Here is a 56,377-nt window from a genome sequence, read left to right as displayed (position 1 = left end):
CGCAAGGCTGCCGCGCACGCGTTGGGGCGCCGGGGTTGGGGACGAGGCCATGGAAAGACTCCTGATAGATGCGCTGTCGTTTTCAGTATTATCTTTTGATTATACGTTGTCCGACAACGATGCCAATACGCGATTCCTGCAGGGCCGGTTTCGAAGCGTTTGCGTTGCCAATGATGGCCGAATTGCACCCGATGCATCGCCATTGCGCCGCGCTGGCGCTATGATTGTCGCTCGCCGAGACGTCGGATGACATCTCTCACCCGGACGACACCGGTGTTTCCCGTTGCCGTATTTCCCGTTGATTACCCAGCAAACCACCGATGAGCAGTCTGACTGAAAAGGTAGTGGCCACCCTCTCCGGGGAGATCCGCCGCGGGGCCCTGAGGCCCGGCGACAGGATTCCCACCGAGGTGGAAATGATGAAGCAGCTCTCCGTGAGCCGGTCCGTGGTTCGCGAGGCGATCTCGCGGCTGCAGGCGGCCAATGTGGTCGAGACACGCCACGGCATCGGCACGTTTGTATGCGAGCCGGAGAAGGAAGAGCGGATGCGCCTTCCGGTGGCGGATCTTTCGAGCATGCTCGACGTCATGGCCATCATCGAGTTCCGGATCGACGTCGAATCGGCTTCGGCTGCGCTGGCGGCGGGCCGGCGCACGGCACAGCATCTCCAGCAGATTCGCAGCGCACTTGACCGCTTCGGCGCCGAGCTCGAACGCGGCAGCACCGACGTGCTGGCGCACGACATCGAATTTCATCTGCAGATTGCGCGGGCAAGCGGGAATCGCTACTTCTTCGATGTGCTCAGCCAGCTGGGCCGCGCGGTGAGTCCGCGTACGCGGCTCGGGTCCGCGGAGATTGCCGAGCTGGATCACGTCGAGCATCTGCGTAACGTGCTGAACGAGCACGAGCAGATTTATCGCGCGATCGAACGCCAGGATGCCGACGACGCGCGTGCCGCGATGCGGATGCATCTGAGCAACAGCCGCGAACGTCTGCGTCGCGCGCATGCCGTGAGCGCGGCAGCCTGATTGTCGTGAGCGACGTTGCGCGGGCGCTAAAGTTTGCGCAGCTGCTCGCTAAAGCGTCCCTAACGCAGCAACGAGCCTGGCCGGACGAGTTCCGATTGTCTGCTACACGACATCTTTTGCATCAGCGAAGCGATCTGGTTGCGCACCGTGCGTTCGGCTACGCGTGAGTCCCTAAATCAGCCAGGAAATCCTGGGCGCGTTCCGACAAGCCAGGAGCAAGGTTCAGGGTTTGGGCGGCCGCCCTGGCAACCCGGGGGCGGGCGCGCTTCTCCAGGTCGTTGGCAGCTGTCGTCAGCCAGTCTGGAAACTTTTCTGTGAGCGCGTCAATCAGCACTGCGGCCTGCCGCCGGTCCTTGTCTGCCTTGAGTGCATGCGACGGGTCGCGAAGCGTGCTGACGACAAGCTTGTGAAGGGCAAATCTCGCGGGGTCCGGCAGCATCACCGGGACCACATGTTCCTTGCCAAGGATAAAGCCGCGCGCCGGGTTTGATACCAGATACCTGAAGTACGGAAGCCCTGTCGCGTGTGCGCGCAACTGGGGCAAGGCCTTCGTTTCGTATGCCTCGGTGCCCGGCACGAGCAAGTCCACCTTGAGGGGTTGTCCTCGAACCTTGAACGAGGTTGACGGCTTTCGTGTGTCCAGTTCTGGCACCTCGATAAAAGGAATACCGCTGTCACGCAGGATGTCGAGAAAGCTGCGGTTTTCCGGGATGGCCACCGAAATGGTCCCCGTGCTTCCGATGTCGATATCCTCGGTCCTGTAGTTCGCAGGCAGACGAACGCCGAGGCCGTTCAGTAGCGCACCAAATGCGTGGGATCCGACGAGCACTCCGCCGTGGCTGAAGATGGCGGCGTTAAAGAGCGTTGCGAGCGTTAGCGTCGAAGAATTGTCGGCAGCAGCAAAGCTCGCCTTACGCAGGACCTGGACGTCGGTGGCAAGCACGCGCATCTCCGTGCTCTCGAGTAGTCTTGCCTCGAGCGCAGCGGCGGTAGCGGGCTCTCCCGCTCGACCTAATGAGGTTTCCTTGTGCTTTCCTGACGCAAGATACACCCGCCAGTAGGTGTACGTTTTCCCGTCTACGGTCTTCTGCGCAGCGGAGCCAGGAGAATGCAGCGGGATGTGAGATTGCGTGCTGGCGCGCTCGGTGACAGAGGAATACAGCGTTTGCAGTGCGTCATTGTGGAAGCTGGTCATTGCTATCAACTCCTTATACCTCATGTTTGCATGTTAAGGTATAAAAGAGATGTGTGTCAAATTTATACCTTAATATTTGATCGCGAGGGATAAATTCGCCGGGCAAGCGGGGGAGTTCGCGCGAAGCCCGAACGGATTGGTTTGCCAGGAGTCGCCGGTACGTCCTTCTGCGTGTCCACCTCTCCAATCCGCTTTTGTTATCACCGCATCGAATACTCGAATTGTTGCGCTATCGGTCTGCCCTTATATTGGTGACATAAACATTCAAGCCAATTGCAGGAGACAGCAATGAACCGTATCGATCTGGACAACCGCGTCGTCGTCATCACCGGTGGGGCGCGCGGTATCGGCTACGCGGTGGCGCAGCGGGCGCTGCAGTCGGGCGCATCCGTCGCCCTCTGGGATGTCGATGCCGATCGTCTCGCGCGCAGCGAGCGCGAACTGGCCGAACACGGCAAGGTCACCTCCGAAGTCGTCGAACTGACGAGCGAAGCGTCCGTTGCACAGGCAACCGCCCGGACCATCGAGCAACACGGCGCGATCCATGTGCTGGTCAACTGCGCGGGTATCACGGGCGGCAACGGCAAAACGTGGGAGCTCGAGCCCGACGTATGGCGGCGCGTGATCGACGTGAACCTGATCGGCCCGTATCTGACCAGCCGCGCCATCGTTCCGCAGATGCTGAAGCAGGGGTACGGACGCATCGTCAACATTGCGTCGGTCGCGGGCAAGGAGGGCAATCCGAACGCGTCGCACTACAGCGCTTCGAAGGCCGGCCTCATCGGGCTCACGAAGTCGCTCGGCAAGGAACTCGCCACCAGCAATATTCTCGTCAACGCGGTCACGCCCGCTGCGGCAAAAACAGAAATCTTCGATTCGATGGCGCAGGAGCACATCGACTACATGCTCTCGAAGATTCCGATGAACCGCTTTTTGCTGCCTGAAGAAGCGGCATCGCTGATTCTCTGGTTGTCTTCCGAAGACTGCGCGTTCAGCACGGGTTCGGTGTTCGATCTGTCCGGCGGCCGCGCGACGTACTGATGCGCGTCTGAACCGGGTCGTCAGGCTGCACACCAGAAGACGCCAGATGAGCCGGCCACGAAGCTGGACGAATCAGGAGACACGATGAACACGATTTCCTCGACCGAGGCAGTCATCGGCAAGGTCATGCGGCGGCTCTTGCCGTTCCTGCTGCTGATGTACGTGCTGGCTTTCCTCGATCGCGCGAACATCGGCTTTGCACAAAAGGCGTTGCAGCACGACACGGGACTTTCCGATGCTGCGTTTGCGTTTGGTGCCGGCGTGTTCTTCGTGGGCTATGCGCTTTTTGAAGTGCCGAGCAACCTGCTCCTGCATCGCGTCGGCGCGCGCCTGTGGATGTGCCGCATCATGGTTACATGGGGCATCGTCTCCGCGTGCATGTCGATGGTGCACACGCCGTTTGCGTTCTACACGCTGCGTTTCCTGCTTGGCGTCGCCGAGGCGGGCTTCTTTCCGGGCATCATCTATTACCTCACGCACTGGTTCCCCCAATCGGCGCGTGCGCGTGCGGTTGGCGTGTTCTATTTCGGCGCACCGCTTGCGTTTATTTTCGGCAGCCCGTTGTCGGGCCTGCTGCTCGATCTGCATGGCGCGTTCGGTCTCGCGGGCTGGCAATGGCTCTTTCTGATCGAAGGCGTCCTCGCTTCGGCGGTCGGCGTGTGGGCGTTCTGGTATCTCGACAACCGGCCCGCGGAAGCCGCGTGGCTCGACGACCAGCAGCGCAGCCTGCTTGCAGCGGCACTTGATGAAGACGCTCGTGAAGCCGCCGCACATGGCCCGCGCAACGTGCTTGCCGCGCTTTGCGATCGCCGTGTGCTGGCGCTTTCGTTGATCTATCTGCTAATCCAGACCAGCGTGTACGGCGTGATTTTCTATCTGCCACAACAGGTCGCTGCGTTGCTCGGCACGAAAGTGGGGCTGCGTGTCGGGCTTGTAATGGCATTGCCCTGGCTCTGTGCGGTCGCGGTTACGTGGTATGTGCCGCGCCGCGCGGATCGCACCGGCGGGCATCGTCGCTGGGCTGTGCTGTTGCTCGTGATCGCGGGTTGCGGCATCGGTCTGTCCGGATTGCTGCATAGCCCGGTGCTTGCGCTCGTTGCATTGTGCTGCGCTGCAAGTGGCTTTATCGCCGCGCAGCCGCTTTTCTGGACCTTTCCGACACGTTATCTGACAGGCGCGGCCGCTGCGGGCGGCATCGCACTGATCAATTCGCTGGGCAGCATCGGCGGTTTTATCGCGCCGACCCTGCGCACGCAGGCCGATCTGGCGTTTCCGTCGACGCAGGCAGGGCTGATCGTACTCGGTGCGGCCAGCGTGCTCGCGGCGCTTCTGATCGCGACGCTGTTTCGCCGCGGAAAAGACAGTTCGGCCTCGCTCTTTCATCACCCGGTTCATCACTCCCGCTAACGCAGGCCCGGCGCGAATCGGCGCGCCAGGCGGCACTTCAATACGGACACTACGGAGCCCATCCTCATGGCCATGCCCACCATCCGGCACGTGCGTGCCTTCATCGTTCGCGGCGGCGGCGCCGACTATCACGATCAGGCCGACGGCCACTGGATCGACGATCACATCTCGACGCCCATGGCGCGTTACCCGGAATACCGGCAGAGCCGCCAGTCGTTCGGGATCAACGTGCTGGGTACGCTTGTCGTCGAAATCGAGGCGAGCGACGGCACGGTCGGCTTCGCGGTAACGACGGGCGGCGAGATCGGCGCGTTCATCGTCGAAAAGCATCTTGCGCGCTTTCTGGAAGGGCAGCTCGTTACCGACATCGAGAAGATGTGGGACCAGATGTATTTCGCCACGCTCTATTACGGACGCAAAGGCGTCGTGCTGAATACGATTTCCGGTGTCGATCTCGCGTTGTGGGATCTGCTTGCCAAGGTGCGCAAGGAGCCGGTGTACCAGTTATTGGGCGGACCGGTGCGCGACGAACTCGTGTTCTACGCGACGGGCGCACGTCCCGACCTCGCGAAGCAGATGGGCTTTATCGGTGGAAAGATGCCGCTGCAGCACGGTCCCGCGGAAGGCGAGGAAGGGCTCAAGAAGAACATCGCGAAGCTGGCCGACATGCGTTCGAAAGTCGGTGACGATTTCTGGCTGATGTTCGATTGCTGGATGAGCCTCGACGTGCCCTATGCGACACGTCTCGCGCAGGCCGCGGGGGAATACGGTCTGAAATGGCTCGAAGAGTGTTTGCCGCCGGATGACTACTGGGGTTACGCCGAACTGCGCCGCAACGTGCCGCGCGGCATGATGGTGTCGACAGGCGAACACGAAGCGACGCGCTGGGGTTTTCGCATGTTGCTGGAGATGCAGTGCTGCGATCTGATCCAGCCGGACGTAGGCTGGTGCGGCGGCATGACGGAACTGGTCAAGATTTCAGCGCTTGCCGATGCACACAATGTGATGGTCGTGCCGCACGGTTCGTCGGTGTACAGCTATCACTTTGTCGTAACGCGCCATAACTCGCCGTTTGCGGAATTCCTGATGATGGCGCCGAAAGCGGATCAGGTCGTGCCGATGTTTACGCCGTTGCTGCTGGACGAACCGGTGCCCGTGAACGGTCGCATGAAAGTACCCGAAACGCCGGGCTTTGGCGTGCGCCTGAATCCTGAATGCGCGTTGGCGCGGCCTTATACGCACTGAGTGCATTGAACGCGTCGATCGTTTATAGCCAGAAAGTGGAGGAAAAGCAGTGCTGCTCAAGGACAAGGTAGTGATCGTCACAGGTGGCTCGCGTGGCATTGGCCGCGCGATTGCCGTTGCGTGTGCAACTGAAGGCGCCGATGTGGCGATCAACTTCTGGGGCGATAACGACGCGTCGTATGGACGCCGTTCGGCGGTCGAGGAAGTGGTCGGCAAAATCGAGGCCCTGGGGCGTCGCGTGATCGCGGTCGAGGGCAACGTCGCGCTGGCGGAAACCGGCACGGAACTCGTGCGCCGCACTGTCGATGCGTTCGGCAAGGTCGACGTTCTCGCGAGCAACGCAGGCATCTGCCCGTTCCACGCGTTTCTCGACATGCCCGCAGCGGTGCTCGAAGCGACTGTCGGCGTGAACCTGAACGGCGCGTTCTATGTCACGCAGGCGGCGGCGCGGCAAATGAAAGAGCAGGGCACGGGCGGCGCGATTGTGGCGACCAGTTCGATCAGCGCGCTGGTAGGCGGCGGCATGCAGACGCATTACACGCCGACCAAGGCGGGCGTGCATTCGTTGATGCAGTCATGCGCGATCGCGTTGGGACCTTACGGTATCCGCTGCAATTCGGTGATGCCGGGCACGATCGCCACTGACCTGAACGCGGAAGACCTCGCCGACGAAACCAAAAAGGCGTACTTCGAAAAACGCATTCCGCTTGGCAGACTGGGGCGGCCGGAGGATGTCGCGGACTGCGTCGTTTTTCTGGCTTCCGATCGTGCCCGTTATGTGACAGGCGCCGCGTTGCTCGTGGACGGTGGCCTGTTCGTCAACCTGCAATGAATATCAATGCGCCGGTTGCGGTGCGTTGTCGTGAGCGTCCTCATCCTCGCGCGCAAGCGACGTTGAAACGCCGCGCAGCAGATCGACAAAATGCTCCGCCGGTTCGGCAAGCGGTTCACCCTTGCGGGTGAGAATGCCGAAGCCTGGCAGGCTTTTGCCGATTTCAACGGGCAGCGCGACGAGCAGTTTGCCGCGCACGTGATCGCGCACGACGGATTCCGGCAGCATCGCAACGGCGTCGTAGTTTTCCAGCAGCTGGAGCGTCGCGAAGATCGACGCGCATTCGGTCAGGTTCACGGGCGTCGCGAGCCCGGCGCGCGCGAGCTCTTCTTCAAAGAGCACGCGGGCAGGGCTCGAAACCGGTTGCGCGACCCAGGGCCAGTCGATCAGCTCGCGAAGCGTGACCGATTTGCAGCCGGCAAGCGGATGCGCGCTGCGAACGACGAGCAGCAGCGGTTCGCGGGCGAGCAGTTCGAAGTTGAAGTCGTTGTGTTGCAAGGGACTCGTCAGCCGCCCAAGCGCAAGATCGATTTCGCGCCGATGCAGCAACTGCACGACCTGGTCGCTGGTTTCGCCGAGTATGCGTATGTTGAGCAGCGGCCGTTCGGTCTTGAGCGCGGAGACGGCCATCGCAAGCAGGTCGGGCGCCGCACCCATGATCGCGCCGACAGTCAGCTGGCCGTGACCGCCTTTGCGCTTGACGTCGAGATCTTCGGCGAAGCGGATGAGTTCGGCAAGCGCGCGGCGCGCGTAGGCAAGCGTGACGACACCGAGCGGCGTCGGTTGCATGCCGCGGGCGTTGCGCTCGAAGAGCAGGAAGCCGAACGCTTCCTCGATGTCGCCAAGCATACGGCTCGCACTCGGCTGCGCGACGTTGATGGCTTCGGCGGCCTGATGGACGTTACGCGCGTCGTCGAGCGCAACGAGAAGCGCAAGGTGTTTGAACTTAAGCCTGTTGACGAGGGCGACCGTGGAAGCGTTGTGGTTCATGGACCTGTGCGATTCGGTTTCAGTATCGCCCAATCCCAACTTCGGATTGAGATGCTATCGACGCCGGAATTATAGTCGTTCCAGACGCTTCGCCCGGGAAAGCGCGGAACACAACTGGAGACGCGAGGGAATGGAGACAGTGGCTTTCCGGATGATGCTCAACCCCGGCATGCGCGAAGAATATGAGCGCAGGCACCGGGAGATCTGGCCGGAGCTTGTTGACGCACTGCACAACGCAGGTGTGCGCGACTACCGGATCTTCCTCGATGAAGAGACGCATCATCTGTTCGCTGTGCTCAGCCGTCCCGCGGATCACACGATGGACCAGTTGCCTGCACTTGAGATCATGCGCAAATGGTGGGATCACATGGCGGACATCATGCAGACGGCGCCCGATCACTCGCCATTGCAGCAACCCCTCGTGCCGGTGTTTCATCTTCCCTGAACGACCTTTAAACCTTCAACGGGCGGAGGGTGTCCCATGCAAGTGGTCGACCCGCACATTCATCTGTGGGACCTGAAAACGCATCATTACCCGTGGCTTGCCAACCCGGGCGTGTCGTTTGTCGGCGATGCACGTGAGCTGAAACACGATTATCTGGTCGAAGACCTGCACGCGGATGCGCGCGATATCGAAGTGCTAAAGGTCGTGCACGTCGAGGCGAATCACGATCCGGCTGATCCGGTCGAAGAGACGCGCTGGCTGCAGGCGGTTGCAGATGCAGGCGGCTCACGCGGCATGCCGCAGGGCATTGTCGCGGCAGTGGACCTGTCCGCGTTGAACGCCGCGCAGGTACTCGAAGGCCACGCGGCGTTCGCGAACACCCGTGGCGTGCGGCAGATTCTCAACGTTCATGAAAAGCCGCTCTATGACTATATCGGCCGGCATCTGATGCGCGATCCGCTCTGGCAGGAGAATTTTTCGCTGCTGCGACATCACGGCATGTCGTTCGACCTGCAGATCTATCCGTCGCAGATGACGGAAGCCGTGGCGCTCGCGCACGCGCATCCGGACACGCAGTTCATCATCAATCATGCGGGCATGTTCGTGGACCGCGGCAGTGTCGAGGGTTTTCGTGCGTGGCGTGATGGCATGCGTCTGCTCGCCACGTGCGGGAACGTAGCGGTCAAGATCAGCGGTCTTGCGATGTTCGATCATCGCTGGACGGTTGAAAGCCTGCGTCCTTACGTGCTCGAAACGATCGACGCGTTCGGGACTTCGCGCGCGATGTTCGCATCCAACTTTCCGGTCGACCGGCTGTTCGGTTCCTATACGGATTTGTGGAACGCGTATGCCGCGATCGTGGAAGGCGCCAGCATGGAAGAGAAAGATGCGCTTTTCAGGCGTAACGCTGAACGCGTCTACCGCATCTAGCGCGATTGCCTGAACGGAATTATCGCGACGCTAAACCAGCGTCGCCAGATGGAGGAGACACGCAGTGCAGCAACAACCTTCCGGCGTACCGCGGCTTGAATTGAAGCATGCGACCAAATCATTCGGCCGTGTGCGGGCGCTTTCCGATGCCGGGCTCGCGCTCTGGCCTGGCGAAGTGCACGCGCTGCTCGGCGAAAACGGCGCGGGCAAGTCGACGCTCGTCAAGATTCTGGCTGGTGTCCATCGACCGGATTCAGGCGAACTGCTGGTGGACGGTGTTCCGCGTCAGTTCGCGACACCCGCCGAAGCACGCGATGCGGGCCTCGCGGTGATCTATCAGGAACCGACACTGTTCTTCGATCTTTCGATCGCCGAGAATATTTTCATGGGTCGCCAGCCGGTGGACCGCGTCGGTCGCATTCAATACGATGCGATGTATCGCGAAGTGCGCGATCTGCTCGCGTCGCTGGGTGTGGATCTGCGCGCCGATCAACTGGTGCGCGGACTGTCGATTGCCGACCAGCAGGTCATTGAAATTGCCAAGGCGCTGTCGTTGAACGCAAACGTGCTGATCATGGATGAACCCACGGCGGCGTTGTCGTTGCCGGAAGTCGAGCGGCTCTTTACGATCGTGCGGCATCTGCGTGAGCGCGACGTCGCGATTCTCTTCATCACCCACCGGCTGGACGAGGTTTTCGCGTTGACGCAGCACGTGACGATCATGCGCGACGGTGCGAAGGTGTTCGATGCGCCCACTTCGGAACTGGACACCGCTTCGATCGTCGCGAAGATGGTGGGCCGGGATCTGGAAAGTTTCTACCCGAAGGCGGACGTGAAGCCAGGCGAAGTGCGGCTGTCGGTGCGCGGTCTGACGCGTGCGGGTGTCTTCAAGGATGTCTCGTTCGAGGTGCGCGCAGGGGAAATCGTTGCGCTGGCCGGACTTGTCGGTGCCGGGCGAAGCGAAGTGGCGCGCGCGATCTTCGGTATCGATCCGTTCGATGCCGGAGAAATCCATATCGCAGGCAAGCCGCTCAAGGCAGGCCGCCCTGCGGCGGCCGTGCTGGCGGGCCTTGCGCTCGTGCCGGAAGATCGCAGGCAGCAGGGCCTCGCGCTCGAACTGAGCATTGCACGTAACGCGTCGATGACCGTACTCAACCGGCTCGTCAGGCACGGTCTTATTTCCGCGAAGAGCGAACGTACACTTGCCACGCAGTGGGGCATGCGGCTGCATCTGAAGGCGGGTGATCCGTCCGCGCCGGTCGGCACGCTCTCGGGCGGCAACCAGCAGAAAGTGGTGCTCGGGAAATGGCTCGCGACGAATCCGAAGGTGTTGATCATCGACGAGCCGACCCGCGGTATTGACGTCGGCGCTAAGGCAGAAGTGTATGGCGCGCTGGCAGAACTGGTGCGCGACGGCATGGCGGTACTGATGATTTCCAGCGAACTGCCAGAGGTGCTCGGCATGGCCGACCGCGTGCTCGTGATGCACGAAGGGCGCATCAGCGCCGACATCTCGCGCGCTGAGGCGAGCGAGGAACGGATCATGGGCGCGGCGCTGGGCCAGTCCACCGTGAACCTGGGGCACGCGGCATGATGCGCCATTCGACAACCCATACGCACGCGGCGCCCATGCAATCCACTGAGGCGAAACATCGGACACCCGGCGCCGGCGGCCTGATCGGCACGATCGCGAAGAGTCGCGAGACGACGCTATTTGTCGTGCTGATCCTGCTGGTGGTGGGCACCGCACTCGCAAAGCCCCAGTTCCTCAATCTGCAGAATCTGCGTGACGTCCTGCTGAACGTGTCGATCGTCAGCTTGCTGACGGCGGGCATGACCGTCGTGATCCTGATGCGGCACATCGATCTCTCGGTGGGGTCGACGGTGGGCGTGAGTGCCTATGCGGTGGGCAGTCTCTTCGTCGCGTTTCCGCACATGCCTGTGATCGTCGCGCTGGCCGCGGGGCTCGCGATCGGTCTCATCGCGGGCGGCATCAACGCGCTGCTCGTGGCGGTAGGCCGGGTGCCTTCACTCGTGGCAACGCTCTCGACGCTCTACATCTTTCGCGGCGCCGATTACGCGTGGGTACATGGCGGACAGATCAATGCAACCAGCCTGCCCGAATCGTTCTCGCGGCTTGCGACGGGGGAAGTGTTCGGCGTGCCGTCGCTTGCGCTGATTGCCGCTGTCGTGCTGGTCGGTCTGTCGGTCTACCTGAAGCAGTTTCGCGGCGGCCGCGAGCACTATGCGGTCGGCTCGAATCCGGAGGCCGCGCGGCTTGCCGGCGTCAGCGTCGAGCGGTGTGTAATAAGGGGTTTCCTGATCAGCGGTGCGATTGCGGGTTTGTCCGGCGCGCTGTGGCTTGCGCGGTTCGGTACCGTCGATGCAAGCACGGCCAAGGGCATCGAATTGCAGGTCGTGGCGGCAGCGGTAGTGGGCAGTGTGGCGATCACGGGCGGCGTCGGAACCATTCTCGGTGCAACGCTTGGCGCGCTGGTGCTGGGGGTGATCAGCATCGCGCTCGTTGTTCTGCATGTGTCGCCGTTCTGGGAGCAAGCCATCGAAGGCGCGCTGATCGTCGTTGCGATTGCCGCCGATACGCTGCTCGCACGCTCTGTCGCCAAACGCATGATGAGGAAACGCGATCATGGCTAAACCCGATTCCGCCTTGCTGACCCGCCGGCGCGAAACGCCCCTGCAATGGGAAGCGCTGCTTGTCGTCGTATTGATTCTGGCCTTGATTCTTGGGCGCGTGCTGTCGCCGGTATTCCTGAGCGCGGGCAATCTGGGCAACGTGCTCGCCGATCTCACCGAAATCGCGCTGATGGCGCTGCCTATGACGCTCATCATCGTGGCGGCGGAAATCGATCTTTCCGTGGCCTCGGTGCTCGGCGCATCGAGCGCGCTGATGGGCGTACTCTGGCACATGGGATTGCCGATGCCGGTCGTCATCGTGCTGGTGCTGGTGTTCGGCGCGCTGGCCGGTCTGCTTAACGGTCTTGTGATCGTGAAGCTGAATCTGCCTTCGCTTGCGGTGACGATCGGCACGCTCGCGCTGTTTCGCGGTCTTGCGTATGTGCTGCTCGGAGACCAGGCGGTGGCCGATTTTCCCGCTGCGTATACGGCGTTCGGCATGAACACGCTGTGGTCGAGCTTTATTCCACTGCCGTTTTTGATCGTGATTGTCTGCGCCGTGGTCTTTACCGTGTTGCTGCAGGCAACGGCCTTTGGGCGCAGCCTTTACGCGATCGGCGCAAATTCCACGGCGGCCTCGTTTTCTGGCATCGATGTGGCGAGGATCCGCCTGCGTCTGTTCGTGACGTCGGGTGTGCTTAGCGCGCTTGCGGGCATTGTGTACACGCTGCGTTTTACGAGCGCACGCGGCGATAACGGCGAAGGTTTCGAACTGTCGGTGATCGCAGCGGTGCTGTTTGGCGGCGTGAGCATTTTTGGCGGGCGCGGCTCGATGTACGGCGTGCTGCTATCGCTGCTGATTGTCGGCGTGCTGAAGAATGCGTTGACGCTCGACGATGTATCCAGCGAAACGCTGACGATCGTCACAGGCGTGCTGTTGCTCGCATCGGTGCTTATTCCAAATCTGGTCGCACGCTGGCGCGCGATGCGCGACCGGCGCTTTATTGCCCGATCGGGTTGATTGTGCAGTAGCTGGATAACACAGCAGGGATTAGACGTCAGGACGATCAACAACCCCGGGTATAAAAGACCCGACACTATAACCAGGAGACATGCCATGAGAAGACCACTTCGTTGCGCGGGCGCGGCAGCGCTGTGTGCGGCACTGCTAGGCTTGAGCTTTGCCGCGGGCGCGGCCGATCTCAAGAGCGGGCTGAAGATTGCCTTTCTGCCCAAGCAAATCAATAACCCGTACGAAGTCATCGCCGATGATGGCGGCATGGCCGGCATCAAGGAATTCCACGGCATAGGCAAGGTGGTCGGTCCTTCGGACGCGGGTGCCTCGTCGCAGGTGCAGTACATCAATACGCTGATCACGCAGAAGCAGGACGCGATCGTCATCGCCGCGAACGACGCGAACGCGGTCGTGCCGTATCTGAAGAAGGCCATGTCGCAGGGTATCAAGGTCGTCACGTTCGACTCCGACACGGCGCCTGATGGACGTCAGCTTTTCGTCAACCAGGCTAACGCGGAAAGTATCGGGCGTGGTCAGATCCAGCTCGTGTCGAAGCTGATGGGCGGCGAGGGTGAATTCGCGATCCTGTCGGCGACGCCGAATGCGACCAACCAGAACACCTGGATCAAGTGGATGCAGGAAGAGCTGAAAAAGCCGGAGTATTCGAAGCTCAAGCTGGTGAAGATCGCATACGGCAACGACGACGACCAGAAATCGTTCGTCGAGACGCAAGGTCTGCTGCAGGCGTATCCAAACCTGAAGGCGATCGTCGCTCCGACGTCGGTCGGCATTGCGGCGGCCGCACGCTACATCTCGACTTCCTCGAGTAAAGGCAAGGTTGCAGTGACGGGGCTCGGAACACCGAACCAGATGCGCGCGTTCGTCAAGAACGGCACGGTGAAGGCGTTCCAGCTGTGGGATCCGGGTCAACTCGGTTATCTCGCCGCCTATGCTGCTGCGAACCTCGCTTCGGGAACGATTACGGGCAAGGAAGGCGAATCGTTCGAAGCGGGCAAGCTCGGCAAGCGCACGATCGGCCCGAAGGGCGAAATCATCCTTGGACCGCCGACGACGTTTGACGCAAGCAATATCGACAACTTCAATTTCTGACGGTACGGCGATACGCCTGAACGCTTGACGGTTCAGGCGTAAGCCCCCAGTTGCCGGGCAAAGCGTCGCGCGCATTCGAGTCCGAATGCCGTCGGCGCGATGCCCCGGTCGTGCAGCACTTCAAATCCCATGCGCCATGCCGCGATCCGCTTGCCGTAGCAGGTCAGCGCATCGAGCGACTGCATCACGAATACGATCGTGGGCAGTACGTCTGCATAGAGCGCTTCTGCACGCGTTTGTTCTCCCGCAGCAAAAGCACGTTGAATGATGACCTGTCTGTCGAACGTATCCGGTGCCACGATCAGGCCGGCGCAGCCCGCGCGCAGATTGTCGATGAGTTCCTGACCGCCGCGCCCGTTAAAGACGGGAAGCGGTTTCCCATGCGCCCGTAGCTGATCGATTGTGTTCCTGATCGTGATAGCGGGCCCTTCGCCCTTGAGCCAGCGAAAGTTCTCGCGCAGCCGTGCAAGCTCGACGATCGATTCGACCGACAGCCCGACGCCGAGATATTCCGGTGCGTTCTGTATTCCGGCTGGCGCCTCTACGCGCTGCATCACGTCGGCGAAGAAATTGAAATAGAACGATTCGGGTTCAGTGCGAGTGGCGGGCGGTTGCAGGATCAACCATGACGCGTCGCGCGTGACGGCATAACTGGCCAGCGCGACCTGTGCGTCGACCGTGTCTCCCGTAATCGTGACGGCGAGCGGCACGCGCCCGCCGATGTCTTCGCTGGCCCAATCGATGATCTGGTGTTTTTCGGCAAGCGACATGCGATGCACTTCGGTGGCGAGTCCAAGGATCACGATGCCAGGTGCGCCTGCGTTGATCGTCGCATCGACCTGGGCACGCATTGCATCGCGATCGGGACGATTGAACTCGTCGAAGTAAGCGTACAGCACGGGCCACATTCCGCCAGGAGGCTGCATTGCTGGCATTTGCATGGTCGTGTTCCGCGCGCGTGAGTGAGGAATCAGTGCGATTCACGCGGCACAGGTGCGCCGCTCGATCCGACCAGGAAGTCCAGATCCGCGCCCTGATCCGCCTGCAAGACATGTTCGACGTAGAGCCTGTAGTAACCGCGCTCTGGCAGATCCGGCGCCTGCCATTCGGCGCGACGCCGCGCGAGTTCCTCGTCGGACACCTCCAGATGCAGCCGGCGCGCCGCGACGTCGAGCTCGATCATGTCGCCCGTCTTCACCAGGGCGAGCGGGCCGCCCGCCGCCGCTTCCGGCGACACGTGCAGTACCACCGCACCGTACGCCGTGCCGCTCATGCGCCCGTCCGAAATGCGGACCATATCGGTGATGCCCTTTTCCAGCACCTTTTTGGGCAGCGGCATGTTGCCGACTTCCGCGAAGCCCGGATAGCCCTTCGGTCCCGCGCCCTTGAGCACCATGATGCAGTGCTCGTCGATGTCGAGCGAATCGTCGTCCACCTTCGCGTGCAGCTCCTCGATGTTCTCGAACACCACCGCACGGCCGCGATGCTGGAGCAACGAAGCGGTCGCCGCCGACGGCTTGATCACCGCGCCATCCGGCGCCAGATTGCCCTTGAGCACCGCAATGCCAGCCTTCGGCTTGAACGGCTCGGCGAACGTCGTGATGACCTTCTCGTCGTAGTTGGGCGCGCTGGCGACGTTCTCCCAGATCGACTTGCCGTTCACGGTCAGCGCGTCACGATGCAGCAGCCCCTGTTCGCCGAGCTGCCTCAGCACCGCCGGCAGGCCGCCCGCGTAATAGAAATCTTCCATCAGGTATTCACCGGAAGGCTGCAGATTCACGAGACACGGCACATCCGACCCAAGCTCCCAGTCTTCGAGCGAAAGCGGCACGCCGATGCGCTTCGCGAGCGCAATCAGATGCACCACCGCATTGGTCGAGCCGCCAATCGCCGCGTTCGTGCGGATCGCGTTCTCAAAGGCCTGACGCGTGAGGATCTTGTCCATCGTCAGGTCTTCGCGCACCATGTCGACGATGCGACGCCCGGCCAGATGCGCGAGCACCTGACGGCGCGCGTCCACCGCGGGAATCGCCGCGTTGTGCGGCAAGCCCATGCCGAGCGACTCGACCATCGACGCCATCGTCGAGGCCGTGCCCATCGTCATGCAGTGGCCGCGCGAGCGGTTCATGCACGATTCGGCCTCGGTGAACTCTTCCTGCGTCATGGTGCCGGCGCGTACTTCCTCCGACATCTGCCAGACGCCCGTGCCCGAGCCGATGTTCCTGCCGCGAAAGCGGCCGTTGAGCATCGGGCCGCCGGAGACGGCGAGCGCGGGCAGGTTGCACGAGGCCGCGCCCATCAGCAGCGCGGGCGTGGTCTTGTCGCAACCGACCAGCAGGATCACGCCGTCCATCGGGTTGCCGCGAATCGACTCCTCGACATCCATCGAGGCGAGATTGCGAAACAGCATCGCGGTAGGGCGCAAATTGGTCTCGCCAAGCGACATCACGGGAAATTCGAGCGGCAGGCCACCGGCTTCGTGCACGCCTTTTTTCACGTACTCGGCGAGCTCGCGAAAGTGCGCGTTGCACGGTGTGAGTTCCGACCACGTATTACAGATGCCGATCACCGGACGACCATCGAATTCGTCGTGCGGGATGCCCTGGTTTTTCATCCACGAGCGATGAATGAATCCGTCCTTGTCATTCCTGCCGAACCAGCCTTGCGAACGAAGCTTGCGCATGTTTGTCTCCTGCCAGTTATGCTTATATTCTGCGCTTCATTGGCCATTTCTAGAAGATAGCCAGTGAAGGGGCTTGAAGCCAGAGCTGCATTGCCCGTATAAGCATGGATATGAACGGATAATGGAGGCAATCGTGAGTCGATACACCACTGAAGAGCACGCCGCATTTGTGCGCGATTTCGAACGCGACGGCATGGTTGTATTGCGTGATCATTTTCCGCACGCAATCCTCGCTGCATGGCAACACGCGTTCTCGCCGCTGCTGCAGGCAAGAATCGCTGCAAAGGCGACTGCGGTGCGAGGCGAAAATCGTCACTACATTACGCTTCCGTTCGTCGGCGTCTTTGCGGACGAGCGCATTTTCTGCGATCCCGATGTGCTCGCGATCGTCGAGCGGGTTGCCGGGCCTGATCCTGCGATGTGTCAGCTTGCTACCGATACTCCGCTTGCCGGTTCCACTTACCAGGACGTGCATCGCGATACGCCAGAACTTTTCGAGGGCGAAGCGGAAACGCCATCATTCCAGCTGGCGGTCAATTTTCCGTTATGCGACGTGACCGCGGAAAACGGGCCGTTCGAAACGACGCTGGGCACACACAGGATCAACAAGGAAGAGGCGATGACCGCATACGGGCGCGGCCAGTATCCGCTCGTTGCCGTGCCGATGAAGCTCGGCGACGTGATGATCCGCGATGTGCGGGTGTTGCATCGTGGTACGCCCAACCGTTCACCGCTGCCGCGTCCGATGGTTGTCATCGGTTATAGCCGTAGCTGGTATTTCCGGCCGGAGGTGCATATCGATGTGCCGCGCGATGTGTTCCAGTCGTTGAGTCCGCGCGCGAAACGATTGCTGCGTTACATGCCGCAGGTGAACGACGCTGGTTCGCTTGCCGATGCGGAAAGCTATCTGAAGTTTGCGTACTAGCAGCACACCCGCGAGGAATCGCGAAGCGTCCGCCCTAAAAGAGAAGGCACTCACAAAGCGCTGATTGTGGTCGTGGAAAAGTGCAGGGGCCAGGCGGCGGCGCTAAGCCCGTATGTCGAACCCTTGCGCGTATGTTTCCGGCTTGCTTGCGTCCCATACGCGGCCATCGATCAGCACCTGCGGTACTTCGAGCACAGGCACGGCGAGGCCCATGCGTTGTGCTGCTTCGCGATAAAGCGCCGTCTGGTTGATTGCAGCAGCAATAGCCGTGTAATCGTCGCGCTGCGCGATCATGCCCCAGCGCTCATATTGCGTGAGAAACCACGCGCCGTCGGACGCGCGCGGATAGTTGACTGCGCCGCCTTCGAAAAATCGCACCGGCAGACGTGTTGCGCTGCTTGCATCGGTTCCCAGTCGCGCCGCGATCAGCGCCTGGGGCGCGCCGAGAAATTCCGGTTGTGCGAGTCTTCTCGCGATCTCGTTTCGATGACCGGCGTCATCGAGCCAACGGCACGCTTCGAGCATGGTTTGCACGAGCGCGCGTGAGGTGTTGGGGTGCGCGCTGACAAAATCGCGCCTGCACGCGAGCACTTTCTCCGGATGATCCGGCCAGATTTCGCTGCTGTAAGCGGCGGTGCGGCCCACACCTTGCGCTTCTGCAACGGCATTCCACGGGTCGCCCACGCACAGGCCATCGAGCCTTTCTTCCGCGAGCGCGCCGACCATCCGGGGCGGGGGAATAACGACGCTTTCGATATCGCGCAACGGATGAACGCCTTGCGCGGCGAGCCAGTAATACAGCCACATCGCATGCGTGCCCGTGGGGAACGTCTGCGCGAAAACCGGTTTGCGTCCGAGCGTGCGCAGTGCGGCCGGTAGCGTGCCGTGCTCGTCGAGCGCGGCGGCAAGCCGGTTCGATACGGTGATCGCCTGACCATTGCGGTTGAGCACCATCAGCACGGCCATATCCGTTTGCGGACCGCCAAGCCCGAGCTGGATGCCGTAGACGAGCCCGTAGAGCGCGTGCGCCGCGTCCAGATCGCCGGAGAGCAGCTTGTCGCGCACGGCGGCCCACGAAGGCTGCCGGCAGAGTTCGAGCGTCAGGCCGTGGGCGTGACCGAATTCGAGCAGCTTGGCCGCGACGAGCGGCGCTGCGTCGCTTAGTGCGACAAAGCCAAGCCGCAGATGCGTTTTCTCGAGCCGCTCCGATGCGTTGGAACTGGCGTGTTGAGTAGGTGCGTTCATGAGCGAGCCATCATTGGGACGATTCCGCCGACGCGATCAGCTGACGCGCCACCTCGGCGAGTTTGACGCCCTGGTTCATCGCACGCTTGCGCAGCGTGGCGTAAGCGGCATTTTCGGTCATTTTCTGCTGATCCATCAGCAGGCGTTTCGCGCGATCGATCAGCTTGCGTTCGGCCAGTTCGTTTTCCGCCTGCGCAAGACGTTCGCGTAACCGCGATTCCTGTGCGAAGCGGGCGAGCGCCACTTCGAGAATCGGCGCGAGACGCTCCGTCGCGAGACCTTCGACCAGATACGCCGTCACGCCTGCGCCTACCGCGTCGCGGATCAGCTGCTGGTTTGCATCGGGGCTGAACATCAGGACCGGGCGCGGCGCCGTGGCGTTCATCACCGCGAGTTGTTCGAGCGTGTCGCGGGAGGGCGATTCGGTATCGATGATGATCACATCAGGCCGCTCGCTCTGGACGACACGATGCAACGCTTCAGGTGTCGCGGTTTCGGCAAGCATGTCATAGCCGAGCCGCGCGAGGGCGTCGCGCAGCTCGCCGATGGGTTTGTCGGTGTCGGTGACGAGCAGTACACGCAGCATCTTTCGCCTGTTGTTATCGGCCGTTTCAATGTGTTCAGGTTGCAACGGTAGTCGCCTCGCACATCCGTTTCAGTTCAGGGATGCACGAGCCACAGACCGTGCCGCAGCCGAGCTTCGTTTTCAGTTCCGGCAGGGTGGCGCCAGCCGCAATCGCCGCCTGGATGCGGGATTCGCCGACCTGCATGCAGTTGCACACCACGCGTTCGCGCGCGACGTTTGTCTGCTTCTGCGTAGAGAATACCGCGAAGCGCGGTCCGGACCACGGAGTGGCGTCGCGCAGGCGTGCAAGGAGGGCGTCTGCGTTCGTCACGTCCCCTGCGAAAACAAAGCCGTCGATAATGTTCTCGCGCCATACGACGCGCTTGTCAAGGCCGCGTCGTGCATCGCGGTATTCGAGCGTGTCTTCGCCGACGGGAAGATCAAGTGCTTCGTAGAGACGCGGCAGCCAGTCCGCAGGCGCATCGTCGTGCGCCGCGCGCAACACGATCAGATCGTCCTCTTCGATGCTGATCGCGGCGTAACTGCATTCCTTCAGCAGCGGCTGTACGGCAGCCTGTAGCGCGAGCACATCGCCGCGTCGGGCGGCAACCAGCCGCCACGGCAGCTCGACCGGCTCGATACGCACCGCCGCGTGCTTCAGTTCCGGCTGAAACGAGGAAGGGTCGACGGCGGATATCGTCGTCTCGTTGATGCCGCCGCTTGCCAGAAATTGCGCGCTCCAGTGCATCGGCGCGAATACGGTGCCGGACTGCACGTCGTCTGTCAGTTGCACCGGTAGTACGAGATTGCCGCGCCGGCTCGACACACGTACAAGATCGCCTTCAACGAAGCCACGACGTGCGGCATCGCCGCGCTGCATGCTGAGCGCGGGCGCCGGTGCGTGCGAAAACAGTTTGCCGACCCGGCCCGTGCGGCTCATGCCGTGCCACTGATCGCGCAGGCGCCCGGTCAGCAGACGAAACGGGAAACGCGCGCTGGTTGCTTCCGCAACCGGGAGATAGTGGGTCGCGTGAAAACGCGCGCGGCCGTCCTGCGTTGCGAAGACGCCATCGGTATAGCGACGCGCCTCCCCATGCATAACAGCCGCGCGAAACGGCCATTGCTGTGGGCCGTTTTCTTCGAGCACCGCATAGCTCAGTCCACCGATATCGAGGTCGCGGCCTTCGGTAAGCGTTCGATGTTCGTTGAACACATCTTCAGGATCATCGAATGCAAACAGTGTTTTAAGCGCCCCCTGGCGCGCTTCAATCCGCTTTGCGACTTCATTGACGATCCACCAGTCAGGCTTTGCCTCGCCGGGCGCCGCGACGGCCGCACGTACGCGCGAAATGCGGCGCTCCGAATTGGTAACCGTGCCGGATTTTTCTCCCCACGTCGCGGCGGGCAGCACGACGTCGGCGAACGGCACCGTGTCGGTCAGCATGAACGCTTCCTGCACGACCACGAACTCTGCTTTTGCCAGCGCTTCGCGAACGCGCGGAATATCCGGCATCGAATGCGCCGGGTTTGTGCAGGCGATCCAGATTGCCTTGATCTTGCCGGCGTGCAGCGCTTCGAACATGTCGACTGCGGGCAGGCCGGGGCGGTCGGACAGTTGCGATACGCCCCATAGCCGCGCCACTTCTTCACGATGTGCCGCGTTGCCGATATCGCGATGTGCCGCGAGCATCGTCGCCATGCCACCGACTTCGCGGCCGCCCATCGCATTGGGCTGGCCTGTCAGCGAAAACGGTCCCGCGCCCGCGCGGCCGATCTGGGCCGTAGCGAGATGCAGGTTGATCAGGGCGAGATTCTTGTCGGTGCCGTGGCTCGACTGGTTAAGCCCCATGCAGTACAGCGACAGCGCCGCATCGCTTGCGCCGAACCATTCGGCCGCCTGCATGATTTCACGCTCAGTGATGCCGCAAATCCCCGCCACCATGCGCGGCGTGAAATCGCGCACCAGTGCTTTCAGTGCGTCAAAATCAGCGGTGTGCTGCTCGATGAAATCGCGATCGACGAGGCCTTCCCAGATCAGGTGATGCAGCATGCCGTTGAAGAGCGCGACGTCGCTGCCCGGCTGGATCGGCAGATGCAGGTCGGCCATGGCCGCCGTATCGGTGCGGCGCGGATCGACCACGATCCAGCGGATCGACGGATCGGCCGCTTTCGCTTCTTCGAGGCGGCGAAATAACACGGGGTGCGCCCACGCCATATTGCTGCCCGCGAACAGCACGGTTTTCGCGCGCTCCAGATCGTCGTAGCAGGTGGGCGGGCCGTCGGCGCCCAGCGCCATCTTGTACGCCGTGACCGCGCTCGACATGCACAGGCGCGAATTCGTATCGATGTTGTTCGTGCCGATCAGGCCTTTGGCCAGCTTGTTGAAGACGTAATAGTCTTCTGTCAGCAACTGGCCCGATACATAGAATGCGACCGCATCCGGCCCGTGCTGCTCGACCACTTCGGCAAAGCGCGCCGCGACGGTATCGAGCGCGGTGGACCATTCGACCTGCTTGCGTGGCATGTCGCGTTGCAGCCGCATTTCCGGCATTGTCGCGCGACCCGTTTCGCTTTGCGCGGTCAGCGCGAGCGACATCCCTTTCGTGCAGAGCCTGCCGAAATTCGCCGGATGATCGGGGTCGCCCTGAACGCCGGCGATGCGCCCATTTTCCGCTTCGATCAGCACGCCGCAGCCGACGCCGCAGTAGCAGCAGGTGGAGCGGGTCACGGTCTTCGTCATATCCGTGCGCCGGTCAGCTCAGGCCAAGATAGATCGAGCCGTCTGCATCGACGCGTACCGGGAAATGCCGCGCGCAGCCTTCATCCGGCGCACGCGCCTGTCCACTTGCAAGATCGATATTCCATGCGTGCAGCGGGCAGGTCACGCTTTCGCCGTGCACGATGCCAAGCGAGAGCGAGCCGCCCTTGTGCGGGCAGCGGTCGAGCAGCGCGAACACCTTGTCCTGCGCGGTGCGAAAAATCGCCACGTTGCCGCTTTCGCGTTCGAGCACGCGGCTGCCAAGCGGCGGAATATCCGCGACCTGGCAGATACGGGTCCATTCTTGAGTCACTTTCATGTCCATGGTGTCGTCCTCAGGCCACGATTTTTAGCGGGATGTATTCATGCTTCTGCTTGCCGGCGATTCGCGCATCCCACGGATCAGGCAAACCTTCCAGCGAATACAAGAGGCGTTCGTACAGCGCCTTGCGGTTCGCCGCATCGTCTACGACCTTCTTCTTGATGTAGTCGAGGCCCACGCGTTCGATGTAATGCACGGTACGGTCGAGATACCACGCTTCCTCGCGATAGAGCTGAAGGAACGCGCCTGAATATTCCTTGACCTCGTCCGACGTTTTCACCTTGACGAGAAACTGCGCGACTTCCGTCTTGATGCCGCCGTTGCCGCCCACATACAGTTCCCAGCCGCTATCCACCGCGATCACGCCGACGTCCTTGATACCCGCTTCCGCGCAGTTGCGCGGGCAACCGGATACGGCGAGCTTCACCTTGTGCGGCGACCACATGTTCGCGAGCATCGTCTCGAGATCGATACCCATCTGCGTGCTGTTCTGCGTGCCGAAGCGGCAGAACTCGCTGCCCACGCATGTTTTCACGGTACGGATCGATTTGCCGTAGGCGTGGCCCGACTTCATGCCAAGGTCTTTCCATACATTGGGCAGGTCTTCCTTCCGGATGCCCAGCAGGTCGATCCGCTGGCCGCCGGTGACCTTGAGCATCGGTACGTTGTATTTGTCGGCGACATCCGCGATGCGGCGCAGTTCGGCCGCGTTCGTCACGCCGCCTTTCATCTGCGGAATCACCGAGAACGTGTTGTCTTTCTGGACGTTCGCATGCACGCGCTCGTTCACGAAGCGGCTTTGCGGATCATCGACCGCTTCGCGCGGCCAGGTGGAAAGCAGGTAATAGTTGATGGCGGGGCGGCAGGTCGCGCAGCCGTTCGGCGTGCGCCATTCCAGGAAGTCATACACCTCGCGATGCGTGACCAGATGATGATCGCGGATCGCCTTGCGCACGTCACCGTGATTGCGATCGGTGCAATGACAGATTGCCTTCGTCTTCGATGTCTCCTGGAAGTCGGAGCCGACCGTGCTCATCAGGATCTGTTCGACAAGACCCGTGCACGAACCGCACGAGCTGGACGCCTTGGTGTGCTTGCGCACTTCGTCGAGCGTGAAGAGGCCTTTTTCCGTGATCGCCTTGACGATCGTGCCTTTGCATACGCCATTGCAGCCGCACACTTCGTCGCTGTCGGCCATCGCGGCGGCGCGGCTTTGGCCCTGCACGCCCGAATCGCCGACATTCGATTCGCCGAACATGATGTGATCGCGCAGGTCACCCAGCTTGCGGCCTTCACGCAGCAGCTTGAAATACCATGCGCCATCGGCGGTATCGCCATAGAGGCACGCGCCGACGAGCTGATCGTCCTTGATGACGAGCTTCTTGTACACACCGCCCGAAGGATCGGACAGCACGATTTCCTCGGTGCCTTCGCTACCCATGAAATCGCCGGCGGAAAACAGGTCGATGCCGGTGACCTTGAGTTTGGTCGAAAGAACCGAGCCCTTGTAGCTGCCGATGCCCAGCAGCGCGAGATGGTTCGCGCAGACTTTCGCCTGCTCGAAGAGCGGTGCGACGAGACCATAGGCAATGCCGCGATGGCTCACGCATTCGCCTACCGCGTAAATGCGTGGGTCGTAAGTCTGCAGCGAATCGCTTACCACGATGCCGCGATTGCAGTACAGGCCGGCCGCTTCGGCAAGCGTCGTATTCGGACGGATGCCGGCGGCCATCACGACGAGATCCGCGGGTATCGTCTCGCCGTCCTTGAAGCGAACCGCACTGACTTCGCCCGCTTCGTTACCCACGATCTCCGACGTCGATTTGCCCAGCAAAAACGCGAGGCCACGTTCTTCGAGCGAGCGTTGCAGCAGCTTGCCCGCGGTCGAATCGAGCTGACGTTCAAGCAGCGTGTCGGCCAGATGCACGACGGTCACGTCCATGCCGCGCAGCTTTAACCCGTTCGCGGCTTCAAGGCCAAGCAGACCGCCGCCGATCACGACCGCGCGACGCTTCACCGCAGCCGTATCGATCATCGCCTGCGTATCGCGGATGTCGCGATACGTGATCACGCCTTTCAGGTCCTTGCCCGGCACGGGCAGGATAAACGGCGTGGAGCCGGTCGCGATCAGCAGACGGTCGTAGGGTGCTTCGGTGCCGTCGTCGGCAACCACCACGCGCTTCACGCGGTCGATCCGTTCGATCGTCTTGCCGAGATGGAGCGTGATGTCGTTCTGTTGATACCACTCGATCGAATTAAGAATGATGTCGCCGAATGCCTGCTCACCGGCGAGCACCGGCGAAAGCAGAATGCGGTTGTAGTTCGGATGCGGCTCCGAGCCGAATACGGTGATGTCGTAATGGCCTGGCGCGATCGTCAGCAGTTCTTCGATCGTACGAATGCCGGCCATGCCGTTACCGATTACAACGAGGCGAGGTTTGTTCATCATGATGTATTCCCGTTCAGACGCGTGCGGCTGCAACCGACCACGCACTGCGCCAGCGGCGCTTCACGTTGCTCATGCCGGCCCAGCCGAGCGCGGCCAGTGCGGCGAAAAGCCAGAGACCCATTGAATAGTCGCCGGTGGCCTGCTTGATCGAGCCGAGGCTCGCGGCAAGCGCAAAGCCGCCTACGCCGCCCGCCATGCCGATCAGGCCGGTCATCACGCCGATATCCTTCGCGAAGCGCTGCGGGACGAGCTGGAACACGGCGCCGTTGCCCGCGCCGAGACATAGCATCGCCGCAATGAACAGCGGCAGCGTGACGAATGGACCGCCTGCGCCAAAGCCCGCGAGACCGATCAGCACCGCCACAGCCGCGAACACGTTGAGCAGCGAACGCGTGCCGCCGATGCGATCGGCCATCAGTCCGCCGAACGGACGCATCACCGAGCCTGCGAACACGCACGCAGCCGTGGCCCAGCCGGCCAGCTTCGGATCGAAACCGAACTGGTCGTGAAAGTAGCCGGGCAGCGCGCTGGCGAAGCCCGAGAAGCCGCCGAACGTCAGCGAGTAGAAGAACATGAACCACCACGCGTCGCGACTGGCGAGCATGCGGGCATAGTCACGCAGATGCTTGTGCGCGACGACGCCCGGTGCATCCTTCGCGCTGAGCGTATAGAACACCAGCACGGCGATGAGCGGGATACAGGCGATGCCGAACACGCTCTGCCAGCCGAACGCGACGGCCAGCACCGGCGCGAACAGCGCGGCGAGCACGGTGCCCGAATTGCCCGCACCGGCGATGCCCATCGCGGTGCCTTGCTGATGCGGCGGATACCAGCGCGAGGCGAGCGGCAACGCCACCGCGAACGACGCGCCCGCAACACCCAGCGCCGCGCCGAACAGCAGCACCTGGCCCATCGAATGCACGCCGGTGCGCCACGCGACGAGAAGACTCGCGATCACAAGCACCTGGCCGATCAGGCCCGCACGCTTCGCGCCGATGCGATCGGCGAGCATGCCCATGAACACACGCAGGATCGCGCCGGCCAGAATCGGCGTGGCGACCATCAAACCGCGTTGCTGGGTGGTGAGCGACAGTGTGTGGGCAATCTGGATCTGCAGCGGTCCAAGGAGATACCAGACCATGAAGCTCAGATCGAAATAAAGGAATGCGGAAAACAGCGTGGGGGTGTGGCCGTTACGCCAGAAGCTGCGGTCCATGATTGTTCCGTCGTCGGATCGCATCCGGATGATGTACCGGATACGACAAACGTCGAACGCCATTGCCCGACCGATGAACGGCACGGAGTGCCGTTTCGCTGCGTGGTCCCGCGCAGTGTGTGCTGCGGTGCCCGGTTCATGCATCCCCGCGCCGTTGCAAGGTGCGATAGCTATTTAGCAACAGCCATGCCACCTTGCGACATCGGCGCAAAGCCTTGCTGGGCGGGGGTTTGGGAGAGAGAGCCGCAGGTCGCATATTGCACCGCAGCAGTGCGTCACCTCGCGTCGCCGCACAGACTTGGCGCGGGTGGCGCGTTCGTGGCGCGTGGAGAGCGCTCACGAATTTATATATGGACTCAGGCGGTATTCGCTTCGGCTTCGGGCCACAAACGCGGAAACAGATAGCGGAAAAGACCCAGCGGCAACGCCAGTTCGATCGGCCCTTTCGGCGTTCTGGAGCGCACGATGCCAAGCGTCAGCAGATCGGCAAGCACGCGGTCGGCGGTGCGCGCGGCGAGCCCCATCATGCCCTTGAAGCGGGCCCGGTCCATTGTGCTTGCCGTGCCCAGCCACGCGAGCGGCTGCGCCGCCTCGGCGCGCAGATAACGCGTGGCTTCGCGTGTGCCTTCGGCGGCGAGCATCTGCGCGAGCCTCGCCTCGAACGCGCGCATATCCAGCATGCCGTTCATGAAGCGAACCTGGTCGAGACAGATATTCATGCCAAACTCGATAAAGTCGACGAGGCCTTTTTCGGAGAGAACCCCGCGACCGTCGTAGTCGCCCTGACGTGGCTGGTCCGCTGCGATCAGATGCGCGTAATAGCTCGACTGTTCGCGTGCGAGCCCGCGCATGGGCGACCACAATCCCTGCGTGAGCCCGAGCGCCGACAGCCCGAGATGCGTGTGCAGACGCGCCGTGCGGCCATTGCCATCGAGAAACGGGTGAATCCATGCGAGCCTGTGATGCGCCGCCATCAACGCGATGACAGCGGTTTCGCCAGCACGTGCGTGACGATAGCCGCGATGCCATTCGTCCATGAATGCGGGGATGGTGGCGGGATCGGGCGGAATATGCGCACCCACCTTGACGCCGCGCGTGCGCCACACGCCTGGAACGATGGTTTCTTCGCGGCCTTCGTCGTCGATCTGGGTCAGGTCGGTGGGCGAGAGCTGGTCGTGCAGATGACGATGGATCGCCTGCGCCACCGAGCCCTCGAAAAAGACGCTCGAATCGAAAGCGGGAAAAGTGTGTTCGCCCCATTGCTCAGTGGCGATATGCGCCACTGCAATGCGCTGTTTGCGGGCTTCCGCGGGCTTCTTTGAAAAGTCCTGCTGCATCGCCTGTTCGATCAGAAGCGGCTCCGTATGCTGGCCCTCGATCTTGTTCGTGTAGTACGAGTTCATGGGACGCAGCGCGTCGCGCAGCAGATCGCGCAGATGCGGCATGCCGTGAGCCGCAAGATCCTTTGCATCGCCGATCACCTGGGCGGCGAGCGGGCGCAGCCCGTCCAGCCCTGGCTCCGAAGGCAGAAGCGGATGCATCTGATGGACGGCGTAATACGGGTATCTCGAGGAAGACGGTGCCATGGCGGACCTGTTGGCGGATCACGTGGCGAATCTTATCATCGATATAAAATCTGGAAAATATGTTTATTTACATGTGGTTATATTAAGTGTGGCGAATCATGTGGCGAATTTATATCAACGCTTTTCGTGCCACGCTTCGTGTCAGCGCCCGGGCATAACTGCGTGGAGAAAACGCAAACGTCAGCGCAATCATCGCCGAGATGGTCACTGCCAGCATGATCCACGCCACCGTGAAAGTTCCCGTCAGATCGCGTACGAAGCCCGCCAGCATGGGCGCCGCTGCCGCGACGACAAAACCGACGCCCTGTACAAACGCGACGAGCCGGGCGGCGAGCCGGTGGTCGCCGGCGTGATCGAGCGTGGTGACGAGCGTGAGCGCGAACGTGCCGCCGAGACCCGCGCCAGCGAGGGCGACCCACAGCAGGGGCGCTGCTTCGGGCCACGCAGTCAGCCCCACAATGCCCGCAAGCTGCGCCGAAAGGCCCGCGACGAGCCACGGTCGCCGGTCGCGGAACGACGCTGCGGCGAGCGGCAGCAACAGCGCAGCGGCGGCCTGAAATACGGTCATGCCGGCAAGCAGCGAACCGCCGGTAGCGACATCGGCGCCGTGCTGCAGGTAGTACGCGGGCAACCATGCGACGAGGCTCGTATAGCCGCCGTTGACGAGCCCGAAGTGCAGTCCGAGCGCCCATGCGCGGCGGTTGCGCACAAGACTGACGGAAGGCTGCGATAAATCGTGGCGGGAGGCGGACGATGGGCATGCCGGACTTGCAAGACTCGTCGGACCTGCGGGACGCTGGCGGTTCAGGCAAAGCCAGCAGATGAGCGCCACGAGCGCCGGGAATGCCCAGACGGCGAGCGCGGCGTGCCATGAACCGGCAAGCTGCGCGATCCACGGACTGAGTCCGGCGCCAAGCCCGCCGCCGGCCATCATCGACGCCGAGAACACGCCCATCACCAGCGGCACGCGCGTGCCGAAACGCTGCTTGATCACGCCCGGCAGCAACGCCTGGATCGCCGCGACACCCATTCCCGCCAGTGCCGCCGTGAACAGCAGCATGGCGCCGGTTTCCGCCGTCCAGCGCGCGGCACACGCAAGCCCGATCGCCAGAAGCCCGAGCGCAACGCCGCGGGTTTCGCCGACGACCCGCGTGAGCGCGCCTGCACCGAATGCGCCGATCCCCATGGCGACGACCGGCAGGCTCGTCAAAAGCGACGCGCCATAGAAACTGAGGCCGGTTGCTTCGCGAATCGCCGCCATGAGCGGACTGATCGAGCTCAGAAGCGGCCGCAGATTCACACCCACGACGATGATCGCGCACAACCACACGGCATCGCGCCAGGTCAGCGCCTGCATGGCTGGAGAGGGGGCGTGTCCGTACACGGGCGGGCAGCGGTGGGAGATTGACTCACGGAACCTTCGTCGGAAGAAGTGGACACGGGCGGTGCCGACCCTGCATACGGGTCACGCAGCACACATCGGCGTGTTTCTGCGTTGCACGATGGTTAACCATTTTACGATAAAATGGTTAACCATATCGCTATGTCTGGTATTTCCGGTTCCGGGTATGCCGCAGTCGATGGCCTGGAAGCCATACGTGTCGCTACAATGCCGCCAGACTTCGCTACAGCCTGCCTGCCGCTATTCGCCCATCCATGACCACACGCGTCCGACGTTCACCTTCAACCGCCGAAACCGCGTCGCCCGCTGTTGAGGACGTGTCCGTGCCGATCAGCGTCGAGGAACGCATTTACGCGTCGATTACCGCAGCGTTGCTGCAAGGCAAGCTGCGTCCGGGCACACAGCTTGTCGAGCGTGATCTGGCGGCGGCGTTCGGCTGCACGCGCGGCGCGTTGCGCAAGGTGCTGGCGCGGCTTGGCTTCGAGGGAAAGCTGGTGCTGGAAGCGCATCGTGGCGCATTCGTGCCGGCGCCTTCCGAAGAAGACATCCGGCAGGTGTATCGCGCGCGGCAGATCGTGGAGGCGGGTGTTGTCGCCGCATTATGCGGAGCGTTGCCGGCGCAGCAGAAGCGGCGTCTCATCGCGCATGTGCGTCAGGAAGAGAAGGCACAGCATGCGGGGCGCGTCGATGAAACGGTGCGCCTCGCGGGCCAGTTTCACGTTCTGTTGACGGAACTCGCTGGCGGCACGGAATTACTGGGTCTGGTGATGCAACTGGTCGGAAAGACCGAGTTGTACAAGGCGTTGTACGATCCGTCGAAAGGATCGACCTGTTCCGCCGATGAGCACACGCGGATTATCGAGGCGCTCGATGCAGGCGAACTGCACACCGCGCTGGATGTGATGCGGGTTCACCTTGGAGAACTTGAGGAGCGTGTCGTTCAGCAGGTCCGCCTGCAATCCGGCAGCAATCCTGGCGCGCTGTTCAGCGAATAGAGGATGCGCCCGACGGACCCACGAACGAGAGTTGCAGCGGCTACCCCGACGGGGCCGCTACGGCCGGCCTAGCGCCGACGGAATTGCGAGTTGCGGGCACCGCCGCCACCGCCGCTGGCACGTTCGTCCTTGTGGCGGAAGTTGATACGGCCTTTCGTCAGGTCATAGACCGACAGTTCCAGCGTCACGCGGTCGCCCGCGAGAATACGGATGTGATTCTTGCGCATGCGTCCGGACGCATATGCGCCTACCACGACGCCATTGTCGAGCGTCACGCGGTAACGGCTATCCGGAAGTACTTCGTCGACGATACCGTCCAGTTCAAGCAGTTCTTCTTTCGCCATGCATAGCTCCTGGTCAATGAGTTTGGGCCGCTTCGACCGGATGCCGGCGAAGCGTGTGATGCGGTAAAAGGCGGCGCCGTGGCGCGCCCGTCAATCAATGCGAAAACGTGCGAAGCTGTGCCGCTTAAAGATCGGCGACCGTCTGGCCGTCCACGCGGCCGTCGATCAGCTGCTCGGCGTGCGCCATGCACGCGAGACGCGCCTTGCCCGTGCCTTCGAACGGCCACAGATGCGGCAGCCGGAACACGCGGCCGTCGGCCGACGGGTTCGCGCCAACGCGGCAGATGCGCACCGACGCTTCGTAGCCGGCGTCGGGGTTGCGTCGCGTCTGCTCGTCGGAATGACGGCGCGGATACACGAGCGGGTGAATTTCAAAGCCTTTGTAGGTCCTGACAGCTTGAGTCATAAAACACGATGTCCTGTAATACGTGACCAGCATGTCCCGCACATGACGCACGGGAACGACCGGTCTGGCGGCGCAGCCTGACGGCGCGCCGCACGAAAAAAGAATCGCGCCAGCCCGCTTCAACGAGACTTGCGCTCAGCCGCGGCGATTCGCGGATTCGATGGAGAAGAAACACGCCGATGCCGCGTGGGCACTGGGCGCATGAAAAAGCACGACTCGCGACAGCGAATGCGCCATGAGTGCAACAAGCGCATTGCCGGAGTGACGGGATCGCCGGCGGGCGGTGATCGAACTGTCGGGGGTATTGCGGAGACGCCGGTTGGTGCCGATCGATACTGCCAGTACTGCAGATTCGAGGTACAGCTATTCCAATATGATGCACTAAATGCGATAGCTTGGATAGCAAAAAGTTTCCCGCGCCGGCGGGTTGCGGCACAAAGACGTTCTACCGCAGGCGTTCTGGCGACCCTCTGGAGAGGGCGTGCATGCCTGCGTCGGGGATGGCACGGGGCCTGTTCTAGTCGAACCGTCCCGCGCGGTACGGACGTGGATCGGTGAAGGGCGTCGCGCCGGTCATCATTTCCGCCAGCAGGCGTCCGGTTACGGGGCCGAGTGTCAAACCGTGATGGTTGTGGCCGAATGCGAACCACAGCCCGCGATGGCGTGGTGCAGGCCCGATGACCGGTCGCATGTCGGGCGTGCACGGGCGCATGCCGAGCCACGGCGCCGCATCGGTACGTGCGCCGAGGCCGAACACCGGCTTCGCGATCCGTTCCGCGCGCTCGAGCTGTACACCTGTCGGCGGCGCGCCACGCCGCGCGATTTCGACGCCTGTCGTGAGTCGCAGCCGGCCCTGCATCGGCGCGACCACGTAGCCCTTTTCCGAATCGACAACCGGCACCGACAGGATCTGCCGCGCCGGCTCGTAGTGCATGTGATAACCGCGTTTCACGCGCAGCGGAATGCGATAACCAAGCGGGCCGAAGACCGTGTCCGACCACGGGCCGAGCGCGAGTACGACTTCCTTCGCGCTTATCCGGCCGGCCGGGGTCTGCACTGTCCAGGCGTCATCTTCGGTGCATAGCGACGTTGCGTCGCCCGTCAGGATCGCACCGCCACCAGCCTCGAACAGGCGGGCATAACCTTTCGTCAACGCGCCCGGACTGGCGACGCTTTTCGGGTCCAGCCAGTGCAGCGCGCCGCGAAATCCTTCCGCGAGACCGGGCTCGCGCGCACGGAGTGCGGCGGCGTCGAGTGCGACAACGCGCAGGCCGTTTTCACGGGCTGCGACTTCGGCGGCCGGTGCTTCGCTGTCGAATGCCGACTGCGTGCGAAAGGCCTCGATCCAGCCGCCATCGTGGACGAGCGCATCCATGCCCGCGCGCGCGATCAGCGCGTCGTGTTCCGTCACACTGCGCGAAATCAGCGGCAGCATGTCGCGCGCGGCGCCCGCCAGCCGGGCCGGTGAAGATTCCCACCAGAAACGCGCGAGCCATGATGCGTACGACGGAAGCGCCTTGTAGTCCCAGTAGAGATCGGTCGAGGCGTTACGTGCATAGCGCAGCAACGTGCCGAGATTGCGCGGAAAGCCATATGGCACGATCGACGACCGCTCGATCAGCCCCGCGTTGCCGAAGCTCGTTTCCTCGCCGGGGCCGCGGCGATCGACCAGCGCAACGCGTTTGCCGCGATCCTGCAGATGCAGCGCTGAAGATACGCCGACAATGCCGGCTCCCAGAACGATGACGTCGAAATCCATAGGCTCCGCTTGTGCGCCTGAAAATTGGAGTAGGGGAAATGGCGGACGCGCCGCGCGCTTTTCATCCGCGCGATCATACGCCGCCAGTTCCGGCTTCGAGTCGCACACGGCGCGGCTCGAAGCCGTCGACTCTAATCAGGACTCGCTTATTTCGCAATGATGTCGCGTTTGAAGTATTTCTGCGAGAGCGCGCTCAACGTGCCGTCCTTTTTCAACGAATCGAGCGCGGCGACCACTTTCGACTTTAACGCCTGGTCGCCCTTGCGCAGACCGAGGCCCGTGCCTTCGCCGAGTGTTGCCGGGTCGCTCAGCGGAGCGCCGAGAATCGCGAAGTCATGCGCTTCCGGCTTGCCGAGAAAACCGTCCTGCACGGTCTGCGCTTCCTGCACGCACGCGTCCAGCCGGCCCGCGACGAGATCCGCGTAGACCTGGTCCTGGTCCTGATACGACACGACGGAAACACCCGCTGTCGCCCAGTGCTGTTTCAGGAAATCTTCCTGGGACGATCCCTGCAGCACGCCCACCCGCTTGCCCTGCAGGCTCTTCACGTCGGGCAGCAGTTTCGAATCGCGTTTCGCGACCATCACGATCGGTACGACATAGACCGGCGGCGTGAAATCGATGCTCTGCTTGCGCTTGCTGGTGATGTTCATGGCCGAATTGATCACGTCGAACTTGCGCGCCTGCAGCGCGGGAATCAGGCCGTCGAACGAATTTTCGACCCACACGCATTTCACGTTCATTTTCTTGCAGACAGCGTTGCCGACATCGATGTCGAAGCCCTGCAGTTCGCCCGACGGGCTTTTGCTTTCGAATGGCGGGTAGGCGGCCTCGACGCCGAAGCGCAGCGTGTCGGCGGCATGGGCGGTGCTTGCGAGTCCGGCAAAAGCGACTGCAAGGCAAAGGGAGAGTTTGAGTTTCATGGACGGTTCCTGGGCGATGGGTGGAACTGCGAATCAGTGTGAAAACGGACAACCTGTGGAACGAATATAGACTTAAAGTCTATTGTGGACTATAAGGGATTACATCGAGTCTGGTTTTAATAGTCTAGAATAGACTCTATGTCTACAATTTAAGGCGTGCAACCTGCTTTTCGCGCGCCCCCCCGATCTGGAGAAATACGTATGAGCAGAAATGAACAGGCTATGCCGCTGATCGTCGATGAAGACATCGTGCGGCGCGCGTTACCCGCACTGGATGTGCAGGGCGCGCTCGCGGCGATGTTTCGCGCGCTGGGCGAGGACAACGCCGTACAGCCGCCGCAGACGCTCACACTCTTTCCCGCGCAATCCGGCGACTTCATCACGTACCTCGGTGCGATGGCGCAGGCGAAGGTGTTCGGCGCCAAGCTTTCGCCCTACATCGTGACGGGCGGCCGGCCGGTCGTCACGGCGTGGACCGCGTTGATGTCGATGGAAACAGGCCAGCCGCTGATGTGGTGCGACGCCGGATTGCTGACGACCGAGCGTACCGCCGGAACCACGGCGCTCGCGGTCGGGCATCTTGCTGCCGCGGGCGCGCGGCAGCTGGCGATCGTCGGTTCCGGCGCAATCGCACAGGCGCATCTGCGGCACGTTGCGCCGCTGCGGCCGTGGGAATCGATCCGCGTGTTTTCGCCCGATCTGCCGCGCGATACGGCGAAGCAGGCCACGCTGCGCGCAATCGACGCGCGCGCGACGTTCAGCGCGAACGTCGAGGACTGTGTGCGCGATGCGGACGTGGTGATGCTTTGCACGTCGTCGGGCACATCGGTGCTACCCAAAGGCGCGCTCACGAGGCCCGCGCTTGTCACATCGATCAGCACGAACGTCGCGAATGCGCACGAGATCGATCCCGCGTGGCTGCCGGATATGGACGTGTATTGCGATTACCGTCGCACGACGCCGGGCAGCGCGGGTGAAATGAAGCTGGCCGCGGAGCGGCATGGCTGGTCCGCGCAGCGCGTGGCGGGCGATCTGCCGGAACTGCTCTGCGGCACGTGCCCGGTTCCGGCGTACGAAAAACCGGTCTTTTTCCGCTCGATCGGCCTCGGGCTCGAAGATGTGGCGATTGCGTACGGGCTGTTGCAGCATCTGCGCGCGCTGCGCGATGCTTGACAGAAACGTTCCGGGTGGCGACGATTCCCCCGCGCCTGCCAGCACTGCCGGAACATGGCAGTGCGTTCCGATCCGCCCCACGTGCTTACAGAACCCATGCGCAAGAAAAAGTCGTCACCTGTCAAAGACCTGCTGCTAACCCGTTACGCGCCGCTCGCGGACGGTATCGCGACGCTCTTTTTCCCGTACGCCGAGGTCGTCATCCACGATCTGCGCGACCAGACGGTGCTGTACCTCGCGAACAACCTGTCGCGGCGCGAAATCGGCGACGATTCGGCGCTGGAGGAAGTCGATCACTCGGCACGCGAACGGGTGATCGGTCCGTATGAAAAGCTGAACTGGGACGGTCGCCGCATGCGTTGCGTGAGCAACGTGCTGTTCGACGACGAAGGCAAGCCCGCGGGCATGATGTGCATTAACTTCAATATCGCGGTATTCGATGAGGTGCGCTCCACGCTCGACCTGTTTATCAAGGGTGCGGGCATCGTCGCGCAGCCGGACGAACTGTTTCGCGACGACTGGCAGGATCGCATCAACACGTTTCTGCATGGCTGGCTGCGTGAACGGCAGATAGGCCTGAATGCGCTTACGCGCGATCACAGGCGCGAACTGGTCGAGGCGCTCTATGCCGAAGGCGCGTTCCGCGGCAAGAGCTCGGCGAACTATGTGGCTGCCGTGCTCGGTATGGGACGCGCGACCGTCTACAAACATCTGAAGCAGATGAAGGAAAACGCGAGCTGAAAATCGCGCGTTACCTGCTGCTGCAACCTGAACAGGAGTGAATCCGTGCGCTACCGGCACTACAAGGGCGGCATCTACGAACTGGTCTGCGAGGCGACGCTGGAGTCGGACCCGGGCGTGACGATGATCGTCTACCGCGCGGCGAATGGTACGATCTGGACCCGTCCAGCTTCGGTGTTTTTCGAACCTGTCGAACACGAAGGCACAACCGTTTCGCGGTTTACGCCGATCGATTGATTAACCGCGTGTCGAAAGCGCGCGATTTGCAGAAAGAGAAACAGACATGCGTCTATTGCTTGCCATCATCCTGCCTTGGTTCCAGTTTTTCACGATCGGGCGCCCGTTCGCCGGGATCATCTGTCTGATCCTGCAGATCACGCTGATTGGCTGGATTCCGGCCGCAATCTGGTCGGTGTATGCACTGAGCCAGTACAAGACCGACCAGAAGATCGAGCGCGCACTGGGTTCGCGCATGTAAGTTCGCGCTCAGGTGTTCTGGAGCTCGACTGCGTCAGGCACCTCGATCACCAGATCCGACGCGGCAATCGCCACGCAGGGCAGGATCAGACCTTCGGTCTTTTCTTCCCTGGTCAGGCCGGGCCATTCGATCGTGTATCGCACCTCGCCTTCCTTCATCTGGCACAGACACGTTCTGCATGTGCCGTTGCGGCACGATCGTGGCAGCCGCAAGCCGGCGAAGCCGGCGGCCTCGAGCACGGTCAGCGAATCCGGTGCCTCGAACGTTTTCCCTGACGGCTCGATACGCACGGAGAACGGTCGCGCGGCCTCAGACATCGTTCAACCCGCACAGTCTCTTTGCATGCGATGTCACTCGCACGTTGTTACCACCACAAACGCGGGCGCCTGAATCAGGTTCGAAAGAGGGGCGGCAGGCCATGACGGGTTCTCCCGGCAATCACGGGAAGGTGTCCAGAACGTGCAAGCTTAGCTTAAGCCGCCGCGTCATGTGAACCGGGAGCCGGTTTCAGTGCGTGCGCCGCTGCCGCAGATAACGGTAAACCGTATTTCGCGCGAGCCCGAGCTCACGCGCGGTCGCCGACACGTTGCCTGCGTTGCGCCCCAGCGTCTGTTCGATCAGCGCTACCTGCCAGTCCTGCATGTTCCCCGGCGTCGTGCTGGCGCTTCGCACGGTCTGCATCGACGGCGACACGTAGCGTTCGGGCGCGGTGTCGCAGTCCTGCAGGAAATCGTCCGGCAGATGCTCGAGTCCGATCTCGTCCTCGCCTTCAGCCATGATGGCCGCAGTGCGCAGCACGTTCGCCATTTGCCGCAGGTTACCCGGCCAGCGGCAACGCTGGAAGCGTTCGAGCACGGCACTCGAAACACGCGCTGGAACGGCGTCGCTGTCGCGTTGCAGATCGAGCATGCGTGCGATCAGCGCGGCGAGATCCGTTCGTTCGCTGAGAGCCGGCAACGTGACGGCAAGGCCGTTGATGCGGTAATACAGATCGTCGCGGAACGTGCCGGCTTCGATCATCGCGCGCAGGTTGCGATGCGTCGCGCAGACGATACGCAGGTCGACAGGAATCGCTCGCGTTCCGCCAAGCGGCACGACGTTGCGCTCCTGCAGCACGCGCATCAGCCGCACCTGCTGCGCGAGCGGCATGTCGCCGATTTCATCGAGAAAGAGCGTGCCGCCGTCGGCCTGAACAATCTTGCCGACGCTGCCGCGTTTCTTCGCGCCGGTAAACGCGCCATCTTCGTAGCCGAACAGTTCCGCTTCAATCAGCGTATCGGGCAGCGACGCGCAGTTCACCGCGACAAACGGTGCATCGCGACGCGGCGAATCGTTATGGATCGCGCGCGCAAGCCATTCCTTTCCGGTGCCGGTGTGCCCGAGCACCAGAATCGGAATATCCCGGCCGCGCACTTTCCCGACGCGCCGAAGTACCGCCGACATCTGTTCGTCGCCGGTGTCGAGCGTCGCGAACGTCACATTCTGGGCCGGCGCGTTCGCCGGGCGTGTGGCGCGTATGGACCGCACACCCGTTTCGAAGCCTTCATCGGCAGGTGCGCGAAACACCTGTCGCGCGCCTGCTGCATATTCGCCGCGCGCGATGACGCGCACGCCGCTTGGCAACGTGAGCGTCACGCATTCGCCGGGCCGGTATGTCGCATGGTTCAGCAGCGCGGGCAGCGCCATGCCGAACAGTTCGGGAAAGGTTTGCGTTTGCAGGGTCGCGAGCGGGCGTCCGAACTGGAACAGCGCGCTGCGGTTGGCGGCGAGAAACCGGCCGTCCGGTGCGAACGCGGCGAGTCCTTCGAACAGCGTGCCGATGAATTCAGCACGCGCGTGGAAATGAATGCGGATGACGTCGGCGAACTGGTTCGTGAAGATCACGTTTTCGATCATCTGCGCGGACATCCGCACGAGCGCCAGCGTGTGCTTGTGAAAGCCGCGGGTGTCGCCGCTCACATCGAGCGCGCCGATCGTGCGCCCGAACGGGTCGGCAATCGGTGCGCAGGAGCAGGTGAGAATCCGGTTCGCGTGAAGAAAATGCTCGTCGGCATGAACGACGGTCGGCTGTCCGTCGACGAGTGCGGTGCCGATTGCATTCGTGCCGCGATCCGATTCGGCCCATGACACGCCCGCGCACAGCGCGACGCGATTCGCTTTTTCGACGAAGTCGCTATCGCCAAAGCTGTGCAGGATGACGCCTTCGCTATCGGTGAGCAGCACCATGCTCTGCGTATCGACGATCTGCGCGTACAACGTCTCCATCACCGGCAATGCGTGGGCGCATAGCGCGTGATTGCGCTCGACGAGTTCGCGCAACGCCGGGCGGCGCAGCGGATGGAAATCGGGTGCTTCGGATGCGCGCAGTCCGACGCTCAACGAGCGCGCGTGAGCCGTTGCGATGACATCCGGGAGTGCCGTTGCGGGTGGCGTCGAATAGCGTTGCGTCAATGCATGTCTCCGGTTCTTCCCGAACGCGCCCGCGAGATGCGTAGCCTCGCGAGTCGCCACCGCTATTCATGGCGCGCTGCAGCATGGCAGCGGATGGATTCCCCATCATACAAGATGCGTCCAGGTCTTCACATGCGGGAGAAAACGGAGTGCGCGGCATGTAACGACGTTTCGCTACCTGCCGCGACGAACCGGCCGGGAAAGACCCGAAAAGCCCGGAATCCACGGCCGGCGCGGGCCAGTGCTTCATATCGACTGCGTCGCGACGGTGAGCGCGGCAGGGAAAACTTGCAGCCCGGCAGAAGTCGTCTAAAGTGAATAAAATCAGCCGCCCGGCGTGTCACGTTACGGATTGTGCGGCTGTCATCCGCGCATGTAACCGGTCAGGAGGCGCTTTTAGCAGACATGTGTGGCCCCGATTGATTGTTCGTCACCCGAAAGGCGATTCCCATGCAGATCATTTTCCTGAACGAAACCCCTGAATACTCGGGACAAGAACTTACCCTGGCATTCCCGGTAATGGTCGATGGGGAGAGGGTGGAGTGCATGATTACCGCCGAAACGCTGGAAGACCACTACGGGGCCGCATCGACACGCCTCGAAGACATGATCGGCGCATTCTCCACGCACCGTGAACACATTGAAGCCGCAACGCGCAGGTTGCTGTCGGAAACACGGGCGCAATGTCTCGTGCTGCGCAGCGGTTACGTGCGTTTCTACCAGGCGAACCTGCGCAACTAGGTTGGGGTATCGGGCGCGTGACGCGCGAGCGGATCAGCGTGACCGCCGCCATCGGATAGGGCGGCGTCGAAGTTTGCCCGAAGTTCACCCCGGTCGAGGCGGATACTGCCACGCTGCGTCGACGGGCTACGTCCGTGATGCGCTCAAAGCATGCGTCGCAGCGTGCGGTCCCTGAAGACGACGTGATGCATGAGCGCGCCCAGCGCATGCAGTCCGATCACGAAGTAAAACGCATTGCCAATCCACTCATGCGCGCTTTTTATCGCGTGTCGCGCAATCGTGTCGGTTCCCACCAGCGTGATTTCGACGTTCAATCCGGCTAGCGTCAGCGGATGGCCGCCGGTATTGAGCGTCAGAATGCCAAGCAGCGGCTGCACAAAAATAAACAGATACAGCGCGACGTGAGCGAGCCGGGCGAGAAAGGTCAGCACGGGATTGACTTCGATCTCATTGGGCGCGCCGCGCCACAAGCGCCACACCAGCCGGAAAACCGCGAACGTGAGCACGAGCGTGCCGGCCCAGTAATGCACCCCGTTCCAGAAGATGCGGCTATCGCTGCCCTTCGGGCCGCGAATCTCGATGGCCAGATATGCGAGCGCGACGAGCAGGAAGACTGCCCAGTGAAAGAACACGGCGGGCTTCGAATAGCGGTCCTGTGAGGTGGAGTTTTGCACGCGGCGGCATCCTTTGTGGTTTGTCAGGAGCGCCTATTCGGAGCCCAGATAGAAATAGCGGAACAGAAAAACGGCCGCGATGATCCATACAACAGGTTTTACCTGACGTACCTGACCCGTCAGCAGTTTCAGCCCGGCGTACGAGATAAAACCGAACGCAACACCATTTGCGATCGAATACGTGAACGGCATCAGCAGTGTGGTGAGGGCGGCCGGCACGACTTCCGTGGCATCGTCCCACGGCAGGTCGGCCATTTCGCGCAGCATCAGGCACGACACGTAGAGCAGCGCCGGCGCGGTCGCGTATCCCGGCACGACGCCCGCGAGCGGCGCGAAAAACAGCGCGGCGAGGAACAGCACGCCGACGGTAATTGCCGTCACGCCCGTGCGGCCACCGGCCTGCACGCCAGACGCACTTTCGATATACGCCGTCGTCGACGACGTCCCGAGCATGGAGCCCGCCAGAATCGCGGTACTGTCGGCGAGTAGCGCCCGGTTCAGGCGATGCATCTTGCCTTCGACGAGCAGGCCGGCGCGGTTCGCGACGCCCATCAGGGTGCCGGTCGCGTCGAACAGTTCGACGAGGAAGAACACGAGAATCACGTTGAGCACGCCGCCTGACAGCGCAGCGCGGATATCGAGGTGAAAGAGCGTCGCGTCGATCGAAGGCGGTGCGGACACAATGCCGTTGAAATGATTGCCGCCGAAGAAAAAGCTGAGCACGGTCACGCCGACGATGCCGATCAGGATCGCGCCGCGCACGCGCAGGAAGTCGAGCGTCGCGATCGTGAAAAAGCCGACGATCGCGAGAACCACATGCGCGCTGTGCAGGTTGCCGAGCGTGACAAGCGTCGCCGGATCGCCCACCACGATACCCGCCGACTTGAGCGAGATGATCGCGAGAAAGAGGCCGATGCCGCCCGTGATGGCAATACGGATCGAATGTGGAATACCGTTCACGATGACTTCGCGCACCCGGAACAGCGTCACGATCAGGAACAGGCATCCGGAAATGAACACGGCCCCCAGTGCGGCCTGCCACGTGAATCCCATGCCTTTCACGACCGTGTACGCGAAATAGGCGTTGAGCCCCATGCCCGGCGCGCAGGCGATCGGGTAGTTCGCGTACAGCCCCATGATGAGCGTGGCGAGCGCGGACACGAGACAGGTGGCGACGAACACGGATTCTTTCGGCATGCCTGCATCGCCGAGAATCGCTGGATTCACGAAGATGATGTAGGCCATCGTCAGGAACGTGGTCACGCCTGCAAGCACTTCCGTGCGCAGATTGGTGCCGGCTTCGTCGAAGCCGAAATAGCGTTTTACGGAGTCCATGAGTGCGTCTCTCGTTGTGTCCTGATGGTTTTCTTGTGATGAGCGGAGGCTTCGTTCCGGGCGCAAGGCAGACGAAACCGGACGCAGACCAGCCATAACCGCATGCTACGGGCGGATTGTAAACACGATTGATTGTGAAGTAGCAGTTCGTCGCGTGCTTCGTGGAGGCGGTGCAACACCGGTTGACGCGCTTCAGTCTTCGTGCGGATCTTGCGGATCGCCGTCGGGCGTGGACGTACCGGCAGACGGGGAGCCAGGCGCGGCAGAAGGCGGAACGGGGCGCGGCGCATGGCGCGCCAGCCATCGGTCGAGTTCTCCCGCGAAGGTTTTTGTATCGCGCGCGCTGAAGGCGGACGGGCCGCCCGTGTCGACGCCGCTGCCGCGCAGCTGGTCGAGCATCGCGCGCATGCGCAGGCGTTCTTCGATCGTGCCGGGGCTGTACCAGTTGCCGCGCGGATCGAGCGCATGCGCGTTTTTCCGCAGCACGGCGGCGGCAAGCGGGATGTCGGCGGTGATCACGAGGTCGCCCGCCACCACGCGTTCAGCGATCAGGTCGTCGGCGGCATCGAAGCCGGCCGGCACCTGGATCGTGCGGATCAGGGGGGAAGGAGGAACACGCAGGAACTGGTTCGCGACCAGCGTGACGGTCACGCTGACGCGCCGCGCGGCGCGAAACAGCATGTCCTTGATGACGACCGGACAGGCGTCCGCGTCTACCCAGATTTGCATCGTGTCGGCTTCCGGAGTCGAAGGAGCGTGAGGATACCCGACTCAGGATAGCGCGACCGATGCGACAGGGTGTGGCCTGTTACCTGTTACCCGGTTATTGCGGGGTGGCTGCTGACTGGGCGCGTCGCGCCGCGACAATCTGGCCCGCCTGCTGCGCGTTCGTCGGGTAGTTGATCCAGTCGAACGGATCGTAACCGGCCGCACGCCACGCCACGAGATCGGCTTTCACCTCGGCGCGGGTCTTCGGTGCGGAAGGATCGTATGTCTGCGTCGCGGTCTGGGCGAATACAGCAGGCACGAGCAGCGTGCCGAGCAGTGCGCCGGCAGCGATACGGGAAATGATGTTCATGGTAGCGGTGGCTTTTATAAGGGATAACCCTGACATTCTAGATGTGCGACCTGCGAACAGGAAGACGTCATCTGGCAATGCATTGTTGCGCGCAATGCCATGAATGCACGTCGCTCATGCCTTCAAAAACTTTGCATGTCAGGCATTCGACGCTTTTCCCATCCGGTCGACCACGGCCGTCAGCAGGTCGATGGGCAGCGGGAAAACGATGGTCGAGTTCTTGTCTGCGGCGATGGTGGTGAGCGTCTGCAGATAACGCAGCTGCATGGCCTGCGGCTGGCGCGCGAGTATCTGCGCCGCCTCCAGCAGATGCGCGGCAGCCTGCAGTTCCCCCTGCGCGTGAATCACCTTGGCGCGTCGTTCGCGCTCGGCTTCCGCCTGACGCGCGATCGCGCGGATCATCGTTTCGTTGATATCCACATGCTTGATCTCGACGTTCGAGACCTTGATGCCCCACGCGTCGGTCTGCGCGTCAAGCACCTTCTGGATGTCGGCATTGAGCTGTTCGCGTTCGGCAAGCAGATCGTCGAGTTCGTGCTTGCCGAGCACGGAGCGCAGCGTCGTCTGCGAAAGCTGGCTGGTGGCCTCGAAATAGCGCGCCACCTGGATCACGGCCCGCTCCGGATCGACGACGCGAAAATAGATCACCGCGTTCACCTTGACGGAGACGTTGTCGCGCGTGATGACGTCCTGCGGCGGCACATCGAACACGATCGTGCGCAGATCCATGCGCACCACCTGCTGCACGACTGGAATGATCAGTACGAGTCCCGGTCCCTTGACCTTCCAGAAGCGTCCGAGCATGAACACCACGCCGCGTTCGTACTCGCGAAAAATGCGCACCGATGACGCGATCAGCACGATGATCACCAGAAGCAGGATGCTGCTAAAGCCGAACGTGAAACCGATCATGAGTGTTCTCCCTGTGGTGATGGATGGCGCGCGAGCGGCACAACCGTCAGCAACAGGCCGCGCCGCCCGGTGACACGCACTTCGCATCCTGTGGCAAGCGGCTCTGCGCTTGTTACGCGCCAGCGCTCGCCATGCACGCGCGCCCAGGCCTGGTTCGTCGCCGAACCATCCGGCGACACGACACTGTCGTCCAGCACGATGCCGACGCTGCCCAGCATCGCTTCGCTACCCGTGACGACCGGCCGCCGCCGCGCGCGCATCGCCACGCTCGACACCGTGAAGATAAAGAGCGCACTGAAAACCGTGAGCGAGACGATGAGCGGAACCGGCACACCGTAGCCGGGCACGTCGGTGTCGATCAGCATCAACGCGCCGATCACGAACGCGATGATCCCGCCAAAGCCGAGCGTGCCGAAGGTCGGCAGGTAAACCTCGGCGATCAGGAACGCGATGCCGAGAAAGATCAACCCGAGCCCGACGAAGTTCACCGGCAGCAGTTGCAGCGCGAACAGCCCGACGAGCAGGCTGATCGCGCCCGCGACGCCCGGCAGCACGAAACCCGGATTGGCGAATTCGAAGAAAAGCCCGTATACGCCGATCATCATCAGGATCAGCGCGACGTTCGGATCGGCGATGACCGCAAGAAAGCGGCTGCGCCAGTCGGGCTCGAGCGTGACGACAGGCGCTCCATTCGTCGCGAGATGCTGGTCTCCCGCGATGGTGTTGACCGTGCGCCCGTCGAGCTGATGCAGCAGGTCGGGGACATCGCGTGCGATCAGGTCGACCACATGCTGGTCGAGCGCCTCGCGCGCCGACAGGCTGACGGCTTCGCGCACGGCACGTTCGGCCCAGACCTGGTTGCGTCCGCGCAGTTGCGCGAGTCCGCGGATATAGGCAGCCGCATCGTGTACCTGCTTGCGGATTTCGGTCGACTGCGTATCGAGCGCGCCCGGTTCGGACGCCGCGCCCGGTGACGAAGCGGCTTTCCCGCCGCCCGCTGCAGGCAACGCGCCTGGTTGCTGCGGCGCAGCGCTGCCGAGCCCGAGTTGCACCGGCGTTGCCGCGCCGAGATTGGTGCCGGGCGCCATCGCCGCGATATGGCTCGCGTACACGATATAGGTGCCGGCGCTCGCGGCCCGTGCTCCGCCTGGCGCGATAAACGCAGCGACAGGCACGGGGGAAGCCAGGATCGCCTTGATGATCTGCCGCATCGAGGTATCCAGGCCGCCGGGCGTATCGAGCTGGATGACGGCCAGTTGCGCGTGATCGTGGGCTGCCCGCGCGAGGCCGCGAACGATGAAATCCGCGCTTGCCGGGCCGATTGCGCCGTTGACCGGAATCACGACGACGCTTTTTGAGGCCGGCGCCGCGAATAAAGGGGAATGTGGCAGAAGGGCCGCCAACGCCATCAGCAGTCCCGACACGGCTGCGCCGCGCAGAACGCTCAAACACTGGGCCGCAAGGCCGTCACGGGGTACATGACGGTGCGGACCAGACTGCCGGAGCAGGAGAAACGAGTACGTTCTCATCGCGGACAGCCGGCACACCTTGTCGGCAAGCGCCGGACGGAAAGGACTGGCCTGATAGCTATAGCTTAGTCCGCTTCCGCTGGCTGCGTGAGCGACGTGACGCGGTAATCGGTCGGACGCATGCCCGTCCATTTGCGAAACGCGCGGTAAAACGCGCTGGGTTCGGCAAAACCGACGCTCGCCGCGATGTCGGCGATCGCGTGGTCGGTGTCCTGCAACTCGCCGATGGCGATGTCGCGCCGCAGATCGTCCTTGATCGACTGATACGTATAGCCTTCCAGCTTCAGATGGCGGCGCATCGTCGCTTCGGCGACATGCAGGCGCAGTGCCATTTCATCGGAGCCGGGCCACGCGGACATCGGCAGCGCGCGCAGCAGCTTGCGCACGCGCACCGCCAGCGAGCCGGCATTGCGGTACTTGACGACGAAATTGCCGGGCGCATCGCGCAGAAAGGTTCTTGCCGATTTCGCGGTCTGCACGACCGGCAGATCGAGGAACGCCGGCGCGAGATCGACGAACGATGCGTCCTGGTCGAACGCCATGTCGTCGCAGAACATCAGCCGGTACTCGTGCGCAGCCGGCGGTTCCGCGCAGCGAAAATGCGCCTGAAGCAGTGGAATGCGTCGCCCGACCAGCCAGCACACGAGGCCGTAGACCAGGATGAAATACGTCGCACAGGCGAACATGGTCGGAGCAGGTGTGCCTTCGCGATGCGTGAATTCGAGCCTGACGCGCGTCGCGTCCTTCACGATCCGCACATGCAGGTCATCCAGCACGAGCCGCATGAAACCGACAGCGCGCGCAAGCGCGTGTGCGCCGGTGCGTGCGGTGAGCGCCGCATGCGTCATCGCGACGAAACTGCCGCTTTTCATCGGATGCGAGTCCTGGCCGAAGAATTCGTCGTCGAGCGCACGGGCGATACCGGCCCACAGCGCGCCATATTGCGCCGACGTCACGCGGCTTTTCGGTGAAGCCAGCACCTGTGGCGCGATGCCGGCGGCTTCGATGACAGGCCGCACGTCGAGCCCGCGCGCACGGGCGAGGGCGAGCGTTTCCTCGACGAGACTGACGGAAATGGTGCCTTTTTCGCTTTTCATCCTGACTATGGTAAATGCGCTCACCGAGATTGAGCGGGCTGAGCATCGAACCTGGGCCGTGGACTGCCTACACTTTTCTGATCAGGCGCCGCTGCGCGTACGTCGCGACGCTGCGCTGCAGCAACGCGGTGCAGCGCAGACCGATCCGTCCTGGCGCGGCATCACGGCCGCGTGTGGCGCAGACCGAACGTAACACGCGCGAACCCATGCGCCCCATTCGCTCACAAGGCAAGGCGGACCCCATGCACGATTTCTACACCGACGAACAACGGATGATCCGCGACGCAGCACGCGACTTCGCGACCCATAGTCTCGCACCGCATGCGGGCGAGTGGGATCGCGCCGGCGCATTGCCGCCGGAAATCGTCACGCAGATGGGCGAACTCGGTTTTCTGGGCATGATCGTGCCTGCGGAATGGGGCGGCTCCTACAGCGATTATGTGGCTTATGCGCTCGCAATAGAAGAAATCGCCGCGGGCTGCGCGTCGTGCGCGACGCTGATGAGCGTGCATAACTCCGTCGGCTGCGGCCCGGTGCTGAACTTCGGCACCGACGCGCAGAAAGACCAGTATCTGCGCGATCTGGCAACGGGAAAACGCCTCGGGGCGTTCTGTCTGACCGAGCCGCAAGCCGGTTCCGAGGCGAACAATCTGCGCGCCCGTGCCGTGTTGCGCGACGGCCAGTGGATCATCAACGGCAGCAAGCAGTTCGTGACGAACGGTTCGCGCGCCGATATCGCAATCGTATTCGCCGTCACCGATCCCGATCGCGGCAAGCGCGGTCTTTCGGCGTTTATCGTGCCGACCGCCACGCCAGGGTTCAACGTTGGCAAGCCGGAAAAGAAGCTTGGCATCCGCGCGTCGGACACCTGCCCGATTTCGTTCGACGACTGCGCCGTGCCCGAAGTAAATCTGCTCGGCCAGCCCGGCGAAGGTCTGCGCATCGCGCTGTCGAACCTGGAAGGCGGACGTATCGGTATCGCGGCGCAGGCAGTCGGCATCGCGCGCGCGGCGTTCGACGCGGCGCGTGTCTACGCGAACGAGCGCATCCAGTTTGGCAAGGCGCTGAAGGACCATCAAACCATCGCGAACATGCTCGCCGACATGACGACACGCCTGAACGCGGCGCGCCTGCTCGTGCATCACGCGGCGCGGTTGCGCAGCGAAGGGTTGCCGTGTCTGTCGGAGGCATCGCAGGCGAAGCTGTACGCCTCCGAAATCGCTGAAGACGTGTGTTCGAAAGCGATCCAGATTCACGGCGGCTACGGTTACCTGGAAGACTACGCGGTGGAGCGCCACTATCGCGATGCCCGCATCACGCAGATTTACGAAGGAACCAGCGAGGTACAAAGAATGGTGATCGCGCGGAACGTTTGAGCGCAAAATAATCAGACATAGAGCGCGTATGCGCCAATCAGGAGACAACGATGACTGCAGCGAACAGCTTTCTGGCGGCGCGCGACCTGTTGTTTCGCCATCGCACGGATTACGACAGTGCGTATCGCGAGTTCACGTGGCCCACGCTCGGCGAGTTCAACTGGGCGCTCGACTATTTCGACACATTCGCGCGCAATAACGACCAGCCGGCACTCATGATCGTCGACGGCGCAGCGGGCGAACCCACGCGCTACACGTATGCGCAGATGTCGGAGCGCTCGGCGCGCATGGCGAACTTCCTGCGCGGAATCGGCGTCGGGCGCGGCGATCGCCTGTTGCTGATGCTGCCGAATCGCGTCGAACTGTGGGACGTGATGCTCGCGGCAATGAAGCTCGGCGCGATCGTGCTGCCCGCGACGACCCAGCTGTCACCGGACGACGTGCGCGATCGCGTGCAGATCGGCGGCGCGCAGTACGTCGTGGTCGATAGCGGCGAGCTGGCGAAGTTCGACGCGATCGATGCCGGTGTCACGCGCATTTCAGCAGGCGCGCCGCGTGAAGGCTGGATCGATCTCGCGCGCGCCGCTCAAGCACCGTCGTCGTTCGAACCCGATGGTCCTACGCACGCGACCGACCCGATGCTGCTGTACTTCACGTCCGGCACCACGTCGAAGCCGAAGCTCGTCGAGCATACGCATCAGAGCTATCCGGTGGGCCATCTGTCGACGATGTACTGGATCGGCCTGCAACCCGGCGACGTTCACTGGAATATCAGTTCGCCTGGCTGGGCCAAGCACGCGTGGAGCTGCTTTTTCGCACCGTGGAATGCGGGTGCGTGCGTGTTCATTTTCAACACGCCGCGCTTCGAGCCGAAGGAAACCCTCAACGCGCTCGTGCGCTTTAACGTCACGACGCTGTGCGCGCCGCCGACTGTCTGGCGCATGCTCGTGCAGGAGCCGCTCGCGTCATACCCTGTCAAACTGCGCGAGATTGTCGGCGCGGGCGAGCCGCTCAATCCGGAGATCATCGAGCGCGTGCGTCATGCGTGGAACGTCACCATTCGCGATGGCTTCGGCCAGACGGAAACCACCTGCCAGATCGGCAATTCGCCGGGCCAGCCAGTCGTGGCGGGAGCGATGGGACGACCGTTGCCAGGCTACCGGATCGAACTCGTCGACGCCGACGATCAACCGGCTACCGAAGGTGAAATCGCGCTGCCGCTGGACCAGCGTCCGCTTGGCCTGATGACCGGCTACGCGAACAACGAGAAGGCCACCGTGCAGGCGATGCGCAACGGTTTCTATCACACGTCCGATGTCGCGATGCGGCGCGACGACGGCTACTACGTCTATGTCGGCCGCGCGGACGACGTGTTCAAGTCGTCCGACTACCGCCTGAGCCCGTTCGAACTCGAAAGCGTGCTGATCGAACATGAGGCCATCGCCGAAGCGGCGGTTGTGCCGAGCGCCGATGCGTTGCGTCTGTCGGTACCCAAAGCATTTGTCACGGTGCGCCAGGGTTACGAAGCAGGGCCGGAACTGGCGCGTGCGGTGTTCGCGTTTTCGCGCGAAAAACTCGCACCCTACAAGCGGATTCGCCGGCTGCAGTTCAGCGAACTGCCGAAGACCATCTCCGGCAAGATCCGCCGCGTCGAGCTGCGCCGGCGCGAACTGGAGCGCGACGCGGAACCCGCGCGCCTGCCTGGCGAATACTGGGAAGAAGATTTCCCCGAGCTGCGCGAGACCGCTTCGAAGCGCTAGACGATACGTTTTACGCGTTGTACGGCCTGATTGCCGTCTTTCATTGTTTGCATTGATGTGCGGCTGCGCGAGCGGCCAAACGCAAAGGAGAATCCAGATGAGTGCACATCCATCGACCCTCGCCAGCAAGGCGTCCGGCGTCGCGACCGTCAAACTGCTGATTAACGGCGAATTCGTCGAATCGAAATCCACTGAATGGCGCGACATCGTCAATCCGGCGACGCAGGACGTGCTCGCACGCGTGCCGTTTGCCACGGTCAGCGAAGTCGACGCTGCGATCCGTGCCGCGCACGACGCGTTCAAGACGTGGAAGAACACGCCGATCGGCGCCCGCATGCGCATCATGCTGAAGTATCAGGCGCTGATTCGCGAGCATATGCCGCGCATTGCGAAGACGCTGAGCGCGGAGCAGGGCAAGACGCTTCCCGATGCGGAAGGCGATATCTTTCGCGGGCTCGAAGTCGTCGAGCATGCATGTTCGATCGGCACCCTGCAGCAGGGTGAATTCGCGGAGAACGTCGCGGGTAGCGTCGATACGTATACGCTGCGTCAACCGCTCGGCGTGTGCGTGGGCATCACGCCGTTCAACTTCCCGGCGATGATTCCGCTGTGGATGTTCCCGATGGCGATCGTCTGCGGCAATACGTTCGTGCTGAAGCCTTCGGAACAGGATCCGATGTCGACGATGGAACTCGTCGAACTCGCGATCGAAGCCGGCGTGCCGAAGGGCGTGCTGAACGTCGTGCACGGCGGCAAGGAAGTCGTCGATGCACTGTGTACGCATGAACTCGTCAAGGCGATTTCGTTCGTCGGCTCGACGGCTGTCGGTACCCACGTTTATCGCCTCGGCAGCGAACATGGCAAGCGCGTGCAGTCCATGATGGGCGCGAAGAATCATGCCGTTGTGTTGCCCGACGCGAACCGCGAACAGACGCTCAACGCGCTGGCAGGCGCGGGCTTCGGTGCGGCGGGGCAGCGCTGCATGGCGACGTCGGTGGTCGTGCTGGTCGGCGCGTCCGCGCAGTGGCTGCCGGACCTCGTCGCAAAAGCGAAGACGCTGAAGGTCAACGCAGGCAGCGAGGCAAACACGGATATCGGGCCAGTGGTCTCGCGTGCGGCGAAGGAACGCATTCTCGGGTTGATCGAGGCCGGCCTGAAGGAAGGCGCGACGCTCGCGCTGGATGGCCGCGGCATCAAGGTGCCGGGCTACGAGAAAGGTAACTTCATCGGCCCGACGATCTTCAGCGGCGTCACGACCGATATGGAAATCTACCGCACTGAAATCTTCGGACCGGTGCTGTCGGTCGTGACCGTGCCGACGCTCGATGAGGCGATCGAACTCGTCAACCGCAATCCGTTCGGCAACGGCGTGGGGCTCTTCACGCAGAGCGGCGCGGCGGCGCGTAAATTCCAGAGCGATATCGATATCGGTCAGGTCGGCATCAACATTCCGATTCCGGTGCCCGTGCCCGCGTTCAGCTTCACGGGCTCGCGCGGCTCGAAGCTCGGCGATCTCGGTCCGTACGGCAAGCAGGTCGTGCAGTTCTACACGCAGACAAAAACCGTCATCGCACGCTGGTTCGACGACGCCACCGTGAACGACGGCGTCAACACGACGATCAGCCTGCGCTAGGCCGCGATCCTGAATGCACGCAACGGAGACAGCACCATGAAAATCGGTTTCATCGGACTCGGCAACATGGGCGCGCCGATGGCGCTCAATCTGCTGAAGGCAGGCCATACCGTCAACGTGTTCGACCTGAACGCGCAGGCGGTACAGTCGCTCGTCGACGCAGGCGCGAAAGCGGCGGACTCGGCGAAAGCGGCCGTGAGCGGCGTCGAATGTGTCGTCACGATGCTGCCGGCCGCGGCCCACGTGCGCAGCGTGCTCAACGCCGAAGACGGTGTGCTCGCGGGCATCCCGAAAGGCGTGACGATCATCGATTCGAGCACGATCGATCCCGCGACCGTCAAGGCATGCGCCGAAATCGCCGCGAAACACGGCAATACATTCGTCGATGCGCCGGTGTCGGGCGGAACCGGCGGCGCGGCGGCGGGCACGCTGACGTTCATGGTGGGTGGCAGCGTCGCGTCGTACGAGCACGTGAAATCCGTGCTTTCCGCTATGGGCAAGAACATCGTGCATTGCGGCGATACTGGTACGGGGCAGGTCGCGAAGATCTGCAACAACCTCGTGCTCGGCATCACGATGGCCGGCGTCGCGGAAGCGATGTCGCTCGGCGAGGCGCTTGGCATCGATCCGAAGGTGCTGGGGGGCATCATCAATACGTCGACGGGGCGCTGCTGGAGTTCGGACACCTATAACCCGTTTCCGGGCCTGATTGAAACGGCACCTTCATCGCGCGGCTATACCGGCGGCTTCGGCACGGATCTGATGCTGAAGGATCTGGGCCTTGCCACCGACGCCGCGAAGTTCGCCCGCCAGCCCGTCTATCTCGGCGCGCTCGCGCAGCAGCTGTATCAGACAGTGAGCACGCAGGGCGCGGGCCGGCTGGACTTCTCCGCGGTGATCAAGCTGTATCGCAAGGACAAGGGCGGGGATGCCGGGTGATCGTCGGCCGCCTGGTCCGGGCGTTACCGCGTTGCGCGAGACATCCCGGACCGGCTACCGGCTCGCCTGCACGCCGGCGTCTTCCAGAACCACCGGCGAAACCTGCTCATCGACGGCCTTCACGCGGCTGATCCACGCGAGGGCCAGCAGCACGAGCGCGACAGCGGCCCAGCCGTTCGTGCCGTAGCCTTCGATATGACCCGCGGGCGTGATCGACAGCATCAGGCCGCCCAGCCACGCGCCACAACCCGTACCGAGCGCCATCACCGCGCTGTTGGCGCTCAGGAATGCGCCGCGTTGTGAAGGCGCGGGAACGGTCGTCATCAGCGCCTGCATCGGCACCATGCGCCCGGATACCGCGACCATGAAGATCGCGAAGAACGGCACGACGATGAAGAACGGCAGCGCCGGCAGATGCGTGACGAACATCACGGGCAGCACCGAGAGCAGGGCGAGAACGCGAAACATATAACGTCGCCCGTAACGGTCGGCGAGGCGGCCGATCGCGCGCGACGTGAAGAACGTCGCCGCGCCGCCCGCCATATAGATCCATGACAGACGCTGCGGCTCGACGCCGTGATTCGCGACCAGCATCGGCGCGATGAACGGGATCACCATCATCTGCGAAACCATCATCGTGAAGGTCAGCGCGAACGCGTTCAGATGCCGCGGCAACGCCAGCAAGCGGCCGAGCGCGGGTAGCACTTCCTTCAGTGGTGGTGTGCCGCGCTCGAGATGCCCCGAAAGCGACGGCACGACGCGCGCGCACGCCAGCCAGATCGCGACCGACAGCACGACCAGCAGCACGAACGGCGCCGCCCACGTGAAGTGCGCGCCAAGCATCACCCCCGCCGGCACGCCCGCGATCGCGGCGAGCGAGAACGCGGTCATGATGGTGCCGGTCGCGGCGCCGCGCCGCGCGGGCGGAATGACGTCCGTCACGATCGCCATGATGACCGAGCCGAGCACGCCGCCCGTCAGGCCCGCGAAAGCGCGCGCGAAAAGCAGCAGCGAAAAACTGCCTGCCAGCGCGCACGCGAGATTCGACAGCGCGAACAGCGCATAGACCCACAGCAGCAGACGGCGCCGGTCGAAGCGGTCGATATACGTCGCGGCAAGCAGCCCGGAAAGCCCGGAGCACCATGAGTACGCCGATACGGCAATCGCGAATGCGGCCGGTGTGATGGCAAACGCATCCATGATCTGCGGGCCGAGCGGCATCATCACCATGAAGTCCATGATGATGGTGAACTGGGTCAACGCCAGAAGCCACAGCAGGCGGCGTTCACGGGTTGGAGCTAAAGCATCCATTGATGACGTCCTGGTTCTTGTTCTTGTCGCTGTGATGGCCGGTGGCGACGGGCGTCGCCACCGGTTTCCGCGGATGATCCGCGGCGTGGAACGTCAGTCATCGATCGCTTCGTGGACGGCCACCGCGCCGCGCTTCCAGTAACTGGCTGCACGGATGCGCGATCGGTCGACGCCACATTCAGTCGTGAGGTGCTGACGTACCGCGCGGATCGCCGCCGATTCGCCGGCTGCCCACACATAGCCTTCGCCTTCCGGCAGGAACGTCTCGCGCACGGCGTCCAGCAGCGTGCTTTCGCGATCGTCCGCATCGTCCGGATAGCACCACACGGTGTACAGATCGGCCTGCGTCGCGAACTCGATGCGCGCCGACGGATCGCGCACTTCCAGCACGGCCGCGACACGTGTGCCGGCCGGCAACTCTTCCAGCCGGCGGCTGATCGCCGGCAACGCGGTTTCGTCGCCGATCAGCAGATGCCAGTCGAAGCCTTGCGGGATCACAAACGAACCGCGCGGCCCGCCGACGCCGAGATACTGGCCGACGTGTGCCGTGCGCGCCCAGTCCGAAGCCGGCCCGACCGCGTGAATCACGAAGTCGATGACAAGCTCGCCCGCTTCGCGATCGAAGCGGCGCGGCGTGTAGTCACGCGCGACCGGACGCGGCTGGCCTTCGGGGAACACGGGGCCGTCCGGGCCCGCGACCGGAAGCACGGGCTTGTCTTCGCCCGGCGCGGGGAAGAACACCTTGATGTGGTCGTCGAACGACGCCGATATGAAATCACGCAGGTCTGCGCCGGTCAGCGTGATGCGCACGAGATGCGGCGTCAGCGGTTCGACGCGCGACACCTGAAGCAGACGGAATTTCAGCGGATGGCGCACGCGCACCACCGCCAGATCGGCACTTGTATTCAGCATGAGGGGTTTTCCATTTAGATGCGGTTCCGGCGCGGCGCTCAAGGCGCGCTGCCGGTTTTACCTTCGATTTCGGCCGTGGCGCGCGCGAGGATCGCGGCGATGCGGCGCTGTTCGTCGGGCGATGCACTGGTGCGCAGCACCAGCGCGTTTTTCAGCGCGCGCCGTGCCACGACCAGTTCGGGCACCCAGCCGCCTTCGCTCGGGTCGGCGGGATCCTCGCCGGCAAACGCGCGGCGCACCGAATCCATCTTGCGTCCGATATGCGTGAGCTTCGCGAGCATCAGGTCGACGCGCTCGCGATTGTCTCCGAGGTACTGCTGGCCGCTTTCCGACAGCGCGTAACGCTTGCGGTTGCCTTCGACTTCGACGGTGACGTGACCGACTTCCTCGAGGTACGTAAGCGCCGGATACACCATGCCGGGGCTCGGCGAGTAAAAGCCATTCGAGCGCGCGTCCAGCGCGCGGATGAGTTCGTAGCCGTGGCTCGGCCGTTCTGCGAGCAGCGCGAGCAGAAGCAGCTGCAGGTCGTCGGACGTGAAGCGACGGCCGCGCGGAAAGCCATCGCCTTCACCGCCGAAGCCGCCAGGGCCGCCGCCGAACGGCCCACCCCCGAACGGGCCGCCGCCGCGCCGGTGATGCTGACGCCCGATCGCATGCCAGAGCGCATGCAGCGATTGCCACGAAAAGCGCTCGGCGCAGGCCTGGCGGTCGTGCCAGGATGAATGATCGTGATGAGGGTGGTGACGCATGGTCGGGCTCCGTTTGTCGTAAAACATATCGTAAGATATATATCGAAAGATATAATGTCAAGATGATTCTGTCGAAATATCGGCGCACAACAAAGTCTGCGGCAACACTGACATCAAGGACGAGTACTCGGAGTCGGATCTTGAGGAGGCGCTGATTCAGCATCTGGCGGATTTCCTGCTGGAACTCGGCGACGACTTCGCGTTCGTCGGCCGGCAGCGCCGCCTGAGAATCGATGACACGTGGTTCAGGGTCGATCTGGTGTTTTTCCATCGACGTCTGAAATGCTTCGTCATCATCGATCTCAAGGTCGGTCGCTTCAGCTATGCGGACGCAGGGCAGATGCATCTCTATCTGAACTACGCGCGCGAGCACGGGATGAAGTCTGGGGAGAATCCACCGGATACGGCCGAAGCAGTAAGATCGCGCAAAGCCCGAATGAGGGCATCATGGTCGCGTGGAAATCTGGTTGATCGCCACGCGGCCAGTCAATCAGCCTTTATGTCCTCGCCACTTAAACCTCGCCGCCTGTCATGTGCATAATCCCTGAAGAACATCGACAGACGGAGAACAACTAGGGAGCAGGTGACGCTGCTTCCGGAATGCCTCGATGACTTCGTTGCTGGGAGTAATCCGGCCAGGATCACCGGGGCGTTCGTTGAAGAGCTTGACCTTGCATCACCTGGCTTCAATGGAACGATGCCATCGGCTGCAGGTCGACCATCCTCTAATCCACCAGTTCTACTGAATATCTATATCTACGACGACCCTGAACCCGGGTCAATCGACCCGTCGCCTGGAGCGGAAGTGCCAACGCAATGTTGAATTGATGTGGTTCAGGGGGTGACTGGCGCTGGACTTCAAGACGATGCTCGACTGCCGTCGTGACAACGGCATCGGAATTCGTGACATGTGTGGCCGCTTCGTGATGCTGTGCCCTGAGCTGAAGCTGTTCTCGCAAGCGCTTGTTGCCATCGACGACAGCAAGTTCAAGGCAGTCAACACTCGCGATCGCAACTTCACAGAGGGTAAGGTCGACAAGCGTCAGAAGCAGATCGAGGAGTGCATCCAGTGGTATCTGAACGCGCTGGAGACTGCCGATCGTCCGCATGTATTCGTTATGTCTCCTTTGCCCCTGACCTGTGCGCGCCTGGCGCATGGGGAGCGGGCGGTGCCCCCCCAAAGTGAGGGGGGGACAGCGCGGCCGCGCTCCCCTACCGTTGCTTCCGTCGGAGTACATCGCGGCACAGCATGCAATTCCGTATTTTGCCGGTTATGGGGAAGTAAATGGGTACCGTAGACAGGTCGTTACACGTTCAGATCGAGAAGTGGTTGGGTTCCGTGTCATCCCTGCAAACCCGCGTGACGCGGTTTAGCCGCTCCCGGCAGAACCCATGGCGTTGCGTGCGTGTGGAAGCGCTGCGCGCATCCGGCACGCTCTCAATTGTCTTCTTTCGCCATGACGACGGCTCGTGGTGCGTCTTCCCACCGCAGGGCCGCCGGCTGACGATGAATGTCGTGCAAGGCATCGTTTCGTAAGCGGGGTGCTGGGCTCGGCGCGCAGTCGTCGTCCGCCGTGCATGCCAGGTGTGCCGCCTGAACTACGCCCCTCACTACCCGCAATTCGCTATCGGCTATCTACCGGCGATGGTTCGCCTGGCGGCTCGCGAGGCGCGTAAAACGCGAAGTATTCGCTATAAAAATGGAGACGTAGTTCTGTGAGTATCTCGACAATCGCAAGGGATGATTTTGCTTCCACGCGCGAATCAATGGAATACGACGTGGTGATCGTCGGCGGCGGGCCCGCGGGGCTGTCCGCGGCGATCCGCCTGAAGCAGCGTGCGCAGGAAGCCGGTGTCGAGCTGGGCGTGTGCGTGCTGGAGAAAGGCTCGGAGGTCGGTGCCCACATTCTCTCGGGCGCGGTGATGGATCCGCGCGCCCTCACCGAACTGATTCCCGACTGGAAGGAAAAAGGCGCGCCGCTCGACGTCGAGGTGAGCGAGGACCGTTTCCTCTTTCTGACCGAAGCCGGCTCGAAGC

The 56,377-nt window shown here is 62.7% G+C and carries 53 protein-coding genes and 2 pseudogenes (1 of these 55 cut by a window edge); 26 read left to right on the top strand and 29 right to left on the bottom strand.

The features are described from left to right. Positions 1-51, bottom strand: the beginning of a protein-coding gene (locus LPA34_RS20530; protein ID WP_228981613.1) for a FadR/GntR family transcriptional regulator. Its footprint begins 702 nt before the window's first position; only the first 51 of its 753 coding nucleotides appear in the window; the start codon lies at positions 49-51; its stop codon lies beyond the left edge, outside the window. A 269-nt stretch (positions 52-320) separates the two neighbouring features. On the opposite strand from LPA34_RS20530, the gene LPA34_RS20525 reads away from it, so the two are divergent. Beyond that, positions 321-1,028, top strand: coding sequence for a FadR/GntR family transcriptional regulator (locus LPA34_RS20525; RefSeq protein ID WP_228981611.1), 708 nt, complete (start codon positions 321-323; stop codon positions 1,026-1,028). Positions 1,029-1,185: 157 nt separating this feature from the next. Here the strand turns inward: LPA34_RS20525 and LPA34_RS20520 are convergent, their stop codons facing one another. After that, positions 1,186-2,223, bottom strand: a complete 1,038-nt coding sequence (locus LPA34_RS20520) for a GSU2403 family nucleotidyltransferase fold protein (protein ID WP_228981609.1) — start codon at positions 2,221-2,223, stop codon at positions 1,186-1,188. A gap of 288 nt (positions 2,224-2,511) precedes the next feature. On the opposite strand from LPA34_RS20520, the gene LPA34_RS20515 reads away from it, so the two are divergent. The 4 genes from LPA34_RS20515 (at position 2,512) to LPA34_RS20500 (ending at position 6,748) form a co-directional block, all read left to right on the top strand. Beyond that, the gene (locus LPA34_RS20515; RefSeq protein ID WP_228981607.1) at positions 2,512-3,264 is read left to right on the top strand and encodes an SDR family NAD(P)-dependent oxidoreductase; all 753 of its coding nucleotides are present in this window, start codon (positions 2,512-2,514) and stop codon (positions 3,262-3,264) included. Between the two features lie 84 nt (positions 3,265-3,348). Beyond that, positions 3,349-4,671 (top strand): MFS transporter, encoded by a 1,323-nt coding sequence (locus LPA34_RS20510; protein ID WP_228981605.1) that lies wholly within the window; start codon positions 3,349-3,351, stop codon positions 4,669-4,671. Between the two features lie 66 nt (positions 4,672-4,737). Next, positions 4,738-5,916, top strand: coding sequence for an L-rhamnonate dehydratase (rhmD, locus tag LPA34_RS20505; RefSeq protein ID WP_228981603.1), 1,179 nt, complete (start codon positions 4,738-4,740; stop codon positions 5,914-5,916). Between the two features lie 49 nt (positions 5,917-5,965). After that, positions 5,966-6,748: an SDR family NAD(P)-dependent oxidoreductase gene (locus LPA34_RS20500; protein WP_228981601.1), complete on the top strand. Its 783-nt coding sequence runs from the start codon at positions 5,966-5,968 to the stop codon at positions 6,746-6,748. 3 nt (positions 6,749-6,751) lie between these two features. On the opposite strand, the gene LPA34_RS20495 is transcribed toward LPA34_RS20500, so the two are convergent. Continuing rightward, entirely contained in the window at positions 6,752-7,738 is a 987-nt protein-coding gene (locus LPA34_RS20495; RefSeq protein WP_228981599.1) for a LysR family transcriptional regulator, read from the bottom strand. Between the two features lie 130 nt (positions 7,739-7,868). Here LPA34_RS20495 and rhaM point away from each other — a divergent pair, with 130 nt between their 5' ends. From rhaM to rhaS, 6 genes are all read left to right on the top strand, one after another. Then, positions 7,869-8,183, top strand: a complete 315-nt coding sequence (gene rhaM / locus LPA34_RS20490; RefSeq protein WP_228981597.1) for an L-rhamnose mutarotase — start codon at positions 7,869-7,871, stop codon at positions 8,181-8,183. Positions 8,184-8,219: 36 nt separating this feature from the next. Continuing rightward, positions 8,220-9,113 carry an amidohydrolase family protein gene (locus tag LPA34_RS20485; protein ID WP_228981595.1) on the top strand — a complete coding sequence of 298 codons (894 nt, stop codon included), beginning with the start codon at positions 8,220-8,222 and terminating at the stop codon, positions 9,111-9,113. A gap of 64 nt (positions 9,114-9,177) precedes the next feature. Then, a complete protein-coding gene (locus tag LPA34_RS20480; protein ID WP_228981593.1) occupies positions 9,178-10,707 on the top strand; it encodes a sugar ABC transporter ATP-binding protein in 1,530 nt (509 codons plus the stop codon). Beyond that, positions 10,704-11,768 (top strand): ABC transporter permease, encoded by a 1,065-nt coding sequence (locus LPA34_RS20475; RefSeq protein ID WP_228981591.1) that lies wholly within the window; start codon positions 10,704-10,706, stop codon positions 11,766-11,768. The genes LPA34_RS20480 and LPA34_RS20475 overlap by 4 nt, the downstream gene beginning before the upstream one ends. Beyond that, positions 11,761-12,768, top strand: a complete 1,008-nt coding sequence (locus tag LPA34_RS20470; protein WP_228981589.1) for an ABC transporter permease — start codon at positions 11,761-11,763, stop codon at positions 12,766-12,768. Before LPA34_RS20475 ends, LPA34_RS20470 begins: the two co-directional genes overlap by 8 nt. Before the next feature lie 96 nt (positions 12,769-12,864). Further along, entirely contained in the window at positions 12,865-13,872 is a 1,008-nt protein-coding gene (gene rhaS / locus LPA34_RS20465) for a rhamnose ABC transporter substrate-binding protein (protein ID WP_228981587.1), read from the top strand. Positions 13,873-13,904: 32 nt separating this feature from the next. Here the strand turns inward: rhaS and LPA34_RS20460 are convergent, their stop codons facing one another. Further along, positions 13,905-14,813 (bottom strand): dihydrodipicolinate synthase family protein, encoded by a 909-nt coding sequence (locus tag LPA34_RS20460; protein ID WP_228981586.1) that lies wholly within the window; start codon positions 14,811-14,813, stop codon positions 13,905-13,907. Positions 14,814-14,842: 29 nt separating this feature from the next. After that, positions 14,843-16,555, bottom strand: a complete 1,713-nt coding sequence (locus tag LPA34_RS20455; protein WP_228981584.1) for an IlvD/Edd family dehydratase — start codon at positions 16,553-16,555, stop codon at positions 14,843-14,845. Positions 16,556-16,688: 133 nt separating this feature from the next. Between LPA34_RS20455 and LPA34_RS20450 the strand changes: the two genes are divergently transcribed. Continuing rightward, positions 16,689-17,480, top strand: a complete 792-nt coding sequence (locus LPA34_RS20450; RefSeq protein ID WP_228981582.1) for a phytanoyl-CoA dioxygenase family protein — start codon at positions 16,689-16,691, stop codon at positions 17,478-17,480. A gap of 102 nt (positions 17,481-17,582) precedes the next feature. Here LPA34_RS20450 and LPA34_RS20445 read toward each other — a convergent pair whose 3' ends face one another. From LPA34_RS20445 to LPA34_RS20410, 8 genes are all read right to left on the bottom strand, one after another. Next, positions 17,583-18,725 (bottom strand): CmpA/NrtA family ABC transporter substrate-binding protein, encoded by a 1,143-nt coding sequence (locus LPA34_RS20445; protein WP_228981580.1) that lies wholly within the window; start codon positions 18,723-18,725, stop codon positions 17,583-17,585. Between the two features lie 10 nt (positions 18,726-18,735). Next, on the bottom strand, positions 18,736-19,311 hold the full coding sequence (locus tag LPA34_RS20440; RefSeq protein ID WP_228981579.1) for an ANTAR domain-containing response regulator: 576 nt from the start codon (positions 19,309-19,311) through the stop codon (positions 18,736-18,738). A gap of 34 nt (positions 19,312-19,345) precedes the next feature. Beyond that, the gene (locus LPA34_RS20435; RefSeq protein WP_228981577.1) at positions 19,346-22,030 is read right to left on the bottom strand and encodes a nitrate reductase; all 2,685 of its coding nucleotides are present in this window, start codon (positions 22,028-22,030) and stop codon (positions 19,346-19,348) included. 13 nt (positions 22,031-22,043) lie between these two features. After that, the gene (gene nirD, locus LPA34_RS20430; protein ID WP_228981575.1) at positions 22,044-22,367 is read right to left on the bottom strand and encodes a nitrite reductase small subunit NirD; all 324 of its coding nucleotides are present in this window, start codon (positions 22,365-22,367) and stop codon (positions 22,044-22,046) included. Positions 22,368-22,383: 16 nt separating this feature from the next. After that, positions 22,384-24,816, bottom strand: a complete 2,433-nt coding sequence (gene nirB / locus LPA34_RS20425) for a nitrite reductase large subunit NirB (RefSeq protein ID WP_228981688.1) — start codon at positions 24,814-24,816, stop codon at positions 22,384-22,386. 16 nt (positions 24,817-24,832) lie between these two features. Next, complete coding sequence (locus LPA34_RS20420; protein WP_228981574.1) at positions 24,833-26,035, bottom strand: nitrate/nitrite transporter; 1,203 nt, start codon at positions 26,033-26,035, stop codon at positions 24,833-24,835. A 356-nt stretch (positions 26,036-26,391) separates the two neighbouring features. Beyond that, positions 26,392-27,621 (bottom strand): Fic family protein, encoded by a 1,230-nt coding sequence (locus tag LPA34_RS20415; RefSeq protein ID WP_228981572.1) that lies wholly within the window; start codon positions 27,619-27,621, stop codon positions 26,392-26,394. 109 nt (positions 27,622-27,730) lie between these two features. Next, complete coding sequence (locus LPA34_RS20410) at positions 27,731-28,978, bottom strand: cyanate transporter (protein ID WP_228981570.1); 1,248 nt, start codon at positions 28,976-28,978, stop codon at positions 27,731-27,733. A 299-nt stretch (positions 28,979-29,277) separates the two neighbouring features. Between LPA34_RS20410 and LPA34_RS20405 the strand changes: the two genes are divergently transcribed. Further along, positions 29,278-30,018: a GntR family transcriptional regulator gene (locus tag LPA34_RS20405; RefSeq protein WP_228981566.1), complete on the top strand. Its 741-nt coding sequence runs from the start codon at positions 29,278-29,280 to the stop codon at positions 30,016-30,018. Positions 30,019-30,086: 68 nt separating this feature from the next. Here LPA34_RS20405 and infA read toward each other — a convergent pair whose 3' ends face one another. The 4 genes from infA to LPA34_RS20385 form a co-directional block, all read right to left on the bottom strand. Next, positions 30,087-30,362 (bottom strand): translation initiation factor IF-1, encoded by a 276-nt coding sequence (gene infA / locus LPA34_RS20400; RefSeq protein WP_228981564.1) that lies wholly within the window; start codon positions 30,360-30,362, stop codon positions 30,087-30,089. 124 nt (positions 30,363-30,486) lie between these two features. After that, positions 30,487-30,768 carry a hypothetical protein gene (locus LPA34_RS20395; RefSeq protein ID WP_090534236.1) on the bottom strand — a complete coding sequence of 94 codons (282 nt, stop codon included), beginning with the start codon at positions 30,766-30,768 and terminating at the stop codon, positions 30,487-30,489. Positions 30,769-31,285: 517 nt separating this feature from the next. After that, entirely contained in the window at positions 31,286-32,527 is a 1,242-nt protein-coding gene (locus LPA34_RS20390; protein ID WP_228981562.1) for an NAD(P)/FAD-dependent oxidoreductase, read from the bottom strand. Positions 32,528-32,673: 146 nt separating this feature from the next. Continuing rightward, positions 32,674-33,450 carry an ABC transporter substrate-binding protein gene (locus LPA34_RS20385; RefSeq protein ID WP_228981560.1) on the bottom strand — a complete coding sequence of 259 codons (777 nt, stop codon included), beginning with the start codon at positions 33,448-33,450 and terminating at the stop codon, positions 32,674-32,676. Between the two features lie 201 nt (positions 33,451-33,651). On the opposite strand from LPA34_RS20385, the gene LPA34_RS20380 reads away from it, so the two are divergent. Genes LPA34_RS20380 through LPA34_RS20365 form a run of 4 tightly spaced genes read left to right on the top strand, consistent with a single transcriptional unit; the run spans position 33,652 to position 35,842 of the window. Beyond that, positions 33,652-34,623, top strand: coding sequence for an ornithine cyclodeaminase family protein (locus LPA34_RS20380; protein ID WP_228981557.1), 972 nt, complete (start codon positions 33,652-33,654; stop codon positions 34,621-34,623). 54 nt (positions 34,624-34,677) lie between these two features. Continuing rightward, positions 34,678-35,364, top strand: coding sequence for a helix-turn-helix transcriptional regulator (locus tag LPA34_RS20375; RefSeq protein ID WP_324251762.1), 687 nt, complete (start codon positions 34,678-34,680; stop codon positions 35,362-35,364). A 45-nt stretch (positions 35,365-35,409) separates the two neighbouring features. Beyond that, positions 35,410-35,601 carry a DUF1653 domain-containing protein gene (locus LPA34_RS20370; protein ID WP_228981555.1) on the top strand — a complete coding sequence of 64 codons (192 nt, stop codon included), beginning with the start codon at positions 35,410-35,412 and terminating at the stop codon, positions 35,599-35,601. Between the two features lie 46 nt (positions 35,602-35,647). Next, on the top strand, positions 35,648-35,842 hold the full coding sequence (locus tag LPA34_RS20365) for a YqaE/Pmp3 family membrane protein (RefSeq protein WP_090534227.1): 195 nt from the start codon (positions 35,648-35,650) through the stop codon (positions 35,840-35,842). A gap of 8 nt (positions 35,843-35,850) precedes the next feature. Here the strand turns inward: LPA34_RS20365 and LPA34_RS20360 are convergent, their stop codons facing one another. Continuing rightward, positions 35,851-36,159 (bottom strand): 2Fe-2S iron-sulfur cluster-binding protein, encoded by a 309-nt coding sequence (locus LPA34_RS20360; RefSeq protein WP_228981554.1) that lies wholly within the window; start codon positions 36,157-36,159, stop codon positions 35,851-35,853. Positions 36,160-36,349: 190 nt separating this feature from the next. After that, positions 36,350-38,293 (bottom strand): sigma-54-dependent Fis family transcriptional regulator, encoded by a 1,944-nt coding sequence (locus LPA34_RS20355; protein ID WP_228981552.1) that lies wholly within the window; start codon positions 38,291-38,293, stop codon positions 36,350-36,352. A 450-nt stretch (positions 38,294-38,743) separates the two neighbouring features. Here LPA34_RS20355 and LPA34_RS20350 point away from each other — a divergent pair, with 450 nt between their 5' ends. Further along, positions 38,744-39,034 carry a DUF1488 family protein gene (locus LPA34_RS20350; protein ID WP_228981550.1) on the top strand — a complete coding sequence of 97 codons (291 nt, stop codon included), beginning with the start codon at positions 38,744-38,746 and terminating at the stop codon, positions 39,032-39,034. A gap of 143 nt (positions 39,035-39,177) precedes the next feature. On the opposite strand, the gene LPA34_RS20345 is transcribed toward LPA34_RS20350, so the two are convergent. The 7 genes from LPA34_RS20345 to LPA34_RS20315 form a co-directional block, all read right to left on the bottom strand. Next, positions 39,178-39,708: a cytochrome b gene (locus tag LPA34_RS20345; protein ID WP_228981548.1), complete on the bottom strand. Its 531-nt coding sequence runs from the start codon at positions 39,706-39,708 to the stop codon at positions 39,178-39,180. Positions 39,709-39,741: 33 nt separating this feature from the next. Then, a complete protein-coding gene (locus LPA34_RS20340; RefSeq protein ID WP_228981545.1) occupies positions 39,742-41,043 on the bottom strand; it encodes an NCS2 family permease in 1,302 nt (433 codons plus the stop codon). Between the two features lie 192 nt (positions 41,044-41,235). Further along, positions 41,236-41,772 carry a YaiI/YqxD family protein gene (locus LPA34_RS20335; protein ID WP_228981543.1) on the bottom strand — a complete coding sequence of 179 codons (537 nt, stop codon included), beginning with the start codon at positions 41,770-41,772 and terminating at the stop codon, positions 41,236-41,238. 94 nt (positions 41,773-41,866) lie between these two features. Continuing rightward, positions 41,867-42,121 (bottom strand): DUF4148 domain-containing protein, encoded by a 255-nt coding sequence (locus LPA34_RS20330; RefSeq protein WP_228981541.1) that lies wholly within the window; start codon positions 42,119-42,121, stop codon positions 41,867-41,869. Positions 42,122-42,259: 138 nt separating this feature from the next. Continuing rightward, a complete protein-coding gene (locus tag LPA34_RS20325; RefSeq protein WP_228981538.1) occupies positions 42,260-43,033 on the bottom strand; it encodes a slipin family protein in 774 nt (257 codons plus the stop codon). Then, positions 43,030-44,562, bottom strand: a complete 1,533-nt coding sequence (locus LPA34_RS20320; protein ID WP_407672477.1) for an NfeD family protein — start codon at positions 44,560-44,562, stop codon at positions 43,030-43,032. Before LPA34_RS20320 ends, LPA34_RS20325 begins: the two co-directional genes overlap by 4 nt. A 65-nt stretch (positions 44,563-44,627) precedes the next feature. After that, positions 44,628-45,659, bottom strand: coding sequence for an AraC family transcriptional regulator (locus tag LPA34_RS20315; RefSeq protein WP_228981537.1), 1,032 nt, complete (start codon positions 45,657-45,659; stop codon positions 44,628-44,630). A gap of 242 nt (positions 45,660-45,901) precedes the next feature. Here LPA34_RS20315 and LPA34_RS20310 point away from each other — a divergent pair, with 242 nt between their 5' ends. The 4 genes from LPA34_RS20310 to mmsB all read left to right on the top strand — a co-directional run bounded on the left by LPA34_RS20310 (position 45,902) and on the right by mmsB (position 51,367). Continuing rightward, positions 45,902-47,035, top strand: coding sequence for an acyl-CoA dehydrogenase (locus LPA34_RS20310; protein WP_228981534.1), 1,134 nt, complete (start codon positions 45,902-45,904; stop codon positions 47,033-47,035). A 50-nt stretch (positions 47,036-47,085) separates the two neighbouring features. After that, the gene (locus tag LPA34_RS20305; RefSeq protein WP_228981532.1) at positions 47,086-48,795 is read left to right on the top strand and encodes an AMP-binding protein; all 1,710 of its coding nucleotides are present in this window, start codon (positions 47,086-47,088) and stop codon (positions 48,793-48,795) included. A gap of 97 nt (positions 48,796-48,892) precedes the next feature. Beyond that, positions 48,893-50,428: a CoA-acylating methylmalonate-semialdehyde dehydrogenase gene (locus LPA34_RS20300; protein ID WP_228981529.1), complete on the top strand. Its 1,536-nt coding sequence runs from the start codon at positions 48,893-48,895 to the stop codon at positions 50,426-50,428. Between the two features lie 36 nt (positions 50,429-50,464). Next, complete coding sequence (gene mmsB, locus LPA34_RS20295) at positions 50,465-51,367, top strand: 3-hydroxyisobutyrate dehydrogenase (protein WP_228981528.1); 903 nt, start codon at positions 50,465-50,467, stop codon at positions 51,365-51,367. A 54-nt stretch (positions 51,368-51,421) separates the two neighbouring features. Here mmsB and LPA34_RS20290 read toward each other — a convergent pair whose 3' ends face one another. The 3 genes from LPA34_RS20290 to LPA34_RS20280 form a co-directional block, all read right to left on the bottom strand. Further along, the gene (locus LPA34_RS20290) at positions 51,422-52,678 is read right to left on the bottom strand and encodes an MFS transporter (RefSeq protein ID WP_228981525.1); all 1,257 of its coding nucleotides are present in this window, start codon (positions 52,676-52,678) and stop codon (positions 51,422-51,424) included. 93 nt (positions 52,679-52,771) lie between these two features. After that, positions 52,772-53,590 (bottom strand): siderophore-interacting protein, encoded by an 819-nt coding sequence (locus LPA34_RS20285; protein ID WP_228981523.1) that lies wholly within the window; start codon positions 53,588-53,590, stop codon positions 52,772-52,774. A gap of 38 nt (positions 53,591-53,628) precedes the next feature. Further along, positions 53,629-54,339 (bottom strand): PadR family transcriptional regulator, encoded by a 711-nt coding sequence (locus LPA34_RS20280; protein ID WP_228981521.1) that lies wholly within the window; start codon positions 54,337-54,339, stop codon positions 53,629-53,631. Positions 54,340-54,448: 109 nt separating this feature from the next. Between LPA34_RS20280 and LPA34_RS20275 the strand changes: the two are divergent. From LPA34_RS20275 to LPA34_RS20260, 4 genes and pseudogenes are all read left to right on the top strand, one after another. After that, a pseudogene (locus tag LPA34_RS20275) lies at positions 54,449-54,880 on the top strand (PDDEXK nuclease domain-containing protein); the annotation flags it as partial. Between the two features lie 12 nt (positions 54,881-54,892). Then, positions 54,893-55,442, top strand: a pseudogene (locus LPA34_RS20270) (transposase); the annotation flags it as partial. 182 nt (positions 55,443-55,624) lie between these two features. Further along, positions 55,625-55,876, top strand: a complete 252-nt coding sequence (locus tag LPA34_RS20265) for a hypothetical protein (protein ID WP_228981520.1) — start codon at positions 55,625-55,627, stop codon at positions 55,874-55,876. Positions 55,877-56,106: 230 nt separating this feature from the next. Continuing rightward, positions 56,107-56,377, top strand: a 271-nt coding sequence (locus LPA34_RS20260; RefSeq protein WP_228981518.1) for an NAD(P)/FAD-dependent oxidoreductase, incomplete at its 3' end; no start/stop codon positions are given.

This window comes from Paraburkholderia gardini, from assembly GCF_907164575.1.
Taxonomy (GTDB): domain Bacteria; phylum Pseudomonadota; class Gammaproteobacteria; order Burkholderiales; family Burkholderiaceae; genus Paraburkholderia; species Paraburkholderia gardini.
This window is presented reverse-complemented; position numbering and strand designations above follow the sequence as displayed.

What these genes read in the sequence shown, in the direction of transcription:
- LPA34_RS20525 (WP_228981611.1), top strand. Translation starts at nt 321, where the DNA reads ATGAGCAGTCTGACTGAAAAGGTAGTGGCCACCCTCTCCGGGGAGATC.
- LPA34_RS20520 (WP_228981609.1), bottom strand. Translation starts at nt 2,223, where the DNA reads ATGACCAGCTTCCACAATGACGCACTGCAAACGCTGTATTCCTCTGTC.
- LPA34_RS20515 (WP_228981607.1), top strand. Translation starts at nt 2,512, where the DNA reads ATGAACCGTATCGATCTGGACAACCGCGTCGTCGTCATCACCGGTGGG.
- LPA34_RS20510 (WP_228981605.1), top strand. Translation starts at nt 3,349, where the DNA reads ATGAACACGATTTCCTCGACCGAGGCAGTCATCGGCAAGGTCATGCGG.
- rhmD (WP_228981603.1), top strand. Translation starts at nt 4,738, where the DNA reads ATGGCCATGCCCACCATCCGGCACGTGCGTGCCTTCATCGTTCGCGGC.
- LPA34_RS20495 (WP_228981599.1), bottom strand. Translation starts at nt 7,738, where the DNA reads ATGAACCACAACGCTTCCACGGTCGCCCTCGTCAACAGGCTTAAGTTC.
- rhaM (WP_228981597.1), top strand. Translation starts at nt 7,869, where the DNA reads ATGGAGACAGTGGCTTTCCGGATGATGCTCAACCCCGGCATGCGCGAA.
- LPA34_RS20485 (WP_228981595.1), top strand. Translation starts at nt 8,220, where the DNA reads ATGCAAGTGGTCGACCCGCACATTCATCTGTGGGACCTGAAAACGCAT.
- LPA34_RS20475 (WP_228981591.1), top strand. Translation starts at nt 10,704, where the DNA reads ATGATGCGCCATTCGACAACCCATACGCACGCGGCGCCCATGCAATCC.
- LPA34_RS20470 (WP_228981589.1), top strand. Translation starts at nt 11,761, where the DNA reads ATGGCTAAACCCGATTCCGCCTTGCTGACCCGCCGGCGCGAAACGCCC.
- rhaS (WP_228981587.1), top strand. Translation starts at nt 12,865, where the DNA reads ATGAGAAGACCACTTCGTTGCGCGGGCGCGGCAGCGCTGTGTGCGGCA.
- LPA34_RS20460 (WP_228981586.1), bottom strand. Translation starts at nt 14,813, where the DNA reads ATGCAAATGCCAGCAATGCAGCCTCCTGGCGGAATGTGGCCCGTGCTG.
- LPA34_RS20455 (WP_228981584.1), bottom strand. Translation starts at nt 16,555, where the DNA reads ATGCGCAAGCTTCGTTCGCAAGGCTGGTTCGGCAGGAATGACAAGGAC.
- LPA34_RS20445 (WP_228981580.1), bottom strand. Translation starts at nt 18,725, where the DNA reads ATGAACGCACCTACTCAACACGCCAGTTCCAACGCATCGGAGCGGCTC.
- LPA34_RS20440 (WP_228981579.1), bottom strand. Translation starts at nt 19,311, where the DNA reads ATGCTGCGTGTACTGCTCGTCACCGACACCGACAAACCCATCGGCGAG.
- LPA34_RS20435 (WP_228981577.1), bottom strand. Translation starts at nt 22,030, where the DNA reads ATGACGAAGACCGTGACCCGCTCCACCTGCTGCTACTGCGGCGTCGGC.
- nirD (WP_228981575.1), bottom strand. Translation starts at nt 22,367, where the DNA reads ATGAAAGTGACTCAAGAATGGACCCGTATCTGCCAGGTCGCGGATATT.
- nirB (WP_228981688.1), bottom strand. Translation starts at nt 24,816, where the DNA reads ATGAACAAACCTCGCCTCGTTGTAATCGGTAACGGCATGGCCGGCATT.
- LPA34_RS20420 (WP_228981574.1), bottom strand. Translation starts at nt 26,035, where the DNA reads ATGGACCGCAGCTTCTGGCGTAACGGCCACACCCCCACGCTGTTTTCC.
- LPA34_RS20415 (WP_228981572.1), bottom strand. Translation starts at nt 27,621, where the DNA reads ATGGCACCGTCTTCCTCGAGATACCCGTATTACGCCGTCCATCAGATG.
- LPA34_RS20410 (WP_228981570.1), bottom strand. Translation starts at nt 28,978, where the DNA reads ATGCAGGCGCTGACCTGGCGCGATGCCGTGTGGTTGTGCGCGATCATC.
- LPA34_RS20405 (WP_228981566.1), top strand. Translation starts at nt 29,278, where the DNA reads ATGACCACACGCGTCCGACGTTCACCTTCAACCGCCGAAACCGCGTCG.
- infA (WP_228981564.1), bottom strand. Translation starts at nt 30,362, where the DNA reads ATGGCGAAAGAAGAACTGCTTGAACTGGACGGTATCGTCGACGAAGTA.
- LPA34_RS20395 (WP_090534236.1), bottom strand. Translation starts at nt 30,768, where the DNA reads ATGACTCAAGCTGTCAGGACCTACAAAGGCTTTGAAATTCACCCGCTC.
- LPA34_RS20390 (WP_228981562.1), bottom strand. Translation starts at nt 32,527, where the DNA reads ATGGATTTCGACGTCATCGTTCTGGGAGCCGGCATTGTCGGCGTATCT.
- LPA34_RS20385 (WP_228981560.1), bottom strand. Translation starts at nt 33,450, where the DNA reads ATGAAACTCAAACTCTCCCTTTGCCTTGCAGTCGCTTTTGCCGGACTC.
- LPA34_RS20380 (WP_228981557.1), top strand. Translation starts at nt 33,652, where the DNA reads ATGAGCAGAAATGAACAGGCTATGCCGCTGATCGTCGATGAAGACATC.
- LPA34_RS20375 (WP_324251762.1), top strand. Translation starts at nt 34,678, where the DNA reads ATGGCAGTGCGTTCCGATCCGCCCCACGTGCTTACAGAACCCATGCGC.
- LPA34_RS20365 (WP_090534227.1), top strand. Translation starts at nt 35,648, where the DNA reads ATGCGTCTATTGCTTGCCATCATCCTGCCTTGGTTCCAGTTTTTCACG.
- LPA34_RS20360 (WP_228981554.1), bottom strand. Translation starts at nt 36,159, where the DNA reads ATGTCTGAGGCCGCGCGACCGTTCTCCGTGCGTATCGAGCCGTCAGGG.
- LPA34_RS20350 (WP_228981550.1), top strand. Translation starts at nt 38,744, where the DNA reads ATGCAGATCATTTTCCTGAACGAAACCCCTGAATACTCGGGACAAGAA.
- LPA34_RS20340 (WP_228981545.1), bottom strand. Translation starts at nt 41,043, where the DNA reads ATGGACTCCGTAAAACGCTATTTCGGCTTCGACGAAGCCGGCACCAAT.
- LPA34_RS20335 (WP_228981543.1), bottom strand. Translation starts at nt 41,772, where the DNA reads ATGCAAATCTGGGTAGACGCGGACGCCTGTCCGGTCGTCATCAAGGAC.
- LPA34_RS20330 (WP_228981541.1), bottom strand. Translation starts at nt 42,121, where the DNA reads ATGAACATCATTTCCCGTATCGCTGCCGGCGCACTGCTCGGCACGCTG.
- LPA34_RS20325 (WP_228981538.1), bottom strand. Translation starts at nt 43,033, where the DNA reads ATGATCGGTTTCACGTTCGGCTTTAGCAGCATCCTGCTTCTGGTGATC.
- LPA34_RS20320 (WP_407672477.1), bottom strand. Translation starts at nt 44,562, where the DNA reads ATGAGAACGTACTCGTTTCTCCTGCTCCGGCAGTCTGGTCCGCACCGT.
- LPA34_RS20315 (WP_228981537.1), bottom strand. Translation starts at nt 45,659, where the DNA reads ATGAAAAGCGAAAAAGGCACCATTTCCGTCAGTCTCGTCGAGGAAACG.
- LPA34_RS20310 (WP_228981534.1), top strand. Translation starts at nt 45,902, where the DNA reads ATGCACGATTTCTACACCGACGAACAACGGATGATCCGCGACGCAGCA.
- LPA34_RS20305 (WP_228981532.1), top strand. Translation starts at nt 47,086, where the DNA reads ATGACTGCAGCGAACAGCTTTCTGGCGGCGCGCGACCTGTTGTTTCGC.
- LPA34_RS20300 (WP_228981529.1), top strand. Translation starts at nt 48,893, where the DNA reads ATGAGTGCACATCCATCGACCCTCGCCAGCAAGGCGTCCGGCGTCGCG.
- mmsB (WP_228981528.1), top strand. Translation starts at nt 50,465, where the DNA reads ATGAAAATCGGTTTCATCGGACTCGGCAACATGGGCGCGCCGATGGCG.
- LPA34_RS20290 (WP_228981525.1), bottom strand. Translation starts at nt 52,678, where the DNA reads ATGGATGCTTTAGCTCCAACCCGTGAACGCCGCCTGCTGTGGCTTCTG.
- LPA34_RS20285 (WP_228981523.1), bottom strand. Translation starts at nt 53,590, where the DNA reads ATGCTGAATACAAGTGCCGATCTGGCGGTGGTGCGCGTGCGCCATCCG.
- LPA34_RS20280 (WP_228981521.1), bottom strand. Translation starts at nt 54,339, where the DNA reads ATGCGTCACCACCCTCATCACGATCATTCATCCTGGCACGACCGCCAG.
- LPA34_RS20265 (WP_228981520.1), top strand. Translation starts at nt 55,625, where the DNA reads ATGGGTACCGTAGACAGGTCGTTACACGTTCAGATCGAGAAGTGGTTG.